General features: G+C 61.3%; 51 protein-coding genes, 2 tRNA genes and 2 rRNA genes (2 of these 55 cut by a window edge). 22 read left to right on the top strand and 33 right to left on the bottom strand.

All coding sequences use genetic code 11. From position 1 onward, the window contains the following. Window positions 1-11, top strand: the end of a protein-coding gene (locus tag AC4CWF_RS00865; protein WP_491283264.1) for a cobalamin biosynthesis protein. 376 nt of this gene lie to the left of the window's left edge; the window shows 11 of its 387 coding nt (coding positions 377-387); the start codon falls outside the window, past its left edge; it ends in the stop codon at window positions 9-11. Then, window positions 8-793 (top strand): precorrin-4 C(11)-methyltransferase, encoded by a 786-nt coding sequence (cobM, locus tag AC4CWF_RS00860; RefSeq protein ID WP_491283263.1) that lies wholly within the window; start codon window positions 8-10, stop codon window positions 791-793. Before AC4CWF_RS00865 ends, cobM begins: the two co-directional genes overlap by 4 nt. Here the strand turns inward: cobM and AC4CWF_RS00855 are convergent. Further along, the gene (locus tag AC4CWF_RS00855) at window positions 736-1,878 is read right to left on the bottom strand and encodes a cobalt-precorrin-5B (C(1))-methyltransferase (protein WP_491283262.1); all 1,143 of its coding nucleotides are present in this window, start codon (window positions 1,876-1,878) and stop codon (window positions 736-738) included. The genes cobM and AC4CWF_RS00855 overlap by 58 nt on opposite strands. Before the next feature lie 53 nt (window positions 1,879-1,931). Between AC4CWF_RS00855 and cobA the strand changes: the two genes are divergently transcribed. Both cobA and AC4CWF_RS00845 read left to right on the top strand, forming a co-directional pair. Then, complete coding sequence (gene cobA, locus AC4CWF_RS00850; protein ID WP_491283261.1) at window positions 1,932-2,726, top strand: uroporphyrinogen-III C-methyltransferase; 795 nt, start codon at window positions 1,932-1,934, stop codon at window positions 2,724-2,726. After that, a complete protein-coding gene (locus AC4CWF_RS00845) occupies window positions 2,723-4,039 on the top strand; it encodes a cobyrinic acid a,c-diamide synthase CobB (RefSeq protein ID WP_491283260.1) in 1,317 nt (438 codons plus the stop codon). Before cobA ends, AC4CWF_RS00845 begins: the two co-directional genes overlap by 4 nt. 8 nt (window positions 4,040-4,047) lie before the next feature. Here the strand turns inward: AC4CWF_RS00845 and pbpC are convergent, their stop codons facing one another. Together pbpC and AC4CWF_RS00835 are read right to left on the bottom strand one after the other, a co-directional pair. Further along, window positions 4,048-6,135 (bottom strand): penicillin-binding protein 1C, encoded by a 2,088-nt coding sequence (pbpC, locus tag AC4CWF_RS00840; protein ID WP_491283259.1) that lies wholly within the window; start codon window positions 6,133-6,135, stop codon window positions 4,048-4,050. 6 nt (window positions 6,136-6,141) lie between these two features. Beyond that, on the bottom strand, window positions 6,142-11,598 hold the full coding sequence (locus AC4CWF_RS00835; RefSeq protein ID WP_491283258.1) for an alpha-2-macroglobulin family protein: 5,457 nt from the start codon (window positions 11,596-11,598) through the stop codon (window positions 6,142-6,144). 168 nt (window positions 11,599-11,766) lie between these two features. Between AC4CWF_RS00835 and AC4CWF_RS00830 the strand changes: the two genes are divergently transcribed. Further along, a complete protein-coding gene (locus tag AC4CWF_RS00830; RefSeq protein WP_491283257.1) occupies window positions 11,767-12,162 on the top strand; it encodes a winged helix-turn-helix domain-containing protein in 396 nt (131 codons plus the stop codon). A gap of 34 nt (window positions 12,163-12,196) precedes the next feature. Here the strand turns inward: AC4CWF_RS00830 and AC4CWF_RS00825 are convergent, their stop codons facing one another. From AC4CWF_RS00825 to AC4CWF_RS00805, 5 genes are all read right to left on the bottom strand, one after another. Then, window positions 12,197-12,679: a DUF1003 domain-containing protein gene (locus AC4CWF_RS00825; protein WP_491283256.1), complete on the bottom strand. Its 483-nt coding sequence runs from the start codon at window positions 12,677-12,679 to the stop codon at window positions 12,197-12,199. 256 nt (window positions 12,680-12,935) lie between these two features. Then, window positions 12,936-14,003, bottom strand: a complete 1,068-nt coding sequence (gene modC, locus AC4CWF_RS00820) for a molybdenum ABC transporter ATP-binding protein (protein WP_491283255.1) — start codon at window positions 14,001-14,003, stop codon at window positions 12,936-12,938. After that, window positions 14,000-14,701: a molybdate ABC transporter permease subunit gene (gene modB, locus AC4CWF_RS00815; RefSeq protein WP_491285124.1), complete on the bottom strand. Its 702-nt coding sequence runs from the start codon at window positions 14,699-14,701 to the stop codon at window positions 14,000-14,002. The genes modC and modB overlap by 4 nt, the downstream gene beginning before the upstream one ends. Before the next feature lie 56 nt (window positions 14,702-14,757). Continuing rightward, window positions 14,758-15,549: a molybdate ABC transporter substrate-binding protein gene (modA, locus tag AC4CWF_RS00810; protein WP_491283254.1), complete on the bottom strand. Its 792-nt coding sequence runs from the start codon at window positions 15,547-15,549 to the stop codon at window positions 14,758-14,760. A gap of 215 nt (window positions 15,550-15,764) precedes the next feature. Beyond that, entirely contained in the window at window positions 15,765-16,283 is a 519-nt protein-coding gene (locus tag AC4CWF_RS00805) for a phenolic acid decarboxylase (protein ID WP_491283253.1), read from the bottom strand. Window positions 16,284-16,409: 126 nt separating this feature from the next. Between AC4CWF_RS00805 and AC4CWF_RS00800 the strand changes: the two genes are divergently transcribed. Both AC4CWF_RS00800 and AC4CWF_RS00795 read left to right on the top strand, forming a co-directional pair. Then, window positions 16,410-17,288, top strand: coding sequence for a LysR family transcriptional regulator (locus tag AC4CWF_RS00800; protein ID WP_491283252.1), 879 nt, complete (start codon window positions 16,410-16,412; stop codon window positions 17,286-17,288). Window positions 17,289-17,476: 188 nt separating this feature from the next. Then, entirely contained in the window at window positions 17,477-18,142 is a 666-nt protein-coding gene (locus AC4CWF_RS00795) for a sulfite oxidase-like oxidoreductase (RefSeq protein WP_491283251.1), read from the top strand. 66 nt (window positions 18,143-18,208) lie between these two features. On the opposite strand, the gene AC4CWF_RS00790 is transcribed toward AC4CWF_RS00795, so the two are convergent. Continuing rightward, window positions 18,209-19,006, bottom strand: a complete 798-nt coding sequence (locus tag AC4CWF_RS00790) for an NAD-dependent epimerase/dehydratase family protein (RefSeq protein WP_491283250.1) — start codon at window positions 19,004-19,006, stop codon at window positions 18,209-18,211. A gap of 150 nt (window positions 19,007-19,156) precedes the next feature. On the opposite strand from AC4CWF_RS00790, the gene AC4CWF_RS00785 reads away from it, so the two are divergent. From AC4CWF_RS00785 to AC4CWF_RS00755, 7 genes are all read left to right on the top strand, one after another. Further along, window positions 19,157-19,909 (top strand): FadR/GntR family transcriptional regulator, encoded by a 753-nt coding sequence (locus AC4CWF_RS00785; RefSeq protein WP_491283249.1) that lies wholly within the window; start codon window positions 19,157-19,159, stop codon window positions 19,907-19,909. A gap of 70 nt (window positions 19,910-19,979) precedes the next feature. Beyond that, entirely contained in the window at window positions 19,980-20,885 is a 906-nt protein-coding gene (kdgD, locus tag AC4CWF_RS00780) for a 5-dehydro-4-deoxyglucarate dehydratase (protein ID WP_491285122.1), read from the top strand. A 1-nt stretch (window position 20,886) separates the two neighbouring features. Next, a complete protein-coding gene (locus AC4CWF_RS00775; RefSeq protein WP_491283248.1) occupies window positions 20,887-22,023 on the top strand; it encodes a mandelate racemase/muconate lactonizing enzyme family protein in 1,137 nt (378 codons plus the stop codon). Beyond that, on the top strand, window positions 22,023-22,904 hold the full coding sequence (locus AC4CWF_RS00770; RefSeq protein ID WP_491283247.1) for an amidohydrolase family protein: 882 nt from the start codon (window positions 22,023-22,025) through the stop codon (window positions 22,902-22,904). Before AC4CWF_RS00775 ends, AC4CWF_RS00770 begins: the two co-directional genes overlap by 1 nt. Window positions 22,905-22,955: 51 nt before the next feature. Then, window positions 22,956-23,933, top strand: a complete 978-nt coding sequence (locus AC4CWF_RS00765; protein WP_491283246.1) for a TRAP transporter substrate-binding protein — start codon at window positions 22,956-22,958, stop codon at window positions 23,931-23,933. Between the two features lie 88 nt (window positions 23,934-24,021). Further along, a complete protein-coding gene (locus AC4CWF_RS00760) occupies window positions 24,022-24,543 on the top strand; it encodes a TRAP transporter small permease (protein ID WP_491283245.1) in 522 nt (173 codons plus the stop codon). Then, window positions 24,543-25,823: a TRAP transporter large permease gene (locus AC4CWF_RS00755; RefSeq protein ID WP_491283244.1), complete on the top strand. Its 1,281-nt coding sequence runs from the start codon at window positions 24,543-24,545 to the stop codon at window positions 25,821-25,823. Before AC4CWF_RS00760 ends, AC4CWF_RS00755 begins: the two co-directional genes overlap by 1 nt. Window positions 25,824-25,891: 68 nt before the next feature. On the opposite strand, the gene AC4CWF_RS00750 is transcribed toward AC4CWF_RS00755, so the two are convergent. The 4 genes from AC4CWF_RS00750 to AC4CWF_RS00735 all read right to left on the bottom strand — a co-directional run bounded on the left by AC4CWF_RS00750 (window position 25,892) and on the right by AC4CWF_RS00735 (window position 30,941). Further along, complete coding sequence (locus AC4CWF_RS00750) at window positions 25,892-28,090, bottom strand: TonB-dependent siderophore receptor (RefSeq protein WP_491283243.1); 2,199 nt, start codon at window positions 28,088-28,090, stop codon at window positions 25,892-25,894. A gap of 137 nt (window positions 28,091-28,227) precedes the next feature. Beyond that, complete coding sequence (locus AC4CWF_RS00745; protein WP_491283242.1) at window positions 28,228-29,121, bottom strand: helix-turn-helix domain-containing protein; 894 nt, start codon at window positions 29,119-29,121, stop codon at window positions 28,228-28,230. A gap of 164 nt (window positions 29,122-29,285) precedes the next feature. Continuing rightward, a complete protein-coding gene (locus tag AC4CWF_RS00740) occupies window positions 29,286-29,714 on the bottom strand; it encodes an RbsD/FucU family protein (protein ID WP_491283241.1) in 429 nt (142 codons plus the stop codon). Continuing rightward, complete coding sequence (locus AC4CWF_RS00735) at window positions 29,715-30,941, bottom strand: ROK family transcriptional regulator (RefSeq protein ID WP_491283240.1); 1,227 nt, start codon at window positions 30,939-30,941, stop codon at window positions 29,715-29,717. 207 nt (window positions 30,942-31,148) lie between these two features. On the opposite strand from AC4CWF_RS00735, the gene AC4CWF_RS00730 reads away from it, so the two are divergent. The 5 genes from AC4CWF_RS00730 (at window position 31,149) to AC4CWF_RS00710 (ending at window position 35,602) form a co-directional block, all read left to right on the top strand. Next, on the top strand, window positions 31,149-32,174 hold the full coding sequence (locus tag AC4CWF_RS00730; protein ID WP_491283239.1) for a sugar ABC transporter substrate-binding protein: 1,026 nt from the start codon (window positions 31,149-31,151) through the stop codon (window positions 32,172-32,174). A gap of 197 nt (window positions 32,175-32,371) precedes the next feature. Next, a complete protein-coding gene (locus tag AC4CWF_RS00725; RefSeq protein ID WP_491283238.1) occupies window positions 32,372-33,457 on the top strand; it encodes an ABC transporter permease in 1,086 nt (361 codons plus the stop codon). Further along, window positions 33,457-34,233, top strand: coding sequence for an ATP-binding cassette domain-containing protein (locus AC4CWF_RS00720; protein ID WP_491283237.1), 777 nt, complete (start codon window positions 33,457-33,459; stop codon window positions 34,231-34,233). The genes AC4CWF_RS00725 and AC4CWF_RS00720 overlap by 1 nt, the downstream gene beginning before the upstream one ends. A 411-nt stretch (window positions 34,234-34,644) precedes the next feature. After that, window positions 34,645-34,851, top strand: coding sequence for a hypothetical protein (locus AC4CWF_RS00715; RefSeq protein WP_491283236.1), 207 nt, complete (start codon window positions 34,645-34,647; stop codon window positions 34,849-34,851). 163 nt (window positions 34,852-35,014) lie between these two features. Continuing rightward, complete coding sequence (locus AC4CWF_RS00710) at window positions 35,015-35,602, top strand: invasion associated locus B family protein (RefSeq protein WP_491283235.1); 588 nt, start codon at window positions 35,015-35,017, stop codon at window positions 35,600-35,602. Window positions 35,603-35,605: 3 nt separating this feature from the next. On the opposite strand, the gene kduD is transcribed toward AC4CWF_RS00710, so the two are convergent. The 5 genes from kduD to AC4CWF_RS00685 form a co-directional block, all read right to left on the bottom strand. After that, window positions 35,606-36,358, bottom strand: coding sequence for a 2-dehydro-3-deoxy-D-gluconate 5-dehydrogenase KduD (kduD, locus tag AC4CWF_RS00705; protein WP_491283234.1), 753 nt, complete (start codon window positions 36,356-36,358; stop codon window positions 35,606-35,608). Window positions 36,359-36,368: 10 nt separating this feature from the next. Continuing rightward, entirely contained in the window at window positions 36,369-37,217 is an 849-nt protein-coding gene (kduI, locus tag AC4CWF_RS00700) for a 5-dehydro-4-deoxy-D-glucuronate isomerase (RefSeq protein WP_491283233.1), read from the bottom strand. A gap of 24 nt (window positions 37,218-37,241) precedes the next feature. Then, window positions 37,242-37,913 (bottom strand): GntR family transcriptional regulator, encoded by a 672-nt coding sequence (locus tag AC4CWF_RS00695; protein WP_491283232.1) that lies wholly within the window; start codon window positions 37,911-37,913, stop codon window positions 37,242-37,244. Between the two features lie 94 nt (window positions 37,914-38,007). Continuing rightward, the gene (locus AC4CWF_RS00690) at window positions 38,008-39,015 is read right to left on the bottom strand and encodes an alpha/beta hydrolase family protein (RefSeq protein ID WP_491283231.1); all 1,008 of its coding nucleotides are present in this window, start codon (window positions 39,013-39,015) and stop codon (window positions 38,008-38,010) included. 85 nt (window positions 39,016-39,100) lie between these two features. Next, window positions 39,101-40,000: a helix-turn-helix domain-containing protein gene (locus tag AC4CWF_RS00685; RefSeq protein WP_491283230.1), complete on the bottom strand. Its 900-nt coding sequence runs from the start codon at window positions 39,998-40,000 to the stop codon at window positions 39,101-39,103. A gap of 336 nt (window positions 40,001-40,336) precedes the next feature. On the opposite strand from AC4CWF_RS00685, the gene AC4CWF_RS00680 reads away from it, so the two are divergent. Continuing rightward, window positions 40,337-41,788: an aldehyde dehydrogenase gene (locus AC4CWF_RS00680; protein WP_491283229.1), complete on the top strand. Its 1,452-nt coding sequence runs from the start codon at window positions 40,337-40,339 to the stop codon at window positions 41,786-41,788. A gap of 55 nt (window positions 41,789-41,843) precedes the next feature. On the opposite strand, the gene AC4CWF_RS00675 is transcribed toward AC4CWF_RS00680, so the two are convergent. Continuing rightward, window positions 41,844-42,830: a hydrogen peroxide-inducible genes activator gene (locus AC4CWF_RS00675; protein ID WP_491283228.1), complete on the bottom strand. Its 987-nt coding sequence runs from the start codon at window positions 42,828-42,830 to the stop codon at window positions 41,844-41,846. A 93-nt stretch (window positions 42,831-42,923) separates the two neighbouring features. Between AC4CWF_RS00675 and AC4CWF_RS00670 the strand changes: the two genes are divergently transcribed. Continuing rightward, window positions 42,924-43,157, top strand: coding sequence for a YdcH family protein (locus tag AC4CWF_RS00670; protein WP_491283227.1), 234 nt, complete (start codon window positions 42,924-42,926; stop codon window positions 43,155-43,157). A gap of 138 nt (window positions 43,158-43,295) precedes the next feature. Next, window positions 43,296-44,273: a sodium-dependent bicarbonate transport family permease gene (locus tag AC4CWF_RS00665; protein WP_491283226.1), complete on the top strand. Its 978-nt coding sequence runs from the start codon at window positions 43,296-43,298 to the stop codon at window positions 44,271-44,273. 104 nt (window positions 44,274-44,377) lie between these two features. Here the strand turns inward: AC4CWF_RS00665 and AC4CWF_RS00660 are convergent, their stop codons facing one another. From AC4CWF_RS00660 to AC4CWF_RS00595, 14 genes are all read right to left on the bottom strand, one after another. Next, window positions 44,378-45,358, bottom strand: coding sequence for a sensor histidine kinase (locus tag AC4CWF_RS00660; protein ID WP_491283225.1), 981 nt, complete (start codon window positions 45,356-45,358; stop codon window positions 44,378-44,380). A gap of 125 nt (window positions 45,359-45,483) precedes the next feature. Beyond that, entirely contained in the window at window positions 45,484-45,855 is a 372-nt protein-coding gene (locus tag AC4CWF_RS00655; RefSeq protein ID WP_491283224.1) for a DUF423 domain-containing protein, read from the bottom strand. Beyond that, the gene (locus AC4CWF_RS00650; RefSeq protein ID WP_491283223.1) at window positions 45,855-46,253 is read right to left on the bottom strand and encodes a group II truncated hemoglobin; all 399 of its coding nucleotides are present in this window, start codon (window positions 46,251-46,253) and stop codon (window positions 45,855-45,857) included. The genes AC4CWF_RS00655 and AC4CWF_RS00650 overlap by 1 nt, the downstream gene beginning before the upstream one ends. Before the next feature lie 102 nt (window positions 46,254-46,355). Next, a complete protein-coding gene (locus tag AC4CWF_RS00645; protein WP_491283222.1) occupies window positions 46,356-46,541 on the bottom strand; it encodes a hypothetical protein in 186 nt (61 codons plus the stop codon). A 72-nt stretch (window positions 46,542-46,613) separates the two neighbouring features. Beyond that, entirely contained in the window at window positions 46,614-48,509 is a 1,896-nt protein-coding gene (locus AC4CWF_RS00640) for an ABC transporter ATP-binding protein (protein ID WP_491283221.1), read from the bottom strand. Window positions 48,510-48,526: 17 nt separating this feature from the next. Further along, window positions 48,527-50,380 (bottom strand): ABC transporter ATP-binding protein, encoded by a 1,854-nt coding sequence (locus AC4CWF_RS00635; protein ID WP_491283220.1) that lies wholly within the window; start codon window positions 50,378-50,380, stop codon window positions 48,527-48,529. A 288-nt stretch (window positions 50,381-50,668) separates the two neighbouring features. Then, complete coding sequence (locus AC4CWF_RS00630) at window positions 50,669-51,055, bottom strand: GNAT family N-acetyltransferase (RefSeq protein ID WP_491283219.1); 387 nt, start codon at window positions 51,053-51,055, stop codon at window positions 50,669-50,671. Between the two features lie 307 nt (window positions 51,056-51,362). Next, window positions 51,363-51,439, bottom strand: a tRNA-Met gene (locus AC4CWF_RS00625). A 95-nt stretch (window positions 51,440-51,534) separates the two neighbouring features. Then, on the bottom strand, window positions 51,535-53,142 hold the full coding sequence (gene tnpC / locus AC4CWF_RS00620; protein WP_491283218.1) for an IS66 family transposase: 1,608 nt from the start codon (window positions 53,140-53,142) through the stop codon (window positions 51,535-51,537). A 41-nt stretch (window positions 53,143-53,183) separates the two neighbouring features. Next, the gene (gene tnpB / locus AC4CWF_RS00615) at window positions 53,184-53,537 is read right to left on the bottom strand and encodes an IS66 family insertion sequence element accessory protein TnpB (protein ID WP_491283217.1); all 354 of its coding nucleotides are present in this window, start codon (window positions 53,535-53,537) and stop codon (window positions 53,184-53,186) included. Next, a complete protein-coding gene (gene tnpA, locus AC4CWF_RS00610; protein WP_491283216.1) occupies window positions 53,521-53,961 on the bottom strand; it encodes an IS66-like element accessory protein TnpA in 441 nt (146 codons plus the stop codon). The genes tnpB and tnpA overlap by 17 nt, the downstream gene beginning before the upstream one ends. Window positions 53,962-54,186: 225 nt before the next feature. Further along, a tRNA-Met gene (locus tag AC4CWF_RS00605) sits at window positions 54,187-54,263 on the bottom strand. A 250-nt stretch (window positions 54,264-54,513) separates the two neighbouring features. After that, window positions 54,514-54,628 (bottom strand): 5S ribosomal RNA (gene rrf, locus AC4CWF_RS00600). A 273-nt stretch (window positions 54,629-54,901) separates the two neighbouring features. Beyond that, window positions 54,902-56,130: ribosomal RNA gene (locus AC4CWF_RS00595) — 23S ribosomal RNA — on the bottom strand; it runs 1,655 nt beyond the window's last position.

Here is a 56,130-nt window from a genome sequence, read left to right as displayed (position 1 = left end):
AAGCTGCATGACGGTCCACTTCATCGGCGCCGGCCCCGGTGCGGCAGACCTGATCACGGTGCGCGGGCGCGATATCATCGCCCGCTCGCCGGTCTGTCTTTATGCCGGCTCGATCGTGCCGCGCGAACTTCTGGCCTATTGCCCGCCTTGTGCCCGCATCGTCGATACGGCCTCGCTGTCGCTCGAAGACATCGAGGCCGAATATCTGCGCGCCCATCAGGCGGGCGAGGATGTGGCGCGGCTGCATTCGGGCGATCTCTCCGTCTGGAGTGCGGTGGCCGAACAGATGCGCAGGCTCGACCGGCTGGGCATCGATTATACGTTGACGCCCGGCGTTCCCTCCTTTGCCGCTGCTGCTGCTGCATTGAAGCGCGAACTCACCATACCCGAAGTCGCCCAGAGCCTGATCCTCACTCGCATTTCCGGCCGTGCATCAAAAATGCCCGAGGGCGAAACGCTGGCAAACTTTGCTGCGACCGGCGCAACGCTTGCCATTCATCTGGCCATCCACGCGCTGGAACGGGTGGTGACGGAACTGACGCCCTTTTACGGCGCCGATTGCCCGGTCGCCATCGTCGTCAAGGCAAGCTGGCCGGACGAAAAGATCCTGCGCGGCACGCTTGCCGATATTGCCGCACAGGTGGCCGCAGACCCGATCGAGCGCACGGCGCTGATCCTTGTTGGCCCGGGTCTGAGGGCGGAAGATTTTCGCGAGAGCGCGCTTTACAGCACCGATTACGTGCGCAGGTTCCGCTCGCCCGAGATCATTGCCAGCGGCAAGGATGAGGCATGATCGGACGGCGTGAACGGCGCTTGCCCCATCAGCCTGCCATCCCGGTCGAACACCAGGATTTCAAGCGCGATGGCCGGGTTGACGAGAGCAGACGCCGCCGTTTTCCAGGCAAGGGCGGCAATACGATCGCCGAGCGGCAGGATTTCCGCTTCCGCCAGCTGAAAAGCTTCGGCCACCGTATTGGCCGCACGGATCTTGTCCGCCAGCGTTTCACTGCCACCCGCTTCGCGCGCCAGGCTGGCCAGCGCTTCGAGATCGGCAAGACCGCGCTTGGAATGCACATCGAGCATGCCCTGCGCGAGCTTCGTCATCTTGGCAACACCGCCGGCAACCGTCACCCGTTCGACCGGATGTTTCTTCAGGTATTTGAGCATGCCGCCAACGAAATCGCCCATGTCGAGAAGCGCCGTTTCCGGCAGGCCGTGATGCGCCTGCACGGCCTTTTCGGACGTCATGCCGGTGGCGCCGGCCACATGGGTCAGCCCCTCGGCGCGCGCCACATCGATGCCACGCCAGATGGAATGGATCCAGGCCGAGCAGGAAAACGGAATGACGATGCCGGTGGTGCCGAGAATGGAAAGCCCGCCGATAATGCCGAGCCGCCCGTTCAGCGTTTTCTCAGCCATAACCGCGCCGCCGGGCACGGAAATCTCCACGTCGAAGTCGGCCACATCCGGGGATACTTCGGCAAGGGCGGCGGCAATCATCTGACGCGGCACCGGGTTGATCGCGGGTTCGCCGGGCGGGATCGCAAGACCGGCGCGGGTGACCATGCCGACACCTTCACCGGCCAGGAACCGCAGGCCAGCCCCTTGCTGCCCGCGCCGCAGCGTGCAGACGATGAGGGCGCCATGGGTGACATCCGGGTCGTCGCCGGCATCCTTGATAATGCCGGCCCGGGCAAAACCGTCGCCAGCCTCTTCAAGCGCCAGCGTAAAACCGGGGCGCTGGCCGCCGGGCAGCGTGATCTCCACCAGATCCGGAAACCCCTCTCCCATCAACGCCAGACAGGCGGCCTTGGCCGCCGCTGCCGCGCAGGTTCCCGTGGTCCAGCCACGGCGCAGGGTTTTGGGATCGATCTCCATCCCTTCGTCTATAGCGGTGACGCCTCGTTCCGTCACCGGCAAAAGGTTTCGCCATGACGATTGCATCAGCCCTTCAGCGCCTGGAAAGCCGGCTTCCGGCGTTTGAGCCGGGCCATGTCTGGCTTGCCGGCGCCGGCCCCGGCGATCCGCGCTTCCTGACGCTCGAGGTGATCGACGCCCTTTCCAAGGCCGATGTGATCGTCCATGACGCGCTGGTTTCCGATGCGGTTTTATCCTTCGCCTCTAGTGCCGAGGTGATCTATGCCGGCAAGCGCGGCGGCAAACCCTCCACGGCGCAGGAGGATATCACCCTGTCGCTGATCCGGCTGGCCGGCGAAGAAAAACGGGTTCTTCGGCTGAAAGGCGGCGATCCGTTCATCTTCGGGCGCGGCGGCGAAGAGGCGGAAGCGCTGGTCAAGGCCGGCATATCCTGCCGCATCCTGCCCGGCATGACGTCAGCGCTCGCGGGCCTTGCGCTTGCCCGTATTCCCGCCACCATGCGCGGCATGAGCAAGGCCATCACGCTTGCCACCGGCCACGCGGCAGGCGAAGACGGCGATCTCGATTGGGCAGCGCTGGCCCGCACCGGCGAACCCATTGTCGTCTATATGGGCCTTAAGAACCTTGCCACGATCAGCCGCCTGCTGATCGAGGGCGGACGCGCGCCAGAAACGCCGGCGGCCGTCATCATGTCGGCAACAACAGGCGAAGAACGCCTGCTGACGGCGACACTGTCAACGATTGCCGAAGACGCCGCCGCCCAGGGATTTGCAGCCCCTGCATTGATCGTCGTCGGGCAGATTGTCACCATGCGCGACCTGTTGACCCTTGAAGGGGAAAAGCCATGACCCGCGCGCTCATCATCGGTGCCCCGCGCTCCGGCTCCGGCAAGACCAGCGTCACCATCGGGCTGCTCCGGGCCTTTGCGCGGCGCGGTTTTCGCGTGCGCGGCGTGAAATCTGGTCCCGACTATATCGATCCGGGCTTCCACCAGGCGGCGACCGGACTGTCCGGCCTCAACCTCGACAGCTGGGCGATGGAGCCGGATCTTGTGGCTCATCTTCTGGCGGAGGCGGCAGAAGATACCGACCTTCTGCTCATCGAAAGCGCCATGGGCCTGTTCGATGGCATTGCCGGTGGCGAGGGCCGCACCGGGGCGGCCGCCGATCTGTCGCGTCTTCTCGGCATTCCGGTCCTGCTGGTGCTCGATGTATCCGGCCAGAGCCAAACGGCGGCCGCCGTCGCCGTCGGCTTCCAGCATTACGATCCGGCGGTGAAAATGGCCGCCGTGGTGCTGAATCGCGCCGGCAGCGAACGCCATGTGCGCCTCTCGAAAGCGGCCATCGAGGCCAAGGGATTGCCGGTGGTCGGCGCGGTGATGCGTGACAGCACGCTATCGCTGCCGGAACGGCATCTCGGCCTGGTGCAGGCAAGCGAACACCCGGCCATCCAGCACCATATCGACCGGCTGGCGGATGTGATGGAGCAATCGCTCGATCTCGATGCGATCCTGAACCTTGCCGTGGACATCATGCCCGCCTCAGGCTCGACATCTGCCCACCTGCCGCCGCCCGGCCAGCGTATTGCCATTGCCTCCGATGCGGCGTTCACGTTTCTCTATCCGCATCTTGGCCGCCACTGGCGGGCCGCCGGTGCAGAACTTCTGCCGTTCTCGCCGCTGGCGAACGAAGGCCCGAGCGACGATGCCGATGCCTGCTGGCTGCCTGGCGGTTATCCCGAGCTTCATGCCGGCATCCTCTCCAGCGCCTCCGGGTTCAGCGAAGGGCTCACAAGGTTTGCAGAGAGCCGGCCCGTCCATGGCGAGTGCGGCGGCTACATGGTTCTTGGCGAGCGTCTGGAGGATGCCGACGGTGAAACCCATTCGATGACCGCCCTGCTGTCGCATTCCACCAGCTTTTCCAAGCGCAAGATGAATCTCGGATACCGGCAGGCACGGCTTCTCAACGATGGGCCGCTGGGCGCCGCCGGCCAGGTGATCCGCGGCCATGAGTTTCATTATGCCAGCGTCATCGACAAGGGCAACGACGAGGCTTTTGCGCAGATTGCCGATGGCACAGGCACGCCGATCGGTCTTTCAGGCGGCCGTCGCGGCTTTGTGACAGGCACGTTCTTCCACGCCATTGCCCGGACGACGCTGTAAGAACGCTGCTACTCGATGAATACCCTAACGGTTGCCGCCCGACCCATCGCGTCGATCACCGTCAGCGTCGAATAACCGGCGCCATCGGGCAGCCATTCGGAGGTGCGCTTGCGCGACAGCGCCTCCAGCGGACGACCATTGGCAAGCCAGCGAAACGGCGCCCGCCCGCCTTGCAGCTTCAGCACCAGCGGCGAGAGGGTTTGGCCAACCTGGGCGCCGAGATCCACCCGCGCCCCTTCCGGGGGATAAACGATCTGCGGTGCCGGTTCGCGCGAACTGGTTCTCGTCAGACCGCTTGCGGTTATCGAAAGCCGGCGAAGGCCAAGCGGCAATTCGCTGAGCGCGATGCGTGTGGCGCCCGGCGGCGGGGTCGGATGCGGCGTGATCGCAACGCCGGATTTGGCAAAAGCCTCGAAGAGGATGGGGGCGGCCGTGCCATAACCGGTAATGCCGGGCACGGCGCCATTGTCCGGCCGCCCCACCCAGACGCCGAGCACATAGCGCCCGTCATACCCGACCGACCATGCGTCGCGGTAACCGTAGCTGGTGCCCGTCTTGTAGGCGAGACCGAGCTTTCGGCTGCCCTGCGGCGGCAGGACACCGGAGAGAATGTCGGTGACGTTCCACACCGCGACCGGATCAAGCAGCGGCTGGGCGATATCGCGTGCAGGCCGATCATGTACGCCATCGCCCAGATGCACCGGAGTGCCGTCATTGGCCAGGCCAGCATAAAGCTGCACCAGATCCTTCAGCGTCATGCCGACGCCGCCAAGGCCGATGGCAAGGCCGGGCGCTTCGCCGGCCGGCAGGATGGGGCGCACATCGGCGCGGCGAAATCGAACCATGAGCCGGCCTGGTCCGACAGCCTCCAGAAGCCTGACCGCCGGTACGTTGAGCGAGAGTTGCAGCGCCTGGCGGACGCTGACATCGCCCTGATAACTCATGTCGAAATTGCGCGGACGGTAGCCGGAAAAATCCGATGGCCGATCCTCGATGATGCTTTCCTGCGCCACCACGCCCTCTTCGAAGGCCAGGCCATAGATGAAGGGCTTGAGCGTAGAGCCCGGCGAGCGGATCGCCCGCGTCATGTCGATCCAGCCGGAGCGGGCGGCATCGAAGGCGCCGGCAGACCCGATCTCGGCGACGATCTCGCCCGTTGTCGAATCCGCCATCAGCATGGCAAGCGAGGCTTTGGGCGGCAGGTGGGCCGCTGCCGATGCGGCAACCGCCTCCAGCCCCTGCTGGATCGGAAACCGAAGAGTGGTGGACAGACGGGATGTATCCGGCGCCTTGCGGCGTGCCGCTTCAGCCAGATGCGCGGCAAGTGCCGGAAGCGGGCGACGGATGCGTGGCACGGGAGACAGATCGGCGCGTTCGGCCTCGCCTTCCCCCACCACAACCGCCACCGTCTTGCGATCCAGGACTTTTGCACGCGCGGCCTTGGCAATGTCGGGGAAACGATCAGGGCGGCGCGCTTCCGGCGATTGCGGCAGCGCCACCAGAAGGGCTGCCTCGGCCACCGAAAGCCGGCGCGGTTCCTTGCCGAAATAGGCAAGGCTTGCCGCCCTCACCCCCTCCAGATTGCCCCCATAGGGCGCAAGTGTCAGGTAGAGATCGAGAATCTGCGCCTTGGAAAGCCGCCGCTCGATCTGAACCGCCCGTGCCATCTGGCGCAGTTTTGCCGAAATCGACCTGATATCGCGCGGCTCGATCAGCCGGGCCACCTGCATCGACAGCGTGGAGGCGCCCGACACGATGCGGCCATGGGTGAGAAGCTGCACGGCTGCGCGGGCGAGCGCATAAGGATCGATGCCGGAATGGGTGTAGAAACGCTGGTCCTCATAGGCGACCAGCATGCGCAGGAATTGCGGATCGACATCGTTCGCTGTCGTCTTCAGCCGCCAGATCCCGTCACCGGCCGCAAAGGCGCGTAGCAACTGGCCATCGACATCCAGCACTTCGGTAGACACAAGCGCTGCCGCCTCAAGCGGCGGGGGAAACGCCCGGTCAGCGGCCACCAGAGCGAAAGCGGCACCAGTGGCAAGAACCACCAGTGCCGCCCCGCCGACCAAAGCCCATGTCCACCGCCGCTGCATATTCCCTTACCTGGCCTGTTCGACCGTCATTCGCCCGGCCGCCGTGCGGGCAGAAAATTGCGGGCGGTACATGTCTTCCACAACGGCTGCCGGATGATCGTAGGTGCCGGGTGTGACGGCGCGCACCACATAGGCAAGCGTAATCTCCCGCGCATCGCCCTTGGCGCGATCAAAGGCTGCGACAAAGCGATCGTTGCGGAATTCCGTGTGGGCAGGCTGCACCTCGCCGATCCACTCGAAATTCGTCAGCTGGGCGCTGTCGACAAGGCTCGGATTGTCGATCTCGAAACCGGCCGGCAGAAGATCCTGAATAAGGATGCGCGAGGGCCAGTCATTGGCCTCGTTTACCGTCAGCACCACGACATAACGCTCGTTCTGGGCCGCTTCGCTGACACTGACCTCCTCGCCTTCAAGCGTATAATAGCTGCGGGCGATGGTGAAACCCTCGCCGCCGGCGGCCGGTGGCTGGCGCGGTGCGGCAATCGTCGTCACCACGGCAGACACAGGATCGGCGGAACGGTTGGCAAGAGTGACCGGCTTTGCCAGAAGCGCCTCGCCCGTCAACTGCGCGCTGTAGCTGCCGGATTTCGCCTCTCCGTTGACCGCAAGTTTCAACCCATCGTCGCCCTTTTGCAGGGCGCGCGCCGCCAGCAGCATCCAGGCCTGTTCCTGCGTGCTGACATATTTTTTCGCCCGCCATTCCTTGGCGACAATGTCAGCCAGTTGCGGCACGATGGGCGGCACCGGCCGGCTTTCGGCGGCAAGTGCCAGCACGGCTGCCCCATCGCGCAGTTGCGAGCCATAATCCGAACGCGACAGGCTAACCTTCGTCACCGACGCTTTCTCCGCCATCTGGAAGGCAGAGGCAAACACGGTTTTGGAGCGTTGCGCATCGCCATAGAGCGCAAGCGCCGATGCCAGATGCGCCTTCGAGAGCGGCGTCGGGAAATCACCCAGCATCGTATCGGCATAATACCTGAGATCACTGATCGCGGCCTTGCGATTGCGCGCCAGCACATAGAGCGAATAAGCGATCTCGCCGCCCTGATCGCGGATATTCACGTCATAGGCGAGCCCGTTCTGCAGGTTGTCCAGAGCCTGGACCAAAGCCTTTTCCGGCACCTCGAAACCCTGTTCGCGGGCGCGGGTGAGGAAATCGCTGACATAGGCATCCAGCCAGCGGTCGCCGCCGCCCGGACCCCAGAGACCAAAGCTTCCCGAGGATGACTGGTAGGACAGCACGCGGTAGATGGCGTCCTGCACCCGTTTCTTCACCGCCTGATCGTCTGCCATTCCGCTCTGGCGGGTGAGTTCCGACAGGTACAGCAGCGGGATAGCGCGGCTGGTGGTCTGTTCGGCGCAGCCATAGGGATAACGGTCGAGTGCCATCAACAGCGCTGGCACATCAAATTCCGCCGAGCGCGTGACATTGAGCGCGACGGAGGCGCCGGCAAGTTCGGCATCGGCGAGCAGATTGCCATCGACCGTCAGGCTCTGGCCGGGGGCAAGTGCCAGAACCCGGCGTTCCGTCACCGGCAGAACGCTCGGGCGCACCGGAATATCAAGCCCCTGCGCAAGCGGCGAAATGCCCTCGCCGTCGAGCGTCAACATCACCTTGCCATCGCCGGGCTTTTCGCCCTTCACCCGCACCGTCACGGTCTGCTTTGCCCCGGCTTCCAGCCGCACCGCAGTTCCTGAACCTGAGGTATCGACGCTGACCGCATCATTTGCCGTCAACGACAGGCGATAATTTCCGGCCGGGGCATCCGTATTGGCAATGTCGAGCCTGAGGTCTGCCGTATCGCCGGGCGCCAGAAAACGCGGCAGGCTTGCCGTCACCACCACGGGATCGCGGATGACAACGTCTCTTGTGCCGTGGCCGATGCCGGTCTTCGTCCAGGCAACCGTCATGACGCGGGCCGTGCCGTTGAACTGGGGAATGTCGAAGCTCACCTTCGCTCTGCCCTCAGCATCCAGCTTCACCGGGCCGGAGAAGAAGGCGACCAGCTTTTCTTTCGGCGGACTACCTTGCAGCGCCACGCTTCCACCATCGCCACCGGTCCTGAGGCGCCCGGTAGCCCCGAGCGATCCATCGATCAGGCGACCGTAGATATCGCGGATTTCAAGCCCCAGCTGCCGCTGGCCAAAATACCAGTTATCCGGCGCCGGCGGCTCATACCGCGTGAGGTTGAGAATGCCGACATCGACGGCTGCCACCGTCACATAAGCCTCCTCGAAGGCGCCGGCACCGGCAACCTCGATGCCGATATCGAGCGGCTGGCGCGGCAGGGTCTTGTCCGGGCCTGAGAGCGTCACGGACAGATCACGATCCTCAGGGTCCACCGTCAGCCAGGTAATGCCGATGGCGCGCATCGGCATGCGGCTTTCCTGCGCATCACCCGGCCGATAGAGCGTTGCCGTCACATAGGCGCCGGCGCCCCATGCGGCCGTCACCGGAATGTCCACCTCGCCGCCCTTTTCGCCGATCTCAACATTCTGCACGGCAATCAGGTTTTCGGCACCGGCTGTAATCATCAACTGGCCGGCGTAGCGGCTGGAGACCTTGAGTTTTGCGGTTTCGCCGACCTTGTAGGACGCCTTGTCCAGCGCAACTTCCAGCGCATCCGGCGTTTCGGTGGAACTCGCCGTCACGAACCAGCCGGCATCGAATTCGACGCTGCTTGCAGGGCCATCGGCTTCCGCGCTCTGGATTTCAAGGCGATAACGCCCCCATTCCACTGGCACCGCGACCTTGCCCCCATCGGCAGCTGCCACATTCACCGTGCCATTCGCCACCTGTTTCGTGCGGTTGACCGGCTCGTAACGCCAGGAACTTCCCTCGCGATACCATTGATAATCCCGCTCGATGCGCACGAGTTTCCACAAAAGGCCATTGGCGGCCTGCTTCTGACCGTCTTCGCCGATCATGATCACGTTGAAGTTGCCGACGGAGTTTTCCGAGAGATCGCCTGAAAATTCCGGCTTGATGCCGATTCGCGGACCGTCAGAGCGCACCGGAAGCGTCAACCGGCGCTCCACCGCGCGACCGCCGCCTTCCTTGAGGCGCACGACAATTTCCGCATCCGTCAGCTGCGTCGTATAGGCAAGCTCGGTCAGGCCGGCATCGAAAGTGGTTTTTCCCTGCTCGTCCAATACATCGAGGCCGTCCAGCGGCAGACGTTCGGCTTCGCTTGCCTCTTCGTCTGCAAGACCAAAGAGATAACCCTTGTAGGCTTCACGCGCGCGGGTGTGCTTCAGCACGACCTCGCCTTCCAGCGAAAGACCGGCCGCCGGCGCGCCATAGAGATAACGGCCGTCAACCTCCATCGGCACATCCGCGCCCAGCGTGATCTCCTTGACCTCGCTCTTCAGGTCGAACTCGATACGATCGGGCACGAAATCATCGACCAGAAAGCGCTTTTCCGCCAGCGGCGAGCCCTTCGGATCGGTAAACACCTGCAGTGTCCAGGTGCCGCGCATGGCGGTTTCCTGCACCGGCAGATCCAGCGCATAACCACCAAGCTTGCCGTTCTCGGTCATCCGCCGGTCTTCCACGCCATCCGGGCGCAGGAAAACGAAGGTGAGCGGCAGGTTGTCGATGGATTTCGCCTCGACATCGCGCGCCAGAACGGCGGCATGGACGGTTTCACCGGGGCGATAGATGCCGCGTTCGGTATAGGCATAGATATCGATGGCACCGGGGGCAGGCCGGCCCGTCACGCCGCGGTCGGAGAGATCGAAACCGGCGCGGGTCATGTCGAGAAAGACATAATCCTCGCCCGCCTTCATCGCCGTCAGCACCGCCGGCACCATGGCCGCCGTGCCGCGAATGAGACCGGCGCTGAAGGTGGCGCGGCCGTTTTCATCCGTCTTTGCCGTGCCCAGCACCTCGTTGTTTTTCGCCAGCAGTTGCAGATCAACGCCAGCTGCCGGTTTTGCGCTGGCGAGCGACCGTACGAAAACGTTCAGCCCGTCAGTGCCGGCATAGGTGGAGAGCCCAAGATCGGACACGACGAACCATTGCGTCGCCTTGTTGTCCCACTCGTTGGCCGTGCCGGTGCCGGCAGTTGCTGTCAGCACATAAACCCCCGGCTTGCGCTGAGGCAGCGCCTCATCCACCGGAAAGCTCGTCACCACATCCTTGTTGATATCCTGGGCAATATCGATGCTGCCCTGCCAGACGAGTTGGCCATTGCTCGCCTCGATCTGGTCGGCCGAATAGCCGTCCATCTGGGTGAGGAACTGCGAATTGGCCAGAAGCGGCGCAATGTTGCGATCGCCGATACGGTAGAGCTTCAGGTTGGCGCTCGGCGTGTTGACGGAAACCAGCGGAATGCCACGCCGCGCCGTGGATGGCAGCACGAAACTGTCGCCGGTAAAGCGCACCGAAGGCGAGCGATCCTTGACGTAAAGATCAAGATCAACACCCGCTTCGAGATTTTCGCCGACGGAAGAGGGAAGGCCGCGGCGCAGGGTCAGCTTGTAGCGCTCGCCATGCGCAAGACCTTCCACGCAGATCTGGCTGTCCTTGGCCTCCAATGCCTTCGGCGCGGCCCCGTTCAGGGTGACGAAGGGTGCGTAATCCGTGCCAGCCTTCACCAGCGGTTCGGAAAAGGTCACGCAGGCGCGCGGGCTTGCGCTATCGGCATCGATCGTGTGCTCGGTCACGCGAAACCCGAAGCGAGTCCGCAGATCATTGAGCCGCGCCTGGACGGTGCGGGCCGGCACAAGTGCCACGCTTTCCTTGAGCGCGGTAATGGCAGCGCGATGGTTTTCCTGCCGTTCCAGCCCTTCGGCCAGAAGCGCCAGCGCCTCGGCACGGGCCTGGGCGGTGCGCGATGCATCATAAGCATTGACGGCGGCCAGCACCGCTTTTGCCGTCATGTCGGATTTGTCCTTGGCGGAATTTGCCGCCCGCGCCGTCTCGCTCCACAGCGCAGCATCTTCAGGCTCGATGGACAGGGCTGCAAGATAGGCTGAAACCGCAGCCTCGACATTGCCGCCGATAAACTCCACCTGCGCCAGCGCCTTCAGGCTTTCGAGCCCTTGGCCCTCGAGTTCGGCAGGCATTTCAAGGTCATCGCGCAGCGCTGTCGCCTGCTGGAGTGTCTCAGCCGTCAGGAAAGACAGTTTTGGCGCAGCCCCGATATCGGGATCTGTCGCGTCGCTCACCACCTTGCCGGCCACGGCACCGACAAAATCGTTGCGCTGGCTGTAATCGGATTTGAGAAAACACCATTTGGCCTTCACATTATAGGTGAAGGCACGGCAGGACTTGTCCGCAATACAGGCGGTCTCGCACTGGTCGAGCGGCACATTCTTGACGGTGCGCAAGTCGAACCCGACATAATCGGCATCCTCCGCCGTCTCGATCCGGCGGTCGGTCTGTTGGGAAAAGGCCGGAGAGGTCAGCATAAGGCCTGCCAAAAAGGCGGCCACACCCATGATAACGCGCTTAGACATGACGTCCTCCCCGGCAGCTTGCGTTCAGGTGGGGCAGTCTTCTTGTGTCAGAACATGCTTGTCAATGCGAACCAAACATTCAGCTGATGGAACGCTCTGGCTTCGCGCCGGAGGGCTTGCTAGATCGTCAATGGCAGAACCGAGATCCAAGGCGAGGAACGCCACAGCATGGCGCAGAACGAACCGATGCCACCCAAAATCATCCTGCGCGTGGATTTTTGCCCCGGCGACAGGCTCGGGCGCGGCAAGATCCAGCTTCTGGAACTGATCCGCGAGACCGGCTCCATTTCCGCAGCCGGCCGGGCAATGGACATGTCCTATCGCCGCGCCTGGCTGCTTGTCGATGCGCTGAACCATATGTTCGACGCGCCCGCGGTGGAGCGGCAGCGGGGCGGAAAACAGGGCGGCGGCGCGCAGGTGACGGCCTTCGGCGAGGAACTGATCGCCCGCTTCCGCTCCATGCAGCAAAAAGCCGAGGCCGCCATGTCAGACGACCTCGACTGGTTGCTCAGCCACAAAACCGTGCCAGAAAGCGGGGCAGCCAAGCAAACATCCTCAACCTGAGACTGCTTGCGCAGATGTCCCGGCACACGGACGTTCAGTTGACTGCCGTCTGTTCGCCGTTTGCCGCTGTCGGCGTGCCCAGCTGGAGACGGATGAGCATGGCGAGATCCCCGGTCAGCGCATCCACCTTGGCATGCAGATTGGCGATTTCGGCTTCCGAGCGCAGGTTGGTTTCATAATCCAGCCGGGCGGCCAGCCGATCCTTGGCGGCCTGGCGGTTCTGGCTCATCATGATGACCGGCGCCTGCAGGGCTGCCACCATCGACAGCATCAGGTTGAGGAAGATGTAGGGGAACGGATCGAAGGCGTTGGCGGCCAGCACCGCCGTATTCAGGATTGCCCAGGCAACCAGGAAAACGGTGAAGCCGATGATGAAGCTCCACGAACCGCCGATGGCGGCGACGCGGTCAGCCAGACGATCACCAAAGGTGGAACGTTCGGCAAAGATTTCGTTCGGGTCCTTGCGGACACCGGGACGGCGCAGATGGGCTGCGAAAAAACGGATGGTTGCGTTCATGCTCACCTCCTGGACGACCGGCCGCTTGCGGCTGGTCGCAGGGCGCTGACAGCAATCAGCTCAATGCGGCAGCCACAAACGGCGCGGTCAATCGACTATGATCGTTATCGGGCATGATCCCCTCGGGGGTCGGTTTTAAAGGATAGACGCAACGATATGTGCGTGAGATCGAGGTAGTCCTGCCGGAGGCTGCCGTCAAACGGAAAAATCGCCCCGTTGTGCAGTGCGGTAGAGCCATGAATTCACATTTTCGAGATCACCGAGGGGCAAGCGCCACCGTCTTGATGATGGCATGGACGCAAAGCCCCGGCAAAAGCTGCAGCCGCCCGACGGAAAGCGCGGTAATGCGTGCCTGGATCCGTTCCTGCCCGCAGGCAAGCTCGACATCGGCCGCCCCGTTGCCGGCCGGCGTGATGGACAGGATGCGCCCCTCGAGCACGTTGAGCGCGCTGATGCCAACCGGGCGCACGGTTGCCAGCAGCACTTCGCGCGCCGGAATATGCACGCGCAGCTGCCGTCCGACATCCAGCCCGCCGCGCGGCACCACCAGCTCGGCGCCGGCAAAACCGATGGTGGCAAGACCGGCTGGCACATCGATGGACACCACGCGCCCGGACAGCACACTTCCGGCCTCGCGACCCGTCGCCTCGAAAGCGCCGCCCAGAATGTCGGACGCGCCGCCGCTTGCTTCCACGCGACCATCCGCCAGCACCACGACCCGATCCGCCAGCCGCGCGACTTCCGAAACAGAGTGGCTGACATAAAGGATCGGCACATCCAGTTCGTCGCGCAGCCGCTCGAGATAGGGCAGGATTTCGGCCTTGCGCGCTTCATCGAGCGCCGACAGCGGCTCATCCATCAGCAGCATGCGCGGGGCGGACAAAAGCGCGCGGCCAATCGCCACCCGCTGTTTTTCGCCGCCGGAGAGATTACCCGGCCGCCGCTCGAGAAGATTGCCGATGCCGAGCATGTCGAGCACCCGGTCCATGCTGTCACGCCCCGTGCCTGACCCTGAAAACCAGCGGCCATAGGCCAGGTTCTGGCGCACGCTCAAATGCGGAAAGAGCCGGGGTTCCTGAAACACATAACCGAAACGGCGTCGATGCGCGGGCACCGCCACGCCGGCGTCCGTGTCGATCAGCACCTCGCCATCGAGCACCACCCGCCCCTTTTCGGGCGCCACCAGCCCGCCGACAATGCGCAGCACCGATGTCTTGCCCGAGCCGGACCGGCCGAACAGGGCCGTCACCCCGCGCTCGGAAGAAAACGACACATCGAGCGAAAAGGCGCCCTGCCGATGGCGGATGTCGACCAGAAGCGTCATTCGGCATGGATCCTCTTGCCGATCACCCGCGAGAGCGCCTCCGAGGCCAGAAGCGCTGCCATGGAAAGCGCGATGGCCACCAGCGTCAGGCGTAGAGCACCCGCATCGCCGCCCGGCACCTGAGTAAAGGTATAGATGGCGGCAGACAGCGTCTGCGTTTCACCGGGAACGTTGGACACGAAGGTGATCGTTGCGCCAAACTCGCCCATGGCCTTTGCAAAAGCGAGGATCATGCCGGCAACGACGCCCGGCAGGATCAGCGGCAGCGTGACGGTCAGGAACACGAAGGGCGGCGAGGCGCCAAGCGTGCCGGCGGCCTCTTCCAGCTTGCCATCCACCGCCTCGATCGACAGGCGGATGGAGCGCACCATCAGCGGAAATCCCATGACGGCACAGGCCAAAGCCGCCCCCGTCCAGCGGAAGGACAGCACGATGCCGAAGTGATCGGCAAGAAATGCGCCGATCGGACCGCGCCGGCCAAACAGGATCAGCAGGATATAACCTGTCACGACCGGCGGCAGGATGAGCGGCAGGTGAACCAGCCCGTTCAGCAGCGATTTTCCCCAGAAGCGGCCACGCGCCAGCACATAGGCAATGAGGATGCCGAACGGCAGGCTGGCAACCATGGCGACAACCGATACCTGAAGGCTGAGCCGGATCGCTGCCCATTCTTCGGCGCTCAATGAAAATTCACCCAAATCCGGCACCTGCAACACATCCGGCAACGACACGGCGCGACACCGCCGGGCTCACCCTACTTCAGAATGGCAAAACCCTGCGACTGGAAAAACGGCGCGGCCTTTGGTGACTTCAGAAAATCGAGATAGGCGGCGACCGAAGGGTTTTTCGAGGCGCTGAGGGCTGCGACCGGATAGATGATCGGCGGATGGGTCTCCTGCGGAAAGGTGCCGACGATCGCGACACCGGGATCGGCTGCCGCATCCGTCTGGTAGACGATGCCATAGGCCGCTTCCCCGCGCGACACCAGAGCCAGCGCGCCGCGCACGTTTTCCGCACCCGCAACCTTTGGCGCAACAGTGTTCCAAACGCCGAGCTTTTCCAGCGCCGCCTTGCCATATTTGCCGGCCGGCACGCTTTCGACAGAGCCCATGGCAAGGCGACTGTCGCCGAGCAGTCCGGCCAGATCAAAGCCGGACTTGATTTCGACCGGCGTGGCCTTGTCCTTCGGTGCCACCAGAACGATGCGGTTGCCGACCAGGTTGCTGCGGGTTTCGGGCGCGATCAACTGTTTGCCGGCCAGATAATCCATCCAGTCGAGATCGGCCGAAATGAACACATCGGCGGGCGCCCCGGCTTCGATCTGTTTGGCAAGCGCCGAACTTGCCGCATAGGAGGTGGTGACATCGACGCCTTTGTCGGCGCGGTAGGCGGCATTGGCGGCATCCAGCGCATTCTTCATGCTGGCGGCCGCAAACACGGTGATTTTTTCGGCGGCAGACGCCGGCGAAACCGTCGCCAGGCAGAGGAGCGACACGGCGGCAAAGGCCGAAAGGATGGAGGTGAGGCAGTGGCGGCGGGTCGGCATGGCGTCTCCTTGCGATGTATTGGTTAAAACATATCGATCCCGCTGAAAATCTCCAGCGTTATGTTTTGAAAAATACAATGATCGCCTCTTGAGCGACCTGGCCTTTGAAGGGCCGACCGGTGAGGGACAAGCGCTTCTTCCCTGCCCGGGACATTCGGCAATGGCAGGATCGCCTGCTGCCCCGGGCTGGCCTCAACCTTTCAGACAGGCCGGCCTCAGTTGCGGCGATCCGCATACCCTTCAGGAAGCTCGGCCGGCGGGCAGCTGATGACCTGCTCATCATCCGGTTCCACCTGTTCGCTGAATGTCAGATCGGCAAATTCATCGACGACCAGCTTCGGATAGGTCGGGCCCGCATCGCGAAACGCCAGCATCCGGTCGATGTGATCATTCTGGAAACAGACGGTTTGCTGGGGATTTTCAGCAATCCAGCGCGGAAAGAAGATGACGCCATGCAGCTTTCGCTCCGCCAGATTGAAAGCAACGCTCACGGTTGTGCCGGTCGGCTCGTCCCACGAGAACTTGTAGACATCATGACCCAGGCGGACGATATGGGCCACCTGATCGCGAACCCAACGCCCACCGACCATGCCGCTGTGAATGCGGTAATCGATGGTGCGCGCGTTCTTGATGTACATCTCGTACTGCCAGCCATTGGCATAGGTGTAGATGACATGCTGGCCAATGATGCCGGTCAGCTCTTCGGGTTTGGTCGATTCAAATTCGTCAATCATCACAATCTCCTTTGTGCGATACGCGACCTTATCCATTGACTTGACGGATAGAAAAGTTCTCATTTTGGCGGATAAAGATCGGATAATCCGATATGTTCAACAATCGCCCTCATCGGGAGCCTTGCCATGAGCCGCATGCCACGCTCGACAATCGAACAATGGGCCGTGCTGCGCGCCGTAATCGAGGCGGGTGGATTTGCGCAGGCGGCAAGCGTGCTGCACAGGAGCCAGTCCTCGGTCAGTTATGCCGTGGCGCGCCTGCAGGAGGCCCTGGGGATCGGGCTCATCGAGATACGGGGACGACGGGCGGTCCTGACAGAGGCGGGTGCCGCGCTGCTGGCCGATACCATCCCGCTGATCGATGAATGGTGCGAGGTCGAGGACCATGCCAAGGCGCTTGCGGGCGGAGAGATTGCCCATATCCGGCTTGTGGTCGACGCGCTTTTCCCAAAACCGCGGCTCTTCGGGGCCCTCAAACGGTTTTCTCAACGCTACCCTCGCGTGGACATCCGCCTGGCGGAAGCCGTACGGCTGACGATGGCGGATATCGGGCATCGAAACTTTGACCTTGCGGTGCTCGTCGCCGAGCCCGCGGCGCGCAACATTGCCTTGATTGCCGACGTGGAACTGGTTGCCGTTGCACGAGATGGCCATCCCCTGACGCAGCTGCGACGCCCGCCCACCGGGCCGACGCTGGCGCGCTACCTGCGTGTGGAAATCCAGGGCTGGGATCTGGAGGAGGAACGACTGCAGGACGATCCCAGCAAGGTCTGGAGCATGAACACGGTCGAGGCCGCCATTGAAGCGGTGCGGCAGGGGCTGTGTTATGGCTGGCTGCCCTCACATCTCATTGAAGCGGATCTACACGCGCAAAGGCTGGTGCAGCTTTCCTTCGTGGCGGGCAAGACGCGCCATATCCCGCTTTGCCTGCGTTATGCCAACCAGTCGCCTCCCATTTCGCCGGCGATAGAATATCTGGGGCAACTGCTGGCAGAACCTGTCTGAAAATGGGCAGCCGCTGCCCGAACGCTGGCCACCGCGCCGTCGCCGCAGAGGATCGTCAGGGCACCTGAACGGCTGGACAGCGGGCGCGAGAGCGTGCAGTTTCACTTGAAAAGCGAATGCCCAGAGAAGGCAGGAACGATCCGCAGGGGTCACCCGTTTCCGAGCATCAACCATTCAGGGATCACGCCATGGCGGACGAGACTTCAGAACCGGAAGCCACCAAGCTTACGAATACCAAATGGAAATGGGCCGCCGAAGGGCGTTTTCTGACCGGCCGTATCTCCCGGCCCGAGACGGACCGGCTTCCGCCCGGCCAGCATCTGGTCAAAAACTGGCCGGTGCTGGATCTTGGCCAGCAGCCGCAGATTTCAGAGATGCAATGGCGGCTGGATGTGCGCGGCGAGGTGGAAAACAAGCTGACCTTCGACTGGGCAGGTTTTCTCGCTCTGCCGCAGAGCCCGTCGGTCTCCGACATTCACTGCGTCACCACCTGGTCTCGCTACGACAATCGCTGGCAGGGCGTGATGGTGCGCGATCTGCTCGATCTCGTCCACCCGATGCCGGAGGCGGATGCGGTGATGCTGACGAGTTTCGACGGCTATACGACGAACCTTCTTCTGTCTGATTTCGCCGCAGCCGATGCACTTCTGGCGACACATTGGGAGGGAGAGCCGATCAGCCGCGAGCACGGCGGTCCCATGCGGCTTGTCGTGCCGCATCTCTATTTCTGGAAAAGCGCCAAATGGCTGACCCGCATCGAATTCACCCGGCAGGACAGGCCCGGCTTCTGGGAGAAGAACGGTTATCACATGCGTGGCGACCCCTGGGCCGAAGAACGTTATTCCGACGATTGATCGGCCCTTCCGGCGCAGAGACGGATGCGCCGGAAGAAACACTTTGGCGGACATGACGTCTGGCCGTCACTTTTCCGGGAAGATCGGGTCTTTCACAAAATTGCCGCCCTGATAGACATTAAGCGGGGCAGTCGGATCCTGCTTGCCAAGCTGGGCATCCAGTTCAGCGCGGAAACGTTCCGCATTGTCCTGCGGTTTCCAGCCGAGATAGGCGGCATGGGAATTGTCCCACCAGCGGCTGTCGTTGTTGGAGACACCCCAGATGATCGGGCAGCCCAGCATGGGCGCGCGAAAGATGCATTCGATCATCGAGCGGAAATCGTCATAGGACATCCAGGTCGCCAGCATACGGTGATTGCTGGGTTTTTCCATGCAGCTACCGATGCGCACCAGCGCCGTTTCCTGGCCGAACTTTTCGAAATACATCCGGGCAAGTGCTTCACCAAAACATTTCGACACGCCGTAAAGCCCGTCGGGCCGCATCGGTGCCGTCGTATCGATGTGCTGGTCCTGCCTGTAGAAGCCAACCGTATGGTTGGAACTGGCAAACAGGATGCGCGGATTGCCATTGGCACGCGCGGCTTCATACAGATTGTAGAGCCCGAGAAGATTGGCGTTGAGGATCTTGGAAAACTTGTCCTCGACCGAGATGCCGCCAAGATGCACGATGCCATCGCAGCCCTCGACCAGCCGGTGAACGGCGTCGGCATCGCCCAGATCACACTGCACCAGTTCTTCGTTTTTCCCGGCCGCGCCGAGATCGCTGATATCGGACAGGCGCAGCGTCTCGGCAAGCGGGGCCAGCCGCGTGCGCATGGCCCGGCCGAGCGCACCGGCGGCGCCGGTCATCAACAGTCGTTTCAATGGAACCTCCCTGAATGGTGGGCGGGACAGACTTGTAACCCTACCATGTAAATTTATCATACATGTTGGCAGGCGAGCGTCAACACGATACAGCTAGGAACAAAAGCGACCTGCTTCCGATATCTGGGAGCCGCGCAAGAAGAGGGACACATGACACCGACCACGAAGGAACGGGCCTCAGGCGGCTCCGTCACGCTGGCGGCCCGGCTGGGCGACACCCTGCGTCAGGCCATTCTTGCCGGCCAGTTCACGCCGGGCAGCAAACTGCCGAGCGAGGCACAGCTTGGCGAAACCCATGGCGTCAGCCGCACCGTCGTGCGTGAGGCGATCGCTGCCCTTCGCGCCGACAAGCTGGTGGAAGCCCGCCAGGGTGCCGGCGTCTTCGTGCTCGATCTTCCAGGCCCCATGACACCGAGCCCGATGTCGATTGACAATATCGACCATGCCAGGGTGTCATCCGTCATCGAGTTCCTCGAATTGCGCACCGCCGTCGAGGTGGAAGCGGCAGGGCTTGCAGCGCTTCGCCATTCGCCGGCGCAGGAAGAGATCATCCTCGACTGTCATTATGCCGTGCAGGCAGGGCTAGAGGCGGGAACGCCAACGAGCGACGCCGATTTTGCCCTGCATCTGGCCATCGCGGAAGCCACCAACAATGCCCGCTTCCGCGATTTCCTGTCGATGATCGGCAAAAGCGTCATTCCCCGTGCAGCCCTGCGCAACGAGGAAAGCGAAGCCGATCAGGCGGCCTATATCAAGCTGATCATGGACGAGCACAACGCCATCGTGGTGGCGATTTCGGCCGGCGATGAAGAGGCCGCGCGTGAAGCCATGCGCCGACATTTGCGCGGCAGCCAGGCGCGCTATCGGGCGCTCTTGCGCGAGAAAAGGCAATTCGTCCGATAAGTTATTGACACTTGTATGTCATATATGTACGACAAATAACGGAGGAACATCTACAGAGGAAAATTCCATGATGACGCCACAAGAGATCAAGGCGGCGCTCGGCGCTGGCCTTCTGTCTTTCCCCGTGACCCATTTCGATGCGGAAGGTCAGTTTCAGCCGGAAAGCTATCGTCGCCATGTGGAGTGGCTGTCGGGTTATGACGCCCCGGTTCTGTTTGCCGCCGGCGGCACCGGCGAGTTCTTTTCCCTGTCTCCCGATGAAATTCCGGGTATCGTCAAGGCCGCCAAGGAAGCAGCCGGCGATACGGCCATTGTCTCGGGCTGCGGTTTCGGCAGCCATGTCGGCGTGGAACTAGCACAGTCGGTTGAAAAAGCCGGCGCTGACGGCATCCTGCTTCTGCCGCATTATTTGATCGATGCGCCGCAGGAAGGCCTCTACCAGCACGTCAAGAAGATCTGCCAGTCCGTCGGTATCGGCGTGATGGTCTATAACCGTGATAATTCGGTGCTCTCGGTCGACACGTTGAAGCGCCTGTGTGACGAGTGCCCGAACCTCGTCGGCTTCAAGGACGGCACCGGCGATATCGGCCTGGTGCGTCAGGTCACCGCCACGATGGGCGACCGCCTCACCTATCTCGGCGGCATGCCGACGGCGGAACTTTTTGCCGAAGCCTATCTCGGCGCCGGCTTCACCACCTATTCGTCAGCCGTGTTCAATTTCGTGCCCGGTCTTGCAGTTGAATTTTATAAGGCACTGCGCGCCGGCAACCGCGAGCGCTGCGAAGAGATCCTGCGCGACTTCTTCTATCCGTTCATGGCCATCCGCAACCGTCGCAAGGGTTATGCCGTCGCTGCCATCAAGGCCGGCGTGCGCCTGCAGGGTTTTGATGCGGGCAAGGTTCGTCCGCCGCTCGATGACCTGACGCGCGAGGAAGAAGACATGATGCTCGCCCTTATCGGTCCCTGGAAGCGTTAAGATGAAGATCGTCGCAGTTCGCACCCATCTTCTGGAGCACAAGCTCGACGTTGCCTTCGAAAGCGCCTCCATGCGCTTTGACCGGCGCGCCCATGTTCTGGTGGAGATCGAATGCGACGACGGCACGACCGGCTGGGGCGAATGCCTCGGGCCGGCGCGTCCGAACGCCGCCGTGGTGGCGACCTATGCCAACTGGCTGATCGGCGAAAATCCGCTTGAAAACGAAAAGATCTGGGCGCGGCTCTACAATGCGCTGCGCGACCAGGGCCAGCGGGGCCTGACGATTACGGCGCTGTCGGGCATCGACATGGCGCTGTGGGATATCAAGGGCAAGCATTTTGGTGCGCCGATCTCGATCCTGCTCGGCGGGCGCTTTCGCGAAAGCGTCCGCGCCTACGCCACCGGCAGCTTCAAACGTGACGGTGTGGACCGCGTCGAGGACAATGCCCGCGATGTGGCGCGCTACTGGTCGGAGGGGTTTCACGCCACCAAGATCAAGATCGGCTTTGGCGTGGAGGAAGACCTTCGCGTGGTGCGGGCCGCACGCGAAGCGGTCGGTTCCGACATGCGCATCATGGTCGATGCCAACCACGGTTATGATGCGGTGGAGGCTATCCGCTTCGGCCAGGCCGCCGCAGAACTCAACCTCGACTGGTTCGAGGAGCCGGTGGTGCCGGAACAGCTGGCCGCCTACCGCGAGGTGCGCGCCCGCCAGCCCATTCCGGTTGCCGGCGGCGAGACCTGGCATACACGCTGGGGCATGAAAGAGCCGGTGGAGACGCGCTGCGTCGACATCCTCCAGCCCGATCTTGCCGGCGTCGGCGGTTTTACCGAAGCCAAGCGCGTGGCGGATCTGGCAGCGCTGCATGGCGTGCGCGTCGTGCCGCATGTCTGGGGAACGGCGGTCCATATTGCCGCAGCCCTCCAGTTCATGGCGGCCATGGTGCCAAGCCCGGTGCGCGTCAACCCGATCGAGCCGATCCTGGAATTCGACCGCACCGACAATCCGTTCCGCCAGGCCATCATCAAGACACCGATCGAACATGTGAACGGCGTGGTTTCCATTCCGAACGGCCCCGGCCTCGGCATCGAAATCAACCGCGACGCGCTTGCCGAATTCAAGATGGGAGACGCCTGATGCTGGTTCGCCCGCTCTCCGGTGAAAAGCCTGCAATAACCCTGCCGAAGGGCAGCGTCGATACGCAGATGCACATGTATCTGCCGGGTTATCCATCGCTTCCGGGCGGCCCCGGCCTTCCCGCCGGCGACCTGCCGACGCCGGCGCAGTACCGCCAGTTGATGGCCTGGCTCGGCATCGACCGCGTGATCATCACGCAGGGCAATGCCCAGCAGCGGGACAATTCCAATATCATCGCCTGCCTTGCCGAGATGGGGGAGGTGGCGCGCGGCGTAGCAGCCGTTGGCGCCGATGTGTCCGATGAAGAACTGGACACGTTGGAAAAGGCCGGTGTCGTCGGCCTTCGCATCATGGACCTGCCGGGCGGTGCCACCGATCTTTCAGCGCTGGAAGCACTTGATGCCAAGGCGGCCGCACGCGGCTGGATGCTCGCCGTGCAGTTCGACGGCAGCAAGATCCTCGAGCATGAGCCGCGTCTTGCAGCGCTGAAATCGCGCTGGGTTTTCGATCATCACGGCAAGTTTTTCGATGGCGTGACGCCTGACAGCCCGCAGGTATCGGCCACACGGCGTCTGATCGATGCCGGCAATTGCTGGTTCAAGTTTGCCGGCGTCTACGAAAGCTCAAAAAGCGGCGGCCCTGATTATGCCGACGTCGCAGCCGTTGCCCGCACGCTGGCGGCCCATGCCCCGGAACGCATCGTCTGGGGCACCAATTGGCCGCACAACCTGGCGCGCGAGCAGAAGGATTACCCCGACGACGCAAGCCTGCTGGAAACCGTTCTCAGCTGGTTGCCTGACGATGCAGCGCTTCAGCGCGCCCTCGTCGACAACCCGGAGGAGCTGTTCGGCCTGCCGGCGTTTCGGGAAAAGACTGCATAAAGACTGCCGCCGGGGCAGGAGGCTTCGGCGTTTCACCAAGTGGAGGACATCATGAAACTAACGAAGATCCTGGGGCTGGCCCTTTGCCTTGCCATGAGCACGACCCTTGCCGCACAGGCGCAGGAAATCAGCCTGCGTTCCGCCGACATCCACCCGGACGGTTATCCGACGGTGGAAGCGGTCAAGTTCATGGGTCAGCTGATTTCCGAGCGCACCAATGGCCGCATCAAGGTGCAGGTCATGCCCAGTTCCGTACTCGGGTCTGAAAAAGACACGATCGAGCAGACCCGTTTTGGCGTCATCGATCTCAACCGCGTCAATGCGGCCCCGTTCAACAACCTCGTCAAGGAAACCGTGGTTCTCGGCATGCCTTTCCTGTTCCGCTCGACGGAACACATGCACAAGACCGTCGATGGTCCGATCGGCGATGAAATCCTTGCCGCCTTCGAACCGCATGGCCTGATCGGCCTCACCTATTACGATTCCGGTGCGCGCTCCTTCTACACCACGAAAAAGCCGATCGAAAAGCTCGCCGACCTCAAGGGCATGAAGATCCGCGTGCAGCAGTCCGATCTCTGGATTGCCATGATGCAGGCCTTTGGCGCCAACCCGACGCCGATGCCGATGGGCGAAGTGTATTCCTCGCTGGAAACCGGTGTCGTCGATGGCGCTGAAAACAACTGGCCGTCCTACGAATCGGCGCGTCACTTCGAAGTGGCGAAGAACTACACGCTGACGGAACATTCGCTGAACCCGGAAATCCTCGTGATGTCCAAGATCAGCTGGGACAAGCTGAAGCCGGAAGACCAGAAGATCGTTCGTCAGGCCGCCAAGGAATCCACCGTCAAGATGCGTGAACTCTGGACGGCACGTGAAAAGACGTCCGAAGAAAAGGTGCGGGCTGCCGGCGTCAACGTCATCAAGGTGGACAAGTCGGAGTTTTCCGCAGCCATGAAGCCGGTCTACGACAAGTTCGTCACCGACGAAAAGCTGAAGGGCCTGCTCGAGCGTATCCAGGCCGTGAAGTAATCAAGAAACAAGGGCCGGCAGGTGAAAACCTGCCGGCCCTTTTTGCTGACATGCGCATCGCAGAATAAGCGCAGGAGGACTTGGGGAAATGAGAAACTTCATGCGGGCCATCCGGCCGGGCCTTACGGCCCTCAGCCGTCTATCACTCTATATCGCCGGCGCCGGCATCGTTGCCATGACCATGATCGTCGGCTGGCAGGTGTTCGGCCGTTATGTGCTGAACGATTCGCCCAGCTGGTCAGAGCCGCTGTCGCTCTACCTGATGTCCTGGTTCATCATGCTGGGCGCTGCCGTCGGCGTGCGCGAGAGCGTGCATCTGGGGCTCGATATCCTGCGTTATGCCATGCCCGTTCCCGTACAGAAGGCGATGGACCTCGTGAGCCTCGGGCTGGTCGCCCTGTTCGGCATCGCCATGGCCTATTACGGCGTGCTTTTGGCCAAGGGCACATGGACCGCAACCATTCCGGTTCTCGGCTGGCCGGGCGGCGTGGACTTCTTTCCGCTGGTGGTGGGTGGCGCGATGATTGCGCTGTTTGCCGCTGAACGTTTCATTGACGTGGCACTGGGCGAAGAGATTGCTGCCCATGCCGACGTGGCGGAGATTGTCTGATGGCCTATACCATTCTTTTCGGATCTTTTGTCGCCCTGATGCTGATCGGCATGCCGATCGCGTTCTGCCTTGGCATCGCCTCGGTCGCGACAATCCTTTACATGGGGCTTCCCCCCATCGTCATTTTCCAGCAGCTGAATTCCGGCATGAACGTGTTTGCCATGATGGCCATTCCGTTCTTCATCTTTGCCGGTGACCTGATGGTGCGCGGCGGTATTGCCGCACGGCTTATCCGCTTTGCAGCCGGTATCGTCGGCCATCTGCGCGGCGGCCTTGGCCAGGTCAACATCGTTGCCTCCACCCTGTTCGGTGGTATTTCCGGCTCGGCTGTCGCCGATGCCTCGGCCGTTGGCGGCCTGATGATCCCGCAGATGGCAGCGCGCGGTTATGACCGCGGTTACGCCGTCAACGTCACCGTCAATGCGGCCATCATCGCCCTGATGATCCCGCCCTCGCACAACATGATCCTGTATTCGATCGCAGCCGGCGGCAACGTGTCGGTCGCCGATCTCTTCACCGCCGGCATCATTCCAGGCATCCTGCTTGCGGCAGCGCTGATGATCACGGCCTATGTCGTTGCCGTGCGCCGGGGTTATCCCTCCGAACCTTTCCCGGGCTTTTCGAAGGTTGCCTATTATCTCGTCTCGGCCTTTCCAGGCATTCTTCTCATCGCCATCATCTTTGGCGGCGTGCGCTCGGGCGTATTTACGGCAACGGAAAGCTCGTGCATTGCGGTTCTCTATGCCTTCCTCGTGGCCATGCTGGTCTATCGCGAACTCGACTGGCACGGTTTCGTCGAGGCTGTCATGGGGGCGGTTCGCACCACGGCCATGGTGCTTCTCGTCATCGGCACGGCTGCCGCCTTTGCCTGGCTGATGGCCTTCCTGCAGGTGCAGCAGCTGATGATCGGCGCAATCGGCGCGATCTCGGACAATCCGATCATCGTGCTTCTGGTCATCAACATCATCCTGCTGCTGCTCGGCACCTTCATGGACATGGCGCCGCTCGTTATCATCTCGACGCCGGTGCTTCTGCCTGTCGTCAAGGCATTTGGTGTCGATCCCGTGCATTTCGGCGTGGTGATGATCCTGAATGCCGGCATCGGGCTCAACACGCCACCGGTGGGAACGGTGCTCTTCGTCGGCTGCGCGGTCGGCGGCATCTCCATCCGTGAAGCCATGAAAACCATCTGGCCCTTCTTCGGGGCAAGCGTCGCGGTGCTGATGCTGGTGACTTATATCCCGGCGCTGTCGCTCTGGCTTCCCAGCCTGTTTCGCTGAACTACCATCCAGACAAAAAAATGCCGGCGGATCGCTCCGCCGGCGTTTTTTATGGGAGATTTTTCGCGTTACCAGCTCTTGCTGAGCTTCACGACCACGGTGCGGGCATCGCCATAACCGCAGGTCGCGGTTCCCGCGCAACCCTTGACGTATTCCTTGTCGAAGAGGTTGCTGACGTTCACCGAACCTTCCCAGCCGTTCTTCTTGTAGCGAATGGCCGCATCAAACACTGTGGCATCGGGCACTTTCAGGGTGTTTTCGCGGTTCGCCCAGCTTTCCCCCTGATACCGGACGCCGGCACCAAGGCTCAAACCTTCGAGCGCCGGCACCGGCACGGCATAATCCACCCAAAGCGAGGCCTGCACATCCGGCACCAGATAGGGGCTCTCGCCGACATAGGCGGCCACGATATCCTTCTTCACCTCGAGATCGGTATAGGTGAAGCTGCCCAGCAGCTTCCACTGGTCATCGAGGTTCACCTTGCCTTCCAGCTCGATACCGCGCGACTCGACTTCGCCGATCTGGCTGGAGAGGAACGTGCCGGGATCGGTCACCACGACATTCTGTTTGGTGAGATGGAAGAGCGAGGCGGTAAACAGGCCGTCGATAAAGCTCGGCTCGTATTTGACGCCCACTTCATACTGCTCACCCTCCTCCGGCTTGTTATAGGGCGTGCTGCTGACGGCAATCACCGGATTGAAGAAGCTGGCAAAGCTCACATAGGGCGTCACGCCATTGTCGAACTCGTAAGCCAGACCGGCGCGGCCGCTGAAGGCGCTGTTCGAATAGTCGTAGGTGCTGTCCTGCGTCGGCGACCAGTAAGTCGGGCCATTGTGGGTGGAGGTTTCCACGTGGTCGTAACGGCCGTTCAGCGTCACCAGAAAGCCATCCCCAAAACGGATCTGGTCCTGCGCGTAGATACCGAGCTGCTTCTGGGTGATCACCTGGTTGCTGTAGGAATTGTTGGCCGGCTGCGGCACGCCGTAGACGGGGTCGCTGGCGCTGATCGGCGTGCCCGTGGTGGAGGCCTGATAATTGTAAAGCTCATAATATTTGTAATCGAGGCCAACGAGCAACTGATGCGACAGCGGACCCGTCTCGAACTCGCCTTCCAGGCGGTTGTCGATGAGGAACGTGTCGACCTTGGAAGTCTGCTGGAAGCCGAGACGGTTCAGCTGGAAATCGGCGGTTGCCGGCTGGCTGACGGAGCCGAGGGTGGGGTCGTACCAGCCATAAAGATACGGCGCGTTTTCGTGCTTGTAGAGATGCGCATAACGCGCATTCTGCGACAGTTTCCAGCCGCTGTCGAATTCGTGCTCGACCTCGTAACCGACCATTTCCTGGTTATAGACGCCGGTGTCGATATCGGGTTCGCCGTAAAAGGCATCGCGCTTGATCTTGCCAAAGCCCGGCACGGATTCGACGGTGCCGTAATACGGGAAGAAACCATTGCCGACATGCACCTGATCAAGCCCGGCAAAGGAACCCCAGAGGGTGACCTTGGTGGCCTCATCCGGCGAAACCGTCAGCTGCGGCATGATGAAACCGCGGAAGTCGTGCGAGAAATCCGAATAATTGTCGCCGCCGGCGACCTTGCCGGTCAGCCGGTAGCTCATCGTGTCGCTGGAGCCGACGGCATCGGAGACATCAAAACCAAAAAACGCGTTACCATTGCTGTTGATACCGGTTTCCGTATAGGCGAGCGGCTCATCCATCGGACGTTTCCGCACGAGATTGACGAGACCGCCGGCATTGGCGCCGCCATAAAGAACCGAAGCCGGGCCTTTCAGCACTTCGACGCGCTCCAGCATGAAGGGATCAATCTGGAAACCGCCGAAACCATAGGCATAAAGATTGAGGCCATCGTAGAACATGCCGGTCTGCGTGGCATCGAAGCCCCTGATATAGAGCCAGTCGGTGTCGGCATCATTGCCGAAGGGGGCAGCCGTCACACCTGCAGTATAGGCCAGCGCCTCGTCCACCTTGTTGGTGATGCCGCGATCATCCAGCTCCTCGCGCCCGACGACCGAGACCGATTGCGGAATGGCTGAGAGATCGGCACCGGTCTTTGCACCAGCGGTGGATTTGCGGGCCACATATCCCTTCACCGGTCCGTTGGCACCGCCATCACCTGCCACCTGCCCTTCCACCAGAACAGGATCCAGCACGATGGCCTGTTGTGCGTGTACAGGCTGAGCCGCCATGAACCCCGCAAGGGCAATTCCGGCCTTCAGGCTCGCGTTCCGTCTTGTCTTATCGATCATCATGGTGCCCCAAATCCCCCGTGCGTTCGACCGCCACATAATATGAGCAAATAACTCAATTTATAGGATGAGGCTTGGCCAGCACGGCAGGAATTGAACATTCTTGGGAAAGATGCAGGTGTCGGGCGACACAAGGGCAATCAAACCCGTGTCTTGCGCCAGCGCGCCGGCGTCGTGCCGACATACTGGCGAAAGACCCGGGTGAAATGGGCCTGATCGGCAAATCCGGTTTCGGCAGCAATTGCGTTCAAGGGTAACCTGCCGTTTTCCAGCAGCTGTTTTGCCCGTTTCAGCCGTTCGCGCATCTGCCATTGATGGGGTGCAACGCCGGTGGCCGCCTTGAAGGAATGGCTGAACTGCGAGGCTGAAAGCCCGGTGAGCTGCGCAAGTTCGTCCAGCCGCACGCTGCGCAGGCAATGGGCTTCCAGATAATCCGTCGCGCGGCGCAATTGCCAGGAGGCAAGCGCCGTTCGTGCCCGGCGATGCGGCTTTTCCAGGTTGAGCACGGAGATGATCAGGGAGAGAGCAAGCCCGTCGCCGTAGAGATCATGCAGCGGCGCCGCATTGGTGCATTCGGATGCAATCAACCGGGCAAGGGCCATGGCCCGCTCATCGAAAAACATCAGCCTGGGGTCATCCAGCCGGCGCGGATCGAGATCATCCATCAGCCGGCTGCGGATCACATCGGCGTCGAAATGGATGTCGAGGTGGCGCACGCTACGGATATCGGTAAAATCCAGCCACAGATCCATGCCGGCCGGCACAAAGGAAATCGGGCTGTCCTTGGGGTTCTGCAGGCTGCCGGCCGCACGAGCTGAACGGCGCACCGTCTGGCGTCCCTGTCCCTGCGCTCTGCCTTCGGTATCGAGCAGAATGAAAATGCGGGGATCGCGCGCGGTATAGTGTCCGCCCGCATAGGCTGCGCATTCCACATCCCAGACATCACAGACGAGACCGTTCCAGCTTCGCCGGGCAAAGCCGTCACCGACGGAAAAACCCTCGATCGAATTGGACATCCGGGGCTGGAAATTCATGGGAGGCCGAGGATCGCAGATAAGTGGACAATTAAAGTCTCCTATCAGCAAGTCACCCGCGATGCAATTATGCCGTCAAAAGCACAGCTGCTGGCTCTAAAGGCCGTTCGCCCCTATCGCGAGGCGCTGCTGCAGGTCCGCCAGTGCAGCAGCGCCTCCTCTCCTCATGGATAGATGACGCCTTTTCTGAGAATGACATTGCCGTAAAGGCGCGGCTCGCTGGTCTGCACCACCGTATGAGCAGCTTTGACGCGCGGATAAAACTCCGGCCCGAGCAGAGCCACGACAGGCTGCCCCGGTTCATGTTTGCTGCAGCAGGCAATCACCTCTTCATGCACGGGATCAAGAGCATCGCGATCCTTTCCGACTGTCGAGCGGAAAATCGCTTCGGGCACAAAATCATCGATTGGCATGACGGAGAGAATGGCGTCGAGAACGGCAATCAGTCCATGGCCATCCAGACGCACCAGCCGCTTTGCATGCTCAAGCCCCGGATAGTTTCCGTCGACGATAGCAATTTCATCGCCGTGGCCCATGGCACGAAGTGTTGCCAGAAGATCGGGACTGAGGATCGGGTTGATGCCCTTCAGCATTTATGAAAGCTCCTTGAACAATATGCTTTGGTCGGTGAGATAACGGGCAAAGATCGGCAGGCTTGCGCCGCCAATGGCACGCGCCTGCGCGCCCACTGCCCCCTCGATGATATCGGGAATGATGACACCCTGCAGATCGAGCTTGGCGACGGCCTCGACCGTGGCCTTGACGATGCGGGCCCGCACCCATCCCGGAAATCCGCCATCGATGACGGCAGCGCCGAAATCGATCACGGAAGCGGCAGCCACGATCGCCTGTGCCAGCGCATCGGCGGTATCGCGGATCCAGATCTCCAGCGGCTCGCCGAAGTCGATCCACTCATCGGCGGAATACCACAGGGGCTGCGGATCGATACCGCGCTCCAGCAGCAGCTTTTCGAGAACGAAAATCGAGGCAATGTCGAGAAGCTGGCGGTTTTCGCCCTGGCCACCGCGCACCGGAAGCGGCCCAAGCGCGCCGGCAGTGCCGCTGCGGCCGGAAAAAACCTCGGAATTCAGCACGATGCCGCCGCCGATGAACGAGCCGATGAAGAAATAGACGAAATCCGGATAGGAGGGGCCGACACCGAAAACAAGCTCTGCACCGCAGGCGCTGGTGGCATCGTTCTGCAGGTAGACCGGATAGCGGATGTGTTCGGACGCCTGCGCATGCAGGTCAAACTGGCGCCAGGCATCCATGGCGCCAGGCGGCGCTCCCACTTCCTCGGCCCAGTTCCACAGTTCGAAAGGTGCAGCAATGCCGACGCCGGCGATCTGCGCGCGCTCGTCAGGGCTCATCTCGCCCTCGAGCCGGTCGATGCCGGACAGAATGATCGACATGATTTCGTCAGGCCTCGGATAGGCATAGGTTTGGCGCACGCGCCGCCGGATTTTCCCGATGAAATCCATCAGCACGACATCGGCGCTGCGCCGACCGATCTTCACACCGAAGGAAAACACCGCATCCGGATTGAGCCGCATCGGGATCGACGGCTGGCCCACCTTGCCGCGTATCGGTTCGCCGCGCAAAAGCAGGCCATCTTTTTCCAGCGCACGCATGATCACCGACACGGTCTGCGCCGAAAGGCCCGTGCGCCGCGTGATATCTGCCTTGGACAGCGACCCGTGCAGACGCACGAGTGACAGCACAAGGCGCTCGTTATGCGCGCGCACGCGAACCTGGTTCGATCCCCCGGCAGAGGGAACAGACGGCGGCAGACCCGAAGGCTGATTTCCATGGATCGTCATGGCTACCCCTCCCTCAGGTATCCAGTCTCCTCGCCCAAGAAAGTAGCAGCGCGAATTAATAAATCAATCGGAATTAATTATTGACAGGCCTTGCGGGGTTTGATCTTAATGGGGCGGTAAAGGCACGGGCGACTTGGAGGAGGCGTCTGGTCACTCGATCTGGTCCGGTGCCTGGCCATCAGCGCTTACACTCTGGGAGGAGCCCCAATGAAAAAGAGCATCATTACCGCCGCATTCGCAACGCTTGCCATGGGCGTCGTTTTCGCCGCTCCTGCATCGGCCGCCGACGTTTCGGCCTGCCTGATCACCAAGACCGACACCAACCCCTTCTTCGTCAAGATGAAGGAAGGTGCCACCGCCAAGGCCAAGGAACTCGGCGTCACGCTGAAGTCCTACGCCGGCAAGATCGATGGTGACTCCGAAAGCCAGGTCGCTGCGATCGAAACCTGCATTGCCGACGGCGCAAAGGGCATTCTGCTGACCGCCTCCGACACGGCCGGCATCGTTCCTGCCGTCAAGCAGGCGCGTGACGCCGGTCTTCTCGTTATCGCACTCGACACGCCGCTTGACCCGGTCAATGCTGCTGACGCAACCTTTGCGACAGACAACCTGCTGGCCGGCGAACTGATCGGCAAGTGGGCGGCCGCAACACTTGGCGACAAGGCCAAGTCTGCCAAGGTCGCCTTCCTGAACCTGACCCCGTCGCAGCCTTCGGTTGACGTCATGCGCAACCAGGGCTTCATGAAGGGCTTTGGCATCGACGTCGTCGACATCAACAAGATCGGCGATGAAAAGGACCCGCGCATCGTGGGCCATGACATCACCAACGGCAATGAAGAAGGCGGCCGCACGGCCATGGAAAACCTTCTCCAGAAAGACCCGTCCATCAACGTCGTCCACACCATCAACGAACCGGCTGCTGCCGGCGCCTATGAAGCGCTGAAGGCTGTCGGCAAGGAGAAGGACGTGCTGATCGTGTCGGTCGACGGCGGTTGCCCCGGCATCAAGAACGTCAAGGAAGGCATCATCGGCGCGACCTCGCAGCAGTATCCGCTGCTGATGGCGGCTCTCGGCATCGAGGCCATCAAGAAGTTCGCTGATACCGGTGAAAAGCCGAAGCCGACCGAAGGCAAGAACTTCTTCGATACCGGTGTTTCGCTCGTGACCGACAAGCCGGCCAAGGGCGTTCCCTCGATCGACACCAAGGAAGGCACTGCAAAGTGCTGGGGTTGATCCTTAACCACTCTTGATTGCCAAGAACGAAGGGCGGCGACAAGCCGCCCTTCTGACAAGCCGCCAACCGCACCATGCGCGGGCCGGTCGCTTCGCTGACGATTGAAAGTATCAATTTCATCGCCGACATGCCGCAGGACGAAAATTCCTCCGGTCGGCCCTCGCATCCTCGGGAGAGGCAATAGGGAGGAAAATCAATGAGCGAGCCACAAGCCGCCAGCAAGAAACCCCATCTCGAATACGAAACCGTGCTTTCGGGCAGCGCAACGCAGGTTGCCCAGTTCGACGGCCACGACAAGACGCCGTTGCAGAAGTTTCAGCACTTCCTGCATTCGAGCCCGGCCGCCGTTCCGCTGATCGTCCTCCTGCTATCGGTCGCGATTTTCGGCACACTCCTCGGCTCGAAATTCTTTTCCGCCTTTGCGCTGACGCTCATCCTGCAGCAGGTGGCCATTACCGGCATTATTGGGGCGGCACAGACGCTGATCATCCTGACGGCCGGCATCGACCTCTCGGTTGGTGCCATCATGGTTCTGTCCTCGGTGGTCATGGGCCAGTTTGCCGTCAACTATGGCATTCCGACACCGCTTGCGATCCTCGCCGGTTTTGCCACGGGCGCCATCTGCGGTTTCATCAACGGCGTCCTGGTGGCGCGCGTCAAGCTGCCGCCGTTCATCGTGACGCTTGGCATGTGGCAGATCGTTCTGGCGACCAACTTCCTCTATTCGGCCAATGAAACGATCCGTTCGCAGGATCTGGAAGCGCAAGCACCGCTTCTGCAGTTCTTCGGCTACAATTTCCGCATCGGCGGCGCAGTCTTCACCTATGGCGTGGTCGCGCTGGTGCTGCTGGTCGCTGCCCTCTGGTATGTGCTCAACCGCACCGCTTGGGGCCGCCATCTTTATGCGGTCGGCGATGATCCTGACGCAGCAGAGCTTGCCGGCGTCAACGTCAAGAAGATGCTGATTTCCGTCTACACCCTGTCCGGCCTCATCTGCGCGCTCGGCGGCTGGGCTCTTATCGGCCGTATCGGCTCGGTCTCCCCGACCGCTGGCCAGTTCGCCAATATCGAATCCATCACGGCTGTGGTGATCGGCGGCCTGTCGCTGTTCGGCGGGCGCGGCTCCATCATGGGCATGCTGTTCGGCGCTCTTATCGTCGGTGTCTTTGCCCTTGGCCTTCGCCTCATCGGCACAGACCCGCAATGGACCTATCTCATGATCGGCGTGCTGATCATCGCAGCTGTCGCCATCGACCAGTGGATCAGAAAGGTAGCAGGCTAATGGCTCAGGAACCCATTCTTTCGGCACGCGGCCTCGTCAAGCGCTACGGCCGGGTGACGGCTCTCGACCGGGCGGATTTCGATCTCTATCCGGGCGAGATCCTGGCGGTCATCGGCGATAACGGTGCTGGCAAATCCTCGCTGATCAAGGCGATCTCCGGCGCGGTTCATCCCGATGAAGGCGAGATCACGCTGGAAGGCAAAACGATCAACTTCCGCTCGCCCATCGAGGCGCGCAAGGCCGGCATCGAAACCGTCTACCAGAACCTTGCCCTGTCGCCGGCACTCTCCATTGCCGACAACATGTTTCTCGGCCGCGAAATCCGCAAGCCGGGGATCATGGGCAGCGTGTTCCGCTCTCTCGACCGTCCGGCCATGGAAACCTTCGCCCGCGAAAAGCTCTCCGAGCTTGGCCTGATGACGATCCAGAACATCAACCAGGCAGTGGAAACGCTGTCCGGTGGCCAGCGCCAGGGCGTAGCGGTGGCACGCGCCGCAGCCTTCGGCTCCAAGGTCATCATCCTTGACGAGCCGACGGCAGCGCTCGGTGTCAAGGAAAGCCGGCGCGTGCTGGAGCTGATCCTCGACGTGCGCTCGCGCGGTATCCCGATCGTGCTCATCTCGCACAACATGCCGCATGTCTTCGAAGTGGCGGACCGGATCCACATCCACCGTCTCGGACGGCGCCTCACCGTGATCAATCCGAAGGATTACACGATGTCTGATGCCGTGGCGTTCATGACCGGAGCAAAGTCTCCGGAACAGCTGGCCGCCTGAAACAACGCACCAGCCAATTGGGCCGCACCGGTTGACGGACCGGTGCGGCCTTTTCGCGTTCCGCAGTGCGTTTGCCGAAAGCCGGCGATGGGACGCAAGGCCGCCGGACACTACCGCTGCAACCGGATCGTGCGCCTCAAAGAACATTGCCGCAAATCAACACAGTTGGCATCGCAACTGCGCGCCTCATGTAATGCAGCATCCGAATGCGGATCTTATCTGATAAAAACTGTCATATTAAACGCCACGTTTTTTTAAAAATATGACTATTCCTCCTTCTATACAACATATCACCAATGATTAAATCGTCTTGCGGCGGTTTCATTCTCAGTGTCATATCGTTTTAACAATCTATACACGCGGACCACCAAAGGGTCCTCGTGTCGAACAATGGCATCGGGAGGAAACGGCATGTCCAACACAGTCATCGAATTCTACGGCGCTGTTCGCCGCGATCCCTTGACGATGTCGCAGCTTGCCAGCGCACCGGACCTGCCGACCTTCATGACAATGTTCATTGAGGAAGGATCACGGCGCGGCTTCGATCTGACCGAGGAGATGATCGAGCAGGTGGTTGGCCGGATCGAAAGGCGCCCGCGCGCCGTCAACGACAACTGACACTGCGCACCCTGCGGGACGGACACCCTGATCCGACCCACCTATTCAGATCCCTCACCCGCAATAAATCCGGTTTTAGCGACATCCGGTCGATCATCAGGCTTGAAGCGCGCAGACAGTCGTGCGAACGGCAACCGCATTATCCCAAGCCACGCGGGCCGTCATGATGACATCAACCGGAACCACATCGAGCGGGCGCCCTGCCCCCTTCTTTCTTTTGCGCCAATCGGCGCTGCGCTCCTGTTTGCCCCTCGCCCTTATGCTGGCTCTTGCCGCACCCTGCGCGGCGCCAGCTGCCGAACTGCCGGGCGGCGTCGGATCGCTTATGGAAAATTTTGGCGACTGGGTGGTGGCCTGCCGGGCGCAGAACGGCGTTTCCGGCTGCGTGGTTCGCCAGGTGCAGACCAAGGGAGACAAAGGCCAGCAGATGCTGACGGCCGAACTGCGCAACCTTTCCGGTGGCAAGGTGGATGGCGCGCTGCTGGTGCCTTTTGGGCTTGCGTTGGCGCGTGGCGTGACGGTGAAGGTGGATGAGGGTGCCGGTGAGGCGCGGTTTGACTTTTCAACCTGTCTGCCCGGTGGCTGTCTTGTGCCGGTGAAGTTCGACGCGGCAACAGTCACGGCGATGACATCGGGCACGTCCCTTCGGCTTTCCGCAACAGCACTTGCCACGGGCGAAACCGTTGCGATGCGGATTTCGCTGAAAGGGCTTTTGGCAGCGCTGTCACGCGCTGCCGAGCTTGCGCCTTAACGGTCAGCGCGCCAGCCAGCCGCCATCGACCGCCAGCACCTGGCCGGTGACATAACCGCTGGCCGGGGACGTCAGGAACAGGACAGCGGTATCGAGATCGGACGGATCACCCCAGCGCCCGACAGGGATACGCTCGAGGATCGAGCGGCTGCGATCCGGATCGTTGCGCAGGGCCTCGGTGTTGTCGGTATCCATATAACCGGGCGCAATGGCGTTGACGGTGATGCCCTTCGGCGCCAACTCGTTCGCCATCAGCTTTGTAAGCCCCGCCACCGCATGTTTGCTCGACGTGTAAGATGCGACGCGAATGCCGCCCTGGAAGGACAGGAGCGAGGCGATGTTGACGATGCGCCCGGCAATACCCTTGTCCAGCATGTGACGCCCCACCGCCTGCGACAGGACAAAGGTGCTCTTCAGGTTGATGTTCATCACATCATCCCAATCCTGTTCCGAAAAGGCGGTGAAATCGGCGCGACGGATCTGGCCGGCATTGTTGACGAGGATGTCGATATTGCCGCTCGCGGTCAGCCCCGTCACCACGTCGGCAAGGCCGGAGGGATCGGCAAGATCGTGGATCACCTCTTCAAAGCGGCGCCCGAGCGCCTCCACCTTTGCCTTGGTGTCCGGCATCGGGCGTGAGCCGAGCGCCACGATATCGGCCCCTGCCCGCGCCAGGGCCAGCGCAAGCCCCTGGCCAAGGCCGGTGCGCGCGCCGGTCACCAGCGCGCGTTTTCCCGTGAGATCAAACAGGTTCATGGCCAAATCCTCACTTCAGGTCCTTCATGGGCACAAAATCCATGTCCGTGAACGACTGGTTGTCGCCTGCCATGCTCCAGATGAAGGCATAGGAGGCCGTGCCGGAACCGCAGTGGATCGACCACGGCGGCGAAAGGACCGCCTGCTCGTTGCGCATGATGAGATGGCCGGTTGCCTGCGGGCGACCCATCAGGTGAACGACAAAAGCTTCTTCCGGTATCTCGAAATAGACATAGGCTTCCATACGCCGGTCATGCAGGTGTGCGGGCATGGTGTTCCACACACTGCCCGGCTCAAGCCGCGTCAGGCCCATCAGCAGCTGGCAGGTCGGCAGAACCTTCGGGTGGATATACTGGTAGAGCTTGCGCTTGTTGCAGGTCGCCTGATCGCCGAGATTGTTCTCGATGGCATCCGTCTTCAAGATGATGCGCGAGGGGAAGGTTGCGTGCGCGGGCACGCTGTTGATGTAGAATTTTGCCGGAGCAGACGCATCCACGCTCTCGAACGAAATCTCGCGTACGCCCATGCCGAGATAAAGCCCGTCCTGAAAATCCAGTTCATAGGTGGTGCCATCGGCAATTACCTTGCCCTTGCCGCCGATATTGATGAGGCCTAGCTCGCGCCGTTCCAGCAGGAAATCCGTGCCGACGGTCTTTGCGAGATCGGCACCGACAGACAGCGGTGCAGACGTCGGCATGGCGCCGGCAATCAGCATACGGTCGTAATGAGTATAGGCGGCATTGATCTCGCCTTCCGCAAACAGCGTTTCGATCATGAAGTTTTGGCGCAGTTCAGCGCCGGACATGGCTTCGGACTGGCTGTAATGCACCGCGTGGCGGGTTTCGATCGTCGTGGTCATCTGGGTCTTCTCTCCCTGGTGTCGTTATTCGAAAAGGTCCGGGTGCTCTGCCTCAAGCCTTGGCAGGTCATGCAGCAGTTCGCAGAGGTGCGCGGTCATGGCGGCACGCGCCGCCGTCTCGTCACGCTGATCGATAGCCGCCACGATGGCGCGGTGTTCCTCGATCAGCTTGGCAAGGGTGTCGGGCGCATGCAGCGAAAGGCAGCAGGCGCGGTCGATATGGGCCTTCAGGTCTTCCACCACAGCCCAGGCCATCGGCAGGCCGGCGCCTTCCGCCAGCGCCTTATGGAAGAGATCGTCGTAACGGCGGAATTCGGCGCGGTTGCCGCTCTCTGCGGCCCGCGCCTGCTCTTTCAGGCAATCATCCAGCCGCTGGCGCGCGTGAAAATGGAAGGCATTGCAGGCGGCCTTGACGATTGCCGTCTCGATGGTCTCGCGGATGAAGGCCGCCTGCATCAGCTTGGAGACGGAAATCTTGGCCACCACGGCACCGCGCTGCGGCAGGATCTCGACAAGCCGGCTTTTTGCGAGCGCGATCAGCGCCTCGCGGCCCGGCTGGCGGGAGGAGCCATAACGTTCGCCGATCTCCTGTTCGGAAATGCGCGCGCCGGGCGAGAGCACCAGCGTCAAAATATCGCCGCGCAACTGCCGCTCCACCTTGTGCGCCATGCTTTCCGATGCCGTCTTGACACTCATGCGCGATCCCGAACCGTTTTTTTGCGTACACTTCCATACAATAACATACGACATGATTCAACCCGCCGGAGTTTGATGAACCGGCGCCGTATGGTCAGGGAATGTCGGCGGAGAGCAAAGCGTGGCGGAACTGACCGGGCACCGCACCATCCCGCAGGAAGGTCAGCGCCAGCGGCCAGAGCGCATCGCGAAAGCGATCATGAAAAAAGGCGAAATGGCCGACCGAGGCGTGGCCGATATCGCCGGGCGCAAGATGCAGATGCTGTCGGTCCGCAGTCTCGAAATAAGCCAGCAGCCGGCGCACGGCCGGGATCGTGCCATGGGGATCATCCGACAGGCTGATAGCGAGGATCGAGGCCGTGACGTTTCGAAACCTCTTGCGCAAGACATCAGGGTCGTGTCTACCTCCGCTTCGATCCTGCCGGCAGACGGTGTCCTCGAAGCGGGCCTTCATGCGGCTCCAATTGCGCGCGACGCCTTGCGGCGTGTCCTCCATCCAGCCGAGGCGCTTGGCCGGGAAATAACCGAAGATCGCCGTGAGAACAGGCATGACCACGTGCCATTTCCACAACATGCGCCACCGCTGTTCCGGCGCATAATCACGCCAGTGGGCATATTGCGAGCCGACGGTGACGATGCGGCGCAGACGGTGGTTGGACGGCGCAAGGCCGAGCGCAAAGCCGCCGATGGAATGGGCAACGACATCCACCGGGCGCCCGGGAAAGCGCAGCGCGAGAAAACCAAGCGCCGCTTCGACGTCCTTTTCGCCCCAATCCACCCAATCGGCCTCAAGACCGCGCATCTGCTGGGGCCGCGACTGGTCGATGCCGCGATAATCAAAGGTCAGCACGTCAAAGCCATTGTCGAAGAGATAGGTGGCAAAGCGCTGATAATAGCGGCAGCGCACGGAGGTGGCGGAGGCGATGAGAACGACAGGTCGATCGGGTTGCGTTTCAGCGGCCTGCCAGAGAAAGCCACCCAGCCAATAGCCATCGGCAGCGGCAAAGCGAACCGGAATGCCTGCCTGCACCGCCCCGTGTCCGGCCCCGGCGCCGCCCGCGGTCCAGTTCGCCTGCACCCCCTCTTCGGTCGAAGATGTCATCTGTCGCTCCTTTGCCTGCCAAGGTAGAGGAGCGTTGATGCGAGGCAAGTTGAGCGAAAGTCTAACGGAGCGCGTCCCTGCCCCCTCAGGGCCAGGCGGCATAACTTGTATCGGCCGCCAGCCGCTTCTGCTTTGGCCCGGCACGGTGGGTGCGCGGAGAAACGCCGGCAACGCGCTTGAAAAAGCGGCTGAAATAGGCGGCATCCTTGAACCCCAGCGCATCGGCGATTTCGGCAATCTGCAGGGAAGACCCATCGAGCAGGATGACAGCTTCCGCCACCAGCCGGCCATGGATGAAATCGAGCGGTGTGCGGCCGGTGGCGCGCCGGATGGCCGTGTTCAGCCGGTCCGGTGTCACGCCCAGCGTTCGCGCATAATCCGGCACCGTCCAGTGGTCGCGCACATGCAGGTCAACAAGCTGCACGAAACTTCGCACGATGACGCGCGGCGACGGCTTTGGCGTTTCCCCGACAGGCGCTGCCAGGCGCCAGACGGCAATCAGCAGCAGCGACAGGTGATGGCGAATGGCCTCCTCGGCGCCTGCCATACCCGCGGAAATCTCCTCCTCGATCAGCCGGATGGTGGCAAGGATCCGTCTCGAGGCGGCAAGGGTGACGCGCTGGCCAAGAATGGGCCGGGAAATGGCGTCACGCACCTGCGCGAAGACGGCGCCTGCCGGCATGGCGGCACCGAGTGTCTGGTCGGGAATGGCCAGCATGCCGCCATCGGCACCGGCCTCAAGTGAAAGCGTGGCGCTTTCGCCAGCTGGAAGCCACAGGATCAGCGGCGCCACCAGTGGCTGGCGGCGGCGGGAGGTGACGATGTCTCCCGCTCCCGATGACAGCACGAAGAGCCGGCTGCGGGTGCCGCGCAGGGTCCATTCGTTGCGCGACAGCGAGCCGCCGAACAGTTGCGCATCGGTGGCTGACGGCGGCTGGATCCGCGGTGACGCCTGACCTCCCGAACTCTTGATCGCGTCTGGCATACGGCTCTCCCCTCATCTGTGAAAAGTACAAGTTTCTCCTCTAATTGTCTATTTGGTGCGCGCGCTCCTCGCGCTACTGTCTGCCGGTCAACACGCGGACGCGCAGGAGGAGATGCGATGCCGCGCCTGAAAAGGGAGGCCGATCAGGGTTGGCACGGGAGGTTTGTCATTCAAGACATCACGTTGGCCGCAGGATCAATGTGCCGGCCGGAAGGCTATGGCGCGGCATTCACCTGCGCCTGAACTTCGTGATATCGCCTTGAAGAAAGCGCCCGATCACGCGGCCATGGCCGCGACACCGCGCAACAGTTTTGGGAAGAGAAAAGGAAGAACCACATGACCGTTCTGGGTTTCAAGATCAACAATGCCGAAGTCGAGGCCATTGACGGGCGCAGCTTCACCCGCCTGAACCCGATTTCGGGTGAGGTGGCAACCGAAGTCTCGGCCGCCTCCGTGGAAGATGCGCGCGCGGCTGCCAATGCTGCCGCCAAGGCGTTTCCCGCCTGGTCCGCCACCAACCCCGCCACACGCCGCAAGGTGCTGATGGCGGCTGCTGACCGCCTGCAGGAAAAGGCCCCGCAATTCGTGGAAGCCATGGCCGCCGAAACCGGCGCCACCGCCGGCTGGTCGATGTTCAACGTGATGCTGGCTGCCGACATGCTGCGCGAAGCAGCCTCCATGACGACGCAGATCAGTGGCGAAGTCATCCCGTCCAACCGTCCGGGCACGCTTGCCATGGCGGTGCGTCAGCCGGCCGGTGTCATCCTCTCCATGGCGCCGTGGAATGCGCCGGTCATTCTGGGCGTGCGCTCGCTGGCGCTGCCGCTTGCCTGCGGCAACACGGTGGTGCTGAAGACCTCCGAAATTTGCCCGCGCACCCATCGCCTCATCGTCGATGCCCTGCATGAGGCCGGCCTGCCGGAAGGCGTGCTGAACGCCATTTCAAATGCCCCGGAAGATGCCGGCGAAATCGTCGAGGCGCTGATTGCGCATCCGGCCGTGCGCCGCATCAACTTCACCGGCTCCACCCGCGTCGGCCGCATCATTGCCGAAACGGCCGGCCGTCACCTGAAGCCGGCGCTGCTGGAACTGGGCGGCAAGGCCCCGTTCGTCGTGCTTGACGATGCCGATCTGGATGAAGCTGTCGCAGCCGCTGCCTTCGGCGCCTACATGAACCAGGGCCAGATCTGCATGTCGACGGAGCGCGTCATCGTCGACGACAAGATTGCCGACCAGTTCGTTGCCGCCCTTTCCGCCAAGGTCGCAACCTTGAAAGCCGGCGATCCCGGCAAGGGCGATACCCCGCTCGGTTCGGTGGTCGATGCCCATGCCGCCCAGCGCTTGGACATGCTGGTGCGCGATGCGGTGTCGAAGGGCGCCGTCCTTGCCGCCGGCGGCACGTTCAACGGCACCATCGTTGATGCGATCCTGCTCGACCGCGTGACGCCTGCCATGCGCATCTATGGTGAGGAAAGCTTTGGTCCGGTTGCCAGCATCGTGCGCGTCGGCTCCGTGGACGAAGCCGTGCGTGTGGCAAACGATACCGAATACGGCCTTTCGGCTGCCGTCTTCGGCAAGGATGTCAACCGCGCCATGGCGGTTGCGCGCCGCATCGAATCGGGCATTTGCCACATCAACGGCCCGACCGTGCATGACGAAGCGCAGATGCCGTTCGGCGGCACCAAGGCCTCCGGTTACGGTCGCTTCGGCGGCAAGGCCGGCATCAACGAGTTCACCGAACTGCGCTGGCTGACCATCCAGGACGGCCACCTGCATTACCCGATCTGATTGTTTTGATACCCGCTCTTGCCTATCCCCTAACGGGCAAGAGTAGGTGATACTGTCATTTCGGGACGACCGAAAAGGACCTGGCTGTCCCAGCAGTCAGGTCCTTTTCATGTCGTGGCTCTTCGCCGCCAATGATCATCTGGTCGGTCACCACCGCTGACGCCAGCACCGTCAACTGGCGAAAATGAGCAGCGCGCGCGCTCGTACGGCGCCAGAAGAAACCGATCTCGCGGCGCGCCGGCCAGTCCTCGATCGATAAAAGCGCGATATTGGCGCCTCGGGTGAATTCCGAGCGCACGTACAGCTCGGGAAACAGCGACAATCCCATCTCGATCGACACCATCTGGCGCAGCGCGTCGAGGCTCGTTCCCTCGTAATCCTCCAGCATGATTGCCCCGGAAAGGGCTGCGAGTTCGCGAACGTTTTCAAGAAGACGGTGGCCGCGCCCGAGCGTCAGCAACTGCTCGCCCTTCAGCTCCTTCAGCGTGACCGAAGGCCGCTCTGCAAGCCGATGGTTGCGCGCCACACCCAAAAAGATCTGCTCGATGCAGATGCCCTCGAAGGCGAACGCCGCCTCATCCTGCGGACGCTGGCCAAGCGCGCAGTCGATGGCGCCGCTGCGCACCTGTTCTTCCAGAAGGGCAGGCCGGTCCTCGCGCACATGCAGGCGAAGGGCGGGGTAACGCCCGTGCAGACTCGGCAGAAAGGACGGCAGAAAATAGGGTCCGAAGGTGGGCACCACGCCAAGCCGGATCAGCGAACCGAGATTGTCGCGGCCGGCAGAGGCGAGCGTAACGATGTCATCCAGCGTTGCCAGCACGGATCTTGCCGCAGCCGCCACCTCTGAGCCGATGGCAGACAGTTCGATGGCACCGGGCGTGCGCTCGACAAGACTGACACCCAGCTGTTTTTCGAGAAGCGCGATCTGCACCGAAAGCGTCGGCTGCGACACATGGCAAAGCTCTGCCGCCCGACCGAAGTGCCGGGCGGTGTCGAGGGCAACCAGATATTCGAGCTGTCGGTGCGTGGGACGAAAGGCCATGGCGATAGAGAATAACTATCGCTTTAATTCTGTCAATGAATTGGAACTATCGATCTCGGTCCGGCATAGATGTTTTCAGAAAGGAGACGACCCATGAACCCCTTGTTGAAGGCGCTGAAATCCCGCCACCGGATTATTGAAGACCGGATCCATACAGAGCAGAAGTCACCGGCGCCGGACAGCCTGCGCATCATGGCTTTGAAAAAGATCAAGCTGCGGATGCGTGAGCAGATCGAGTTTCTCCAGCGCGCCGGCCATTCGAGCACACATCCGGGTGAGACATCGAGGATCCGTTCGCCGCGACGCCCCCGCCTGTCCTACGTTTAAACCTGCTGAAACATCCCTTGGCACCATCCTGATAACAGGCTCGGCGGGCACGCGCCGTAACGCTTGCCCGCCAGTTGAAGGCGAGACGATCCCCATCGTCTCGCCTTTTTTTGACGCCTCAATTCAGGAATTTCCATCATGGATGTGTTCTTTTCAATTGCGCAGCAGAACATGCTGTCTGCGCCGATCCTCTTCTTCGTGCTGGGTTTTGCCGCAACGCTTGCCGGCGGCAACCTAAGCCTGCCGGATGCGGTCTCGCGTATGCTGGCGCTTTATCTGATGCTGGCCATCGGCTTCAAGGGCGGCGCAGCGCTGACGGAAACCACCGCGCATGGCGAGTTCGCATTACTTCTGGTCGCCGGCATAACACTTTCCGCACTCACACCGCTTCTCGGCTACGGCCTGCTTGGCCGGGTCAGCACGCTGCCGCCCATTGAACGCGCCGCCGTGGCCGCCCATTACGGTTCCATTTCCGTCGTCACCTTTGCGGCCGCCTCCGATGCACTCACACGGCTTGGAATTGCCTCGGATGGTTTCATGGTGGCCGTGGCGGCAGCTATGGAAACGCCGGCGATTTTCTGCGCGCTGCTGCTGATCTTCCGTCGCAACACCCCGCAGGCCGAGGATGCCGCCAAGCGGAAATCGGCGCTGGTCGAGGTCTTTCTCAACGTTACCATCGTCATCCTCCTCGGCTCCTTCCTGATCGGCCTTCTGACGGGAAAAAGGGGCATGGCGGAAATGTCCGGCTTTATCGTCGATCCGTTCCGCGGCGCGCTCTGCCTGTTCCTGCTCGATCTCGGCACCAAGGCCGCCTCCGGCCTGCGCAAGAGCTGGCAGGAGATGAAGCCGCCGCTGCTGATCTTTGCCATCGCGATGCCGCTTGCCGGCGCCCTGCTTGCAGCAGGTCTTGCCACGCTCGTTGGCGCCTCCACCGGCAATACGGCTCTGCTGATCACCCTTGCCGCCAGCGCCTCCTATATTGCCGCCCCCGCCGCCATGCGGATTGCCGCACCGGAGGCCCGCCCGGCGATCTATCTCGGCCTGTCGCTCGGCATCACCTTTCCGTTCAACCTGATCATCGGCCTGCCGATCTACTTTGCCCTCGCCGGCATCTGAGACCTCCAAATGCCCGGGCAGCCTGCAGATGCTGTGGCAGTACTTCAGCGCCGATATCGACCGACTGGTGGCGGGGCACCTGTCGAAGACAGGTACCCGGGCATCTATTCGGCGTTTTTCTGGCGCGCCTGGCGGGGCAGGCTCAGCACGCAGCGCAGCCCGGTCGCATCGAAATACAGCGCTGCCTTGCCGCCGCCGGGTGACAGTGCTGCCGTAATCAGGCGCGAACCGAAGCCCTTGCGTGTGGGCGCCGAGACCGGCGGGCCGCCCTCCTCGCGCCAGACGATCTCGATCGTCTCGGAGAGCAATTCCCATTCAACACGCACGATGCCCTGGGCCACCGAAAGCGCACCATATTTGGCGGCATTGGTGGCCAGTTCATGGATAACAAGCGCCAGCCGCGGCGCCGTCTCCGCATCCAGCGCGATCGCTGCCCCTTTCAGCCGCAACCGCTCCTGATCATAGGCAGACAACAGAATGCGCAGCAGCGTTTCCACGTCGTTCGGCATGGCCTGGTGGCCGGACGACAGCCGATGCGCTTCCGAAAGTGCCCGCATGCGCCCTTCAAAGCGCGGCATGAATTCGGACAGATCGCCGCTGGAGCGCGCCGTCATCTGGGCAATCGCCTGGACCAGCTGCATGATGTTGCCAACCCTGTGGCGCATTTCGCGGGCGAGAACTTCCGCTTCGTTTTCCGCCTTTTCGAGCGCCGCCATCAGGCTCTGCATCGCGTGCATGATGGCAATCGTCAGCGCGCCAAAACTCGTAAACACCGAGGAGGATAAAAGCGCGCTCGCATAACTGACAGGCCGGGCATAAACCCAGACCACCACCGCAAAGATCAGCCCGCAGATCATCAGCGTCGTGCCGCCTGCGCGTCCGCCCCAGGCCGTTGCGAGCACGATGAACGGGAAAAAGGTGATGAAGGGTGCGCCGAGCAGAATGTCGTTGAGTGCAAGCCACAGACCTATGGAGACCGCCGCGCACAAAAATGCGATCAGCTGACCGGCAAGAAATGACGGCCTGCTGCGCGGTACAAGGTACATCCACCAGGCGTCCCCCACCTGGATTTTATGCTCACCCATCCTCGACTCCAACTGCGTCAGCATATTCGAACTCATGCGAATTCATAGCCACCCGCCACGCAATAATTCCTACGTGAATTCGGTGGCTTGGAGCTGTTGCAAGGCAGGATTGTGGGCGCTGCGCGTCAGACGTCCCGGCTACGCCAGAAGGCGCCGGCGGCAAGCAGCAGCCAGCCGGCCATCATGCCCATGCCGCCTGCGGGCGCTGCCATGGGAAAGAGGCCGGCATGGCCGAAATGCCGCATGACGAGATCGCCCGCAAACAGGACGGTGCCAATGGCGAGAACGATGGCGGACAGGGTGGCGGTACGGATCTTGCCGCCTGCAAGATAAAGACCCAGGAGCACCGGCGCATGGGCAAGGCACATGGTGGAGGCAGATCCCAGCAGGCGTCCATCGCCGCCATGGCTTGCCGCAGCCGCCAGCGCCACGCCGGATGCCCCCATGAAACCCGCCAGCATCAAGATCAACGGGCGGACCGTTTCCAATGCACGCATCACGGCTGTTCCTCCCGGTTCTGCATATGGTGGGCAAGCCGCTCGATGGGCGGCCAGATGATGTCGCGCAGTTTCGGATTGCTCACGGTGTCTTCAAGGGCGCGGGAAAAACACAACAACCATTCATCCCGCTCTGCCACGCCAATTGCCGCGCCGAAGTGTCGCGACCTCAGCCGGGGATGACCGTATTTTTCCACATAGACGGGAGGGCCGCCGAGATAACCGGTCAGATAATCATAGAGCTTGTCTTCGCTGCCTGCGAGATCAGCGGGGTGGATGGCCCGGCAGTTTTTCGCCTCGGGAAGCGTATCCATCAACTGGTAAAACCGCCGCGTCAGCGCTCGGATTGTCGCGTCACCGCCGATGGCCTCGTAAAGCGTGATGGTTTCGCCACTCATATCGTCAACCCGTCTTTGATCTCTAAACGGGTGTTAGACCTTCGCCCGCGAGGCGGCAAGCAGGCAAGGCGCCGCAGCCCGGCTGCGGCGCAGAAAAGCCGGTCACTCCGAACCGGGATCGATGTCCTTGGTGCTCTCTGACGGCAAAGCGCCACTTCCCGGCGTCTTTTCGTGATCATCCACCTTCGAGCGGGCCTTCGGTCCAGCCGGCAAAGTTGCGCTATAGGCGCCATCAGACTTGTTTTCGCCTTCGACCGACTTTTTGGCTTCGTGGTTCTCGTCCATCATCTTCTCCTTGGGTTTCAGAGGAAGAACGAGGCCTGCGAAGGATGGTTCCGCTTGGCCCACAACGCGTGCCAATCAGGTTTCACCCCGATGCGCGGCCTCTTCCACCACATCATCCGGAATATCGTCGAAGGAGGAATAGTTGAGGTTATAGAGCTTCGAGTAGAGCTTTTCGTTGCGCATCAACTCAGTGTGGTTGCCGCTTTCGATCAACTCGCCGTTCTGCAACACGATGATGCGGTCCGCTTCCCGGATGGTTGCCAGCCGGTGGGCAATAACGAGACCGGTACGGCCTTCCAGCAGCTTGACCAACGCCTTCTGGATGAGCATTTCCGTATAGCTGTCGATATTGGCGGTCGCCTCATCGAGAACGAGGATCTTGGCATCGGCCACCAGCGCCCGGGCAAAGCTGATCAACTGCCGCTGGCCAAGCGACAGGTTGCCGCCACGCTGACCGAGAATGCTGTCATAGCCATCGGGCATGCGCAGAATGAAATCATGCGCTCCAACCGTTTTTGCCGCGGCGATCACCTCGTCGCGCGTTGCATCCGTCTTGTGGTAGCGGATGTTTTCAAGCACCGTACCGGTAAACAGAAATGGCTCCTGCAACACCATGGCAATCTGGCGGCCGAGCGAATCCTGCGTGAGGTCGCGCACATCATGCCCGCCGACCAGCACGGCACCCTGCTGCACTTCGTAGAAGCGGTGGATCAGCGACATGCAGCTGGATTTGCCCGATCCCGTCGGGCCGACCAGCGCCACCGTCTCGCCGGGGTTCACCTTGAAGCTGACATGCTTCAGCACCGGGTGCTTGGGATTATAACCGAACACCACGTCGCGGAATTCCACCGAACCATCCATATCTGGAGACAGAACTTTTGCATCCGGCTTGTCCTTGATGTCGATGCGCACATCCAGAACATCCGTCAGCCGCTGGCCGGATGCCATCGCCCGCTGCATGACCGAATATTGCAGCGTCAGCGAACGGATCGGATCAAAGAAACGCTGGATATAGAAGAGAAACGCCACCATCACGCCGACATCAAGCGCCTGGTTCAGCACCCGCGCACCGCCAACCACGATGACCAGCGCCATGGCGACACCGGTCAGCGAATCCACGATCGGCACCATCACCTGCGCAAAACGCGCCGCCGTCAGATGGGTTTTCAGGTTCGCAGTGGCCTTGTCATCGAACAGGTTGAAGTTGACTGACTGGCGATCCATGCCCTGCACAGCGCGCACGCCATGGATGGCTTCGGCAAGCGCCCCGCTTGCCACCGAGTTCGTCTCATGTGCTGCCATGAAGGATTTGCGCGCCCGCGGCAGCCAGAAGATGCGCACGATGAACAGCACCGGCAGCGCCGACAGCGTCAGCAGGCCGAGCCCGAAATCGAGATAAAGCATCACGACGACGATGCCGATCAGAAGCGTGATATCGCCGACGGAGAGGACGGAGGTTTCGAGGAATTCCTGCATGGAATTGACGTCGCCCTGCAGGCGCGACATCAGGCGGCCGACTTCTGTCTTGTCCATGAAGGACAGCGAGACATATTGCAGATGTGAGAACATTGCCCGGCGGATATCAAACAGCACGTCTTCCGCGACATTGCCGACCAGCGTTTCCTGCGCATAACTTGCGGCGAAATTGATGAGAATCGCGAAGCCGAAGGCAAGGATCGCATAGATGAGGGCCGTGCGGGTTCCGCCCGGCTGCATGCCGTGGTCGATCGCGTAACGGATGATCAGCGGAATGGCGAGCTGCATGGCGGTAAACACGAGGACCGCCACGACGGCCAGCGCTACCTGTTTGCGATAAGGCCGCACGAACTCCCAGATGCGCGCAATAATGTTCTTGTCGAACACCTTGCCAAAGATTTCCTCCTCAATGCGGTGAGAGCCGACCACGGCACGCGGCGGGCGTCTGCCATCATCGCGCACGTCGGCCCGCTCGGTTTCCAGTTCTTCAGCCATGATGGTCTCCTCCCGCCTCAGCCGGTCAATGCGTCGTCGCCGGGGCGGACTTGCAGGTCATAAAGGGCGCGGTAACGGCCATTCTCAGCCAGAAGCTCCGCATGCGTGCCCTGTTCGACGATGCGGCCATCCTCGACAAACAGGATACAGTCAGCATGCATCAGCGAGCTTAGGCGGTGGGCGACGATGATCGTCACACGTTCCGAAGCATAACGGCGCATGGCATAACGGATGCGCTGCTCTGTTGCCGCATCAATCGCGGCGGTCGAATCGTCAAAAACCATCACCGCCGGCTTCAGCATGACCGCCCGCGCAATCGACAAGCGCTGCCGCTGGCCGCCCGACAGCGATACGCCGCGCTCACCCACGACAGTGCCGTAACTTGCGGGAAGGCCGAGCACGTAATTATGAAGCTGGGCGCTTTCGGACGCCCGAGCGATCTGGACCTCCTTGGCCCAGGGATCGCCATAAGCAATGTTGTTTTCGATGGTGGTGGTGAAGAGAAAGCTATCCTGCTGCACCACGACGACCGAGCGGCGCAGGGATTTCAGCGTGACCGAGCGAATATCCTGCCCGTCAAGCGTGATACGCCCAGCCGTCACATCATAAAAACGGGGAATGAGATGCGCGATGGTAGATTTGCCACTGCCGGGCGGGCCGACAATGCCGATGGTCTCCCCACGTTTTGCCTCGAAAGACACGCCCTCCAGCACCGGGTTTTCAGGGCTTGCCGGATAGGCAAAACCGACATTTTCAAACCGCAACGTGCCCTCGCCCAAAAGCAAGGGCGGCGCATTCGGCTCATCTTTCACCGCCACATCCAGATCGAGAAGGCCAAACAGGCGCGCGCCGCAGGTGGAGGCGCGGGCGAAGGCGTTGACCATCAGCCCAAGCTGGCGCACCGGCATCTGCAGGATCGTCATGAAGGTCAAAAACGAGGCGAGCGTGCCGACGGTGATTTCGCCCGCCATCACCTTGCCACCGCCGACAAACAGCACGAGACCCATGGCAGCAAAGAAGGAGAGCGTCATGGCGCTTGTATTGGCGACCCGGATCCCCACCCGCTGGTGGGCAAGTTCCAGCGCGCTTCGCGACGCGGCATCGAATTTTTCCAGTTCGTGTTCCTGTGCGGCAAAGGCCCTGACGACCCGAATACCGCCGAGATTTTCCTCCATCACCCGCGTCAGCACCTGCAGGCGTTCCTGCAAATCAAGCCAGGTGGCGCGAAGCCGAAGCTGCGTGACCGAAGAACGCCAGCCAACAAAGGGCACGAAGCTGAGCGCCAAAAGCCCCAGCACCACATCCGTCGACAACAGCAGGTAGGCGCCTAGCCCGATCAGCACCGACAGAAAAATCATCCGCACCAGCGCGGTGGAAAAATACATCCGCACCCCTTCCAGATCGAGAAGGCCGATGGTGATGAGATCGCCGGAATGGACGCTGTCATGGAAACTGAAGGAGAGACGCTGGATCTTCTCGTAACAGGCAAGCCGCAGCTCATAGCCGATATGGTGGCCGACCGCTTCGCTGTAATAGTTCTGCACCATGGTGAAAAGGCCGCGCAGAATGCTAGCGCCCAAAAGCAGAAGCGCCGTCACCAGCAACGCATCCTGCGCCACCGCACCGGCAGAACCGCCCGCACCAATCCCCTGCGCCTCATCAATCGCGCGCCCGAGAAGCTGCGGGATCATCAGCTGAAAGCCAGAGGCAATGAAGGTCGCGCCGATCGCAAGCGCCGATTGCCAAGGGTGACGAAGCGCCATCACGGTAATGCGCGTGAGGATCGAAAGCCCCTTGCCCCATCCTGCAGCCTTCACATGCGCCCGGGAAGCCGAATGCCCGCCGGAGCCGATCCTGGTCTCGGTCGTCACGATATCATTCCAAATATTTGGCCAAGCGATGGCCCATAGTGGGTCCGGATTACACCCGGACCTTAAAAGCATGAGGGGTGATTTAGGCTGCCGCTTGAAGAAGGGAAGCTTAATTGGAACCTGATTCGCCAAAAAACAAAAGTGATTGTTTTACCGATTTCCGGGGTCGCGTTATTTGCCGGCACGCTTTGACAAGATGCATGTCGGACCGTGGCAGCCCAAAGCGGTGACCGTTTGACGATGTGCCGGCCAAAAAAGCTAGTCGCCGTCCGGCCCGTCGAAACAGCCTCAGTTTAGCTTTATCAGGCCTGCTTCGGTGTGCCTGAACCCGCAATCCCTATAGAGCGACGTCAGATGTGGTTCGAAATCGACATGCAGCCACGTTGCTCCGCGCTGGCGGGCGACGTTTGTGGCTTCGATCACCATGCGGGTCGCGATACCCTGCCGCCGGACCCTCGGATCGACGCAGGTATCCAGGATAAAGGCATGAGCACCGCCGTCCCAAGCTACATTGACGAAACCAACCAGCCGATCATCGACATAAGCGCCTATATGCACAAGGCTGCGCGCGAGCACATTGGCGAAGTCTTTTGGCGCCGGGCTACCCCAGGCGTGGACCCACAGCGAACTCAACTCATCCTGAGATGGGAAGGGATCAACGCGTAACATCACCATGTGGTCACCATCCCTTTCCGGCTTTGACGCCGCCGTTCATCACAGCCCGAGACGATCCTCTATCCCATTAGGCGATTTCTATCACAATGGGATTTCATCTCTCCCTCCCCCCTGCGGCGACGCAGTTTGCTGCTTTCTTTCAGATCCGGTATATCTCCTGCAGGTCTATTGCGACTGTCATGGCCTGTGCTCGACCAGCTTGTCGTTATGCAAATGCCCACTTTTCAATTCAGCCGCGTGCCAGAAGATCGAAGCCCAGAAACGCAAAAATCCCGCAGCATTTTGTGCTACGGGATGTAGGGGAATTTGGTTGCGGGGGCAGGATTTGAACCTGCGGCCTTCAGGTTATGAGCCTGACGAGCTACCGGGCTGCTCCACCCCGCGCCAAGAGCGTGCACTGATTGTTGGTAAGCGCGCATTTCCCTGCGCGTTGACGCGGCCGCTATGAGCGGTGATCGGCTTTTGCCGATGGGCCTTGATCAGGCAGGTTCGATTTTTGCGAAGTTGAATGGCAGAAGGTCGTTGATGTCGGCGCCGTCGGGACGCTGTGGCAATTCGGTGAAGACGTGTCGCAACCAGGCGAATGGCTCGACGCCACAGGCGCGACAGGTCAGCATAAGGCTGTAAATCACGGCGCTTGCCTTGGCCCCGTCGACAGTGTCGCAAAATAACCAGCTCTTCCTTCCAGTGGCAAAAACTCTGATATCGCGTTCCAATAAATTGTTGTCGACCGGCATCCTGCCGTCTTCGGTGTAGCGGGTCAGATATTGCCACTGGTTTCGCGTATAGGATATCGCATCGCCGAGCTTGGTGTCGGGCACGACCTTGGGGGCCATCCTGTCGAGCCACTCCTTCAGGGCTTCAAGGACTGGAACGCTATGCTTCTGGCGCAAGCGCCGGATGCAGTCGGCCTGCGTTTCGCCGTCATCCGGCTTTTCGTCCCGCATCTGCCTCTCAATCCGGTAGAGCTGGTCGAAGAATTTCAATGCCTGCGCGGGTGGGCCGCTTTGTTTCTTCCCGGCCTTGAAGGCGTTGACGAAGCGTCGCCTGGCGTGAGCCATACACCCGACATGGGTCGCGCCCTTCAGGGTGCGCCAGGCCTGATAGCCGTCGCTCATCAGGATGCCGCGATAGTCACCCAGGAAAGTCTGCGGATGCACCTGTCCACGACCGGGCTGATATTCGAGCAGGACAACCGGCTCGACGCTGTCCTGGGCGCTACGATAGGCCCAGATATAGGACTCGTCGGTTGCTTTCCTGTCCTTTTCCTTCAGCACCTGCACCGTGGTCTCGTCACCATGGATGACGCTCTGCAACAAGAGCCGCTGCTTCAATGCATCGTAGATGCGAACGAGGTGCTTTTCGCTGGAGCCGATCACCCAATGGCCAAGGGCGCCACGGCTGACAGGGACGCCGGCGCGCTCGAAGGCCTGTGCCAGGCGATAGAGCGGCGTGCCATCGACATATTTATGAACAAGAGCAAAGGCCAGCGTCGAGGCCGTGGCGATACTGCCCGGCAAGGGCTGTGCGGGCATCGGCGCGATGATAACGGGAGTGCTGATATCGGTGCGCTCGCAGTTGCGGCAAGCATATTTGGCCCGGGCATTCTGCAGCACCGTGGCCTTCACCTCGATATGCAGCTGCTCGGTGACGAGTTCGCCCATGCGATGCAGCGGATGGCGGCAGCACGGACAGGTCTTCTGATCGTCGGCAAGGTCATATTCAACGCGTTGGCGGGGCAAATTTGCCGGAAGAGGTTTACGCCCGCGCTTGCGGCCTTCGGGCTTTTCCACCTCTGGCAATCCCGTGTCGGGAAGCTCACTGGCGTCGGTCTCGTCACAGTCGGCCAAGCCCTCATCAGCATCGGCCTCAAGAGCAGCCTTCTCGGCTTCATTGAAGACGCGATCCATATGCTTTTCGCTGCGCGGCGCAAAACGATGCAGTTGTGCAAGCGCCAGTTCTTCCTCGAGCTTGAAGACACGCTGTGCAAGGGCGTCTCTCTCAGCCCGCAGCGCGGCGTTCTCGGCAGCATTCGCCGCCAGAAGCGCCATCAGTTCCGCAACATCAGGGGTGCCAGCTCGTGTCATTGTAGCTTTGAATCTGAGCCGCCCCGCTGCGTCAACAGCTTTCAGCCGACCAACTCATATTGCCGAACAGGATGGCGCTCCATCGCGTCGAGATCGATACCGTCAAGCAGCCAGCGCAATTGCTCGGTGTCGAGCGTCACGACCGGCGCCTCGCGGCGGGGCCAGCGAAACCGGTCTTCGGACAAGGCTTTCAAGACAAGCACGAACCCTGACCGCTCGAAGAACAAAAGCTTCATCCGGGTGCGCCGGCGGTTGCAAAAGACAAAGACAGCACGCTCGAACGGGCTCAGGCCCATCGACTGCTCGACCAGAATCGCCAAGCTGTTGATCCCCGCACGAAAGTCGATCGGGTCCCGGTGAAGATAGACGCGAAGATCGTCAGCCAGCCGGAACATTGCAACGCCTCAGAACTTCGATCATCACGGACAAGGCCTTCTCATCCGCATCTTCAAGCTCAAGCCGCACACCATTCGGCAGAGACGCCGTCAGTCGCATTCCTGCCGATGATGGCCGAGCCGGCATGTCGGGCTGCCGCGCAATCGGTGGCGCAGCAACCACCGGAACAAAGGCCGACATTTCCCGCTCCGCAACAACCGGCAAAGCACCCTGGGCCTGCTGATCTCGGCGAAGCTTCACCCAGTTGCGCAACAGATTGGCGTTGACACCGTGCGCCAGTGCCAGGCGGGCTACCGATATCCCAGGCTTCATTGCAGCGTCGATCAGCCGGTCTTTCTCGATGGGATCGAACCGGCGCTTCCCGTTGGAAAGAATCTTCACAGCCCGAAGGGGTTCCGATCCAGTCAGGATATCCAATGTCATTGTGTCCACAGTCTCCATTGTGGACACAGAATCCCTCATTCGACTTTCAGTGAACAGGTGCGGGGAATTGCGCGCTTACGTTCATCGCAGCAGCGCAGAACGATTTCGTTGCCAGGATCGCGTCCGGCGAGATCGATACGGAGCACAAACGCAAAAAGCTCCTCGAGCGTTATGGCGAGGAGCTTAAAAGCAAAAATCTGGAATGGTCTAATTTACAATTTTCGTTGGTTGCGGGGGCAGGATTTGAACCTGCGGCCTTCAGGTTATGAGCCTGACGAGCTACCGGGCTGCTCCACCCCGCGTTGTCAGAGTTTTGCCGTCAGGCAAAATCTCGTTACCGGGTTTTTGCCGTTAGGCAAAAGACCCACAGAGTTTTGCCGTCAGGCAAAATCTCGTATGATGTGTGCGTTTTAGACGCAAAAAGGCCGCTTTGAGCGACCCTTTTGTTATCGGCTGGGCCGTTAGTGTTTGTGACGAGAAGATTGGCGGATTTGCAAGGGCAAAACCTGACGGATTTGCAAGTGCAAACCGTGACAACATTGCCTTTAGCAGACCTGGCAGCGACCTACTCTCCCGCGTCTTGAGACGAAGTACCATTGGCGCAGGGGCGTTTCACGGCCGTGTTCGGAATGGGAACGGGTGCAGCCGCCCCGCCATGACCACCAGGTCAGCTAAGGGCAATGTGTTGAGAAGCTGGATTTTTTGTGAGCGAATAGGGAGTAGCCAATAGCGAATAGTTTGTTCGCTGTGGCCTCAGTTTTCGCTGGTTTTGAACACGTCGAATGGGACCTCTTAAGCGCATTGCGGTGCTTTGGGCACCGATACAGGCCAGAGGCCGTCGCGCCTTGTGGCGCGGGCCGTCCGCAGCACATTTTCGTGCGTCAGGACAAAACAAAACTCTTATTGTTTTGCTCATCTTCGATGAGCACAAACAATGAGAACGATCAAGCCAATCGAGCTATTAGTAACGGTAAGCTTCATGCATTACTGCACGTCCACACCCGTCCTATCAACGTGGTCGTCTTCCACGGCTCTGATAGGGAATACTCGTTTTCAGGTGGGTTTCCCGCTTAGATGCCTTCAGCGGTTATCCCTTCCATATATAGCTACCCTGCTATGCCCTTGGCAGGACAACAGGTCCACCAGAGATATGTCCATCCCGGTCCTCTCGTACTAGGGACAGATCCTGTCAATATTCCTACACCCACGGCAGATAGGGACCGAACTGTCTCACGACGTTCTGAACCCAGCTCACGTACCGCTTTAATTGGCGAACAGCCAAACCCTTGGGACCTGCTCCAGCCCCAGGATGCGATGAGCCGACATCGAGGTGCCAAACAACCCCGTCGATATGGACTCTTGGGGGTCATCAGCCTGTTATCCCCGGCGTACCTTTTATCCGTTGAGCGATGGCCCTTCCACACGGGACCACCGGATCACTATGACCGACTTTCGTCTCTGCTCGACTTGTCAGTCTCGCAGTCAGGCGGGCTTATGCCATTGCACTCGACGACCGATTTCCGACCGGTCTGAGCCCACCATCGCGCGCCTCCGTTACTCTTTCGGAGGCGACCGCCCCAGTCAAACTACCCACCATACACTGTCCCGGATCCGGATGACGGACCGCGGTTAGACATCCATGACGATAAGGGTGGTATTTCAAGGATGGCTCCACGAGAACTGGCGTCCCCGCTTCAAAGCCTACCACCTATCCTACACATGCCGACACGAATGCCAGTGTAAAGCTATAGTAAAGGTGCACGGGGTCTTTCCGTCTGACCGCAGGAACCCCGCATCTTCACGGGGAATTCAATTTCACTGAGTCTATGTTGGAGACAGCGGGGAAGTCGTTACGCCATTCGTGCAGGTCGGAACTTACCCGACAAGGAATTTCGCTACCTTAGGACCGTTATAGTTACGGCCGCCGTTTACTGGGGCTTCGATTCAAAGCTTGCACCTCTCCTCTTAACCTTCCAGCACCGGGCAGGCGTCAGACCCTATACGTCGTCTTGCGACTTCGCAGAGCCCTGTGTTTTTGATAAACAGTCGCTACCCCCTGGTCTGTGCCACCCTGACATACTTGCGTACATCAGGGTCACGCTTCTTCCGAAGTTACGCGTGCAATTTGCCGAGTTCCTTCAACATAGTTCTCTCAAGCGCCTTGGTATA

This window comes from Neorhizobium sp. PAMB6630 (assembly GCF_058242775.1).
This window is presented reverse-complemented; position numbering and strand designations above follow the sequence as displayed.

What these genes read in the sequence shown, in the direction of transcription:
- cobM (WP_491283263.1), top strand. Translation starts at nt 8, where the DNA reads ATGACGGTCCACTTCATCGGCGCCGGCCCCGGTGCGGCAGACCTGATC.
- AC4CWF_RS00855 (WP_491283262.1), bottom strand. Translation starts at nt 1,878, where the DNA reads ATGGAGATCGATCCCAAAACCCTGCGCCGTGGCTGGACCACGGGAACC.
- cobA (WP_491283261.1), top strand. Translation starts at nt 1,932, where the DNA reads ATGACGATTGCATCAGCCCTTCAGCGCCTGGAAAGCCGGCTTCCGGCG.
- AC4CWF_RS00845 (WP_491283260.1), top strand. Translation starts at nt 2,723, where the DNA reads ATGACCCGCGCGCTCATCATCGGTGCCCCGCGCTCCGGCTCCGGCAAG.
- pbpC (WP_491283259.1), bottom strand. Translation starts at nt 6,135, where the DNA reads ATGCAGCGGCGGTGGACATGGGCTTTGGTCGGCGGGGCGGCACTGGTG.
- AC4CWF_RS00835 (WP_491283258.1), bottom strand. Translation starts at nt 11,598, where the DNA reads ATGTCTAAGCGCGTTATCATGGGTGTGGCCGCCTTTTTGGCAGGCCTT.
- AC4CWF_RS00830 (WP_491283257.1), top strand. Translation starts at nt 11,767, where the DNA reads ATGGCGCAGAACGAACCGATGCCACCCAAAATCATCCTGCGCGTGGAT.
- AC4CWF_RS00825 (WP_491283256.1), bottom strand. Translation starts at nt 12,679, where the DNA reads ATGAACGCAACCATCCGTTTTTTCGCAGCCCATCTGCGCCGTCCCGGT.
- modC (WP_491283255.1), bottom strand. Translation starts at nt 14,003, where the DNA reads ATGACGCTTCTGGTCGACATCCGCCATCGGCAGGGCGCCTTTTCGCTC.
- modA (WP_491283254.1), bottom strand. Translation starts at nt 15,549, where the DNA reads ATGCCGACCCGCCGCCACTGCCTCACCTCCATCCTTTCGGCCTTTGCC.
- AC4CWF_RS00805 (WP_491283253.1), bottom strand. Translation starts at nt 16,283, where the DNA reads ATGATTGACGAATTTGAATCGACCAAACCCGAAGAGCTGACCGGCATC.
- AC4CWF_RS00800 (WP_491283252.1), top strand. Translation starts at nt 16,410, where the DNA reads ATGAGCCGCATGCCACGCTCGACAATCGAACAATGGGCCGTGCTGCGC.
- AC4CWF_RS00795 (WP_491283251.1), top strand. Translation starts at nt 17,477, where the DNA reads ATGGCGGACGAGACTTCAGAACCGGAAGCCACCAAGCTTACGAATACC.
- AC4CWF_RS00785 (WP_491283249.1), top strand. Translation starts at nt 19,157, where the DNA reads ATGACACCGACCACGAAGGAACGGGCCTCAGGCGGCTCCGTCACGCTG.
- kdgD (WP_491285122.1), top strand. Translation starts at nt 19,980, where the DNA reads ATGACGCCACAAGAGATCAAGGCGGCGCTCGGCGCTGGCCTTCTGTCT.
- AC4CWF_RS00775 (WP_491283248.1), top strand. Translation starts at nt 20,887, where the DNA reads ATGAAGATCGTCGCAGTTCGCACCCATCTTCTGGAGCACAAGCTCGAC.
- AC4CWF_RS00770 (WP_491283247.1), top strand. Translation starts at nt 22,023, where the DNA reads ATGCTGGTTCGCCCGCTCTCCGGTGAAAAGCCTGCAATAACCCTGCCG.
- AC4CWF_RS00765 (WP_491283246.1), top strand. Translation starts at nt 22,956, where the DNA reads ATGAAACTAACGAAGATCCTGGGGCTGGCCCTTTGCCTTGCCATGAGC.
- AC4CWF_RS00760 (WP_491283245.1), top strand. Translation starts at nt 24,022, where the DNA reads ATGAGAAACTTCATGCGGGCCATCCGGCCGGGCCTTACGGCCCTCAGC.
- AC4CWF_RS00755 (WP_491283244.1), top strand. Translation starts at nt 24,543, where the DNA reads ATGGCCTATACCATTCTTTTCGGATCTTTTGTCGCCCTGATGCTGATC.
- AC4CWF_RS00750 (WP_491283243.1), bottom strand. Translation starts at nt 28,090, where the DNA reads ATGATGATCGATAAGACAAGACGGAACGCGAGCCTGAAGGCCGGAATT.
- AC4CWF_RS00745 (WP_491283242.1), bottom strand. Translation starts at nt 29,121, where the DNA reads ATGAATTTCCAGCCCCGGATGTCCAATTCGATCGAGGGTTTTTCCGTC.
- AC4CWF_RS00740 (WP_491283241.1), bottom strand. Translation starts at nt 29,714, where the DNA reads ATGCTGAAGGGCATCAACCCGATCCTCAGTCCCGATCTTCTGGCAACA.
- AC4CWF_RS00735 (WP_491283240.1), bottom strand. Translation starts at nt 30,941, where the DNA reads ATGACGATCCATGGAAATCAGCCTTCGGGTCTGCCGCCGTCTGTTCCC.
- AC4CWF_RS00730 (WP_491283239.1), top strand. Translation starts at nt 31,149, where the DNA reads ATGAAAAAGAGCATCATTACCGCCGCATTCGCAACGCTTGCCATGGGC.
- AC4CWF_RS00725 (WP_491283238.1), top strand. Translation starts at nt 32,372, where the DNA reads ATGAGCGAGCCACAAGCCGCCAGCAAGAAACCCCATCTCGAATACGAA.
- AC4CWF_RS00720 (WP_491283237.1), top strand. Translation starts at nt 33,457, where the DNA reads ATGGCTCAGGAACCCATTCTTTCGGCACGCGGCCTCGTCAAGCGCTAC.
- AC4CWF_RS00715 (WP_491283236.1), top strand. Translation starts at nt 34,645, where the DNA reads ATGTCCAACACAGTCATCGAATTCTACGGCGCTGTTCGCCGCGATCCC.
- AC4CWF_RS00710 (WP_491283235.1), top strand. Translation starts at nt 35,015, where the DNA reads ATGATGACATCAACCGGAACCACATCGAGCGGGCGCCCTGCCCCCTTC.
- kduD (WP_491283234.1), bottom strand. Translation starts at nt 36,358, where the DNA reads ATGAACCTGTTTGATCTCACGGGAAAACGCGCGCTGGTGACCGGCGCG.
- kduI (WP_491283233.1), bottom strand. Translation starts at nt 37,217, where the DNA reads ATGACCACGACGATCGAAACCCGCCACGCGGTGCATTACAGCCAGTCC.
- AC4CWF_RS00695 (WP_491283232.1), bottom strand. Translation starts at nt 37,913, where the DNA reads ATGAGTGTCAAGACGGCATCGGAAAGCATGGCGCACAAGGTGGAGCGG.
- AC4CWF_RS00690 (WP_491283231.1), bottom strand. Translation starts at nt 39,015, where the DNA reads ATGACATCTTCGACCGAAGAGGGGGTGCAGGCGAACTGGACCGCGGGC.
- AC4CWF_RS00685 (WP_491283230.1), bottom strand. Translation starts at nt 40,000, where the DNA reads ATGCCAGACGCGATCAAGAGTTCGGGAGGTCAGGCGTCACCGCGGATC.
- AC4CWF_RS00680 (WP_491283229.1), top strand. Translation starts at nt 40,337, where the DNA reads ATGACCGTTCTGGGTTTCAAGATCAACAATGCCGAAGTCGAGGCCATT.
- AC4CWF_RS00675 (WP_491283228.1), bottom strand. Translation starts at nt 42,830, where the DNA reads ATGGCCTTTCGTCCCACGCACCGACAGCTCGAATATCTGGTTGCCCTC.
- AC4CWF_RS00670 (WP_491283227.1), top strand. Translation starts at nt 42,924, where the DNA reads ATGAACCCCTTGTTGAAGGCGCTGAAATCCCGCCACCGGATTATTGAA.
- AC4CWF_RS00665 (WP_491283226.1), top strand. Translation starts at nt 43,296, where the DNA reads ATGGATGTGTTCTTTTCAATTGCGCAGCAGAACATGCTGTCTGCGCCG.
- AC4CWF_RS00660 (WP_491283225.1), bottom strand. Translation starts at nt 45,358, where the DNA reads ATGGGTGAGCATAAAATCCAGGTGGGGGACGCCTGGTGGATGTACCTT.
- AC4CWF_RS00655 (WP_491283224.1), bottom strand. Translation starts at nt 45,855, where the DNA reads ATGCGTGCATTGGAAACGGTCCGCCCGTTGATCTTGATGCTGGCGGGT.
- AC4CWF_RS00650 (WP_491283223.1), bottom strand. Translation starts at nt 46,253, where the DNA reads ATGAGTGGCGAAACCATCACGCTTTACGAGGCCATCGGCGGTGACGCG.
- AC4CWF_RS00645 (WP_491283222.1), bottom strand. Translation starts at nt 46,541, where the DNA reads ATGATGGACGAGAACCACGAAGCCAAAAAGTCGGTCGAAGGCGAAAAC.
- AC4CWF_RS00640 (WP_491283221.1), bottom strand. Translation starts at nt 48,509, where the DNA reads ATGGCTGAAGAACTGGAAACCGAGCGGGCCGACGTGCGCGATGATGGC.
- AC4CWF_RS00630 (WP_491283219.1), bottom strand. Translation starts at nt 51,055, where the DNA reads ATGGTGATGTTACGCGTTGATCCCTTCCCATCTCAGGATGAGTTGAGT.
- tnpC (WP_491283218.1), bottom strand. Translation starts at nt 53,142, where the DNA reads ATGACACGAGCTGGCACCCCTGATGTTGCGGAACTGATGGCGCTTCTG.
- tnpB (WP_491283217.1), bottom strand. Translation starts at nt 53,537, where the DNA reads ATGTTCCGGCTGGCTGACGATCTTCGCGTCTATCTTCACCGGGACCCG.
- tnpA (WP_491283216.1), bottom strand. Translation starts at nt 53,961, where the DNA reads ATGACATTGGATATCCTGACTGGATCGGAACCCCTTCGGGCTGTGAAG.